At 70.8% G+C, this 57,671-nt stretch carries 43 protein-coding genes and 1 pseudogene (2 of these 44 cut by a window edge); 28 read left to right on the top strand and 16 right to left on the bottom strand.

The annotated features are described in order from the left end of the window. Together guaB and ACFYR3_RS09740 are read left to right on the top strand one after the other, a co-directional pair. Positions 1-514, top strand: partial view of an IMP dehydrogenase gene (guaB, locus tag ACFYR3_RS09745; protein WP_355844078.1) — the 3' end only. 995 nt of this gene lie to the left of the window's left edge; the window shows 514 of its 1,509 coding nt (coding positions 996-1,509); the start codon falls outside the window, past its left edge; it ends in the stop codon at positions 512-514. 136 nt (positions 515-650) lie between these two features. Beyond that, positions 651-1,775, top strand: a complete 1,125-nt coding sequence (locus ACFYR3_RS09740; protein WP_328553915.1) for a GuaB3 family IMP dehydrogenase-related protein — start codon at positions 651-653, stop codon at positions 1,773-1,775. 137 nt (positions 1,776-1,912) lie between these two features. On the opposite strand, the gene ACFYR3_RS09735 is transcribed toward ACFYR3_RS09740, so the two are convergent. After that, a complete protein-coding gene (locus ACFYR3_RS09735; protein ID WP_355844081.1) occupies positions 1,913-2,485 on the bottom strand; it encodes a hypothetical protein in 573 nt (190 codons plus the stop codon). A gap of 151 nt (positions 2,486-2,636) precedes the next feature. Then, complete coding sequence (locus tag ACFYR3_RS09730; RefSeq protein ID WP_355844084.1) at positions 2,637-3,845, bottom strand: nucleotide sugar dehydrogenase; 1,209 nt, start codon at positions 3,843-3,845, stop codon at positions 2,637-2,639. 271 nt (positions 3,846-4,116) lie between these two features. Here ACFYR3_RS09730 and ACFYR3_RS09725 point away from each other — a divergent pair, with 271 nt between their 5' ends. Further along, positions 4,117-5,823 (top strand): glycerol-3-phosphate dehydrogenase/oxidase, encoded by a 1,707-nt coding sequence (locus ACFYR3_RS09725; RefSeq protein WP_355844087.1) that lies wholly within the window; start codon positions 4,117-4,119, stop codon positions 5,821-5,823. 68 nt (positions 5,824-5,891) lie between these two features. On the opposite strand, the gene ACFYR3_RS09720 is transcribed toward ACFYR3_RS09725, so the two are convergent. Further along, positions 5,892-6,968: a serine hydrolase domain-containing protein gene (locus tag ACFYR3_RS09720; protein WP_355844090.1), complete on the bottom strand. Its 1,077-nt coding sequence runs from the start codon at positions 6,966-6,968 to the stop codon at positions 5,892-5,894. 308 nt (positions 6,969-7,276) lie between these two features. Between ACFYR3_RS09720 and ACFYR3_RS09715 the strand changes: the two genes are divergently transcribed. The 7 genes and pseudogenes from ACFYR3_RS09715 to ACFYR3_RS09685 all read left to right on the top strand — a co-directional run bounded on the left by ACFYR3_RS09715 (position 7,277) and on the right by ACFYR3_RS09685 (position 22,092). Next, entirely contained in the window at positions 7,277-9,460 is a 2,184-nt protein-coding gene (locus ACFYR3_RS09715) for a serine/threonine-protein kinase (RefSeq protein ID WP_355844093.1), read from the top strand. A 169-nt stretch (positions 9,461-9,629) separates the two neighbouring features. Next, positions 9,630-12,728 (top strand): protein kinase, encoded by a 3,099-nt coding sequence (locus ACFYR3_RS09710; protein ID WP_389282311.1) that lies wholly within the window; start codon positions 9,630-9,632, stop codon positions 12,726-12,728. Positions 12,729-12,916: 188 nt separating this feature from the next. Next, complete coding sequence (locus ACFYR3_RS09705) at positions 12,917-14,683, top strand: serine/threonine-protein kinase (RefSeq protein ID WP_355844316.1); 1,767 nt, start codon at positions 12,917-12,919, stop codon at positions 14,681-14,683. Between the two features lie 61 nt (positions 14,684-14,744). Continuing rightward, positions 14,745-16,412, top strand: coding sequence for a protein kinase (locus ACFYR3_RS09700; RefSeq protein ID WP_355844099.1), 1,668 nt, complete (start codon positions 14,745-14,747; stop codon positions 16,410-16,412). Positions 16,413-16,520: 108 nt separating this feature from the next. Then, positions 16,521-17,965 (top strand): annotated as a pseudogene (locus ACFYR3_RS09695) (hypothetical protein). A 209-nt stretch (positions 17,966-18,174) separates the two neighbouring features. Continuing rightward, complete coding sequence (locus tag ACFYR3_RS09690; RefSeq protein ID WP_389282309.1) at positions 18,175-20,175, top strand: succinic semialdehyde dehydrogenase; 2,001 nt, start codon at positions 18,175-18,177, stop codon at positions 20,173-20,175. 84 nt (positions 20,176-20,259) lie between these two features. Continuing rightward, positions 20,260-22,092 (top strand): GMC family oxidoreductase N-terminal domain-containing protein, encoded by a 1,833-nt coding sequence (locus ACFYR3_RS09685; RefSeq protein ID WP_389282307.1) that lies wholly within the window; start codon positions 20,260-20,262, stop codon positions 22,090-22,092. Between the two features lie 172 nt (positions 22,093-22,264). On the opposite strand, the gene ACFYR3_RS09680 is transcribed toward ACFYR3_RS09685, so the two are convergent. Continuing rightward, positions 22,265-22,906 carry an LAETG motif-containing sortase-dependent surface protein gene (locus ACFYR3_RS09680; protein ID WP_355844106.1) on the bottom strand — a complete coding sequence of 214 codons (642 nt, stop codon included), beginning with the start codon at positions 22,904-22,906 and terminating at the stop codon, positions 22,265-22,267. Between ACFYR3_RS09680 and ACFYR3_RS09675 the strand changes: the two genes are divergently transcribed. Beyond that, positions 22,899-23,318 carry a hypothetical protein gene (locus ACFYR3_RS09675; protein ID WP_389282305.1) on the top strand — a complete coding sequence of 140 codons (420 nt, stop codon included), beginning with the start codon at positions 22,899-22,901 and terminating at the stop codon, positions 23,316-23,318. The two genes, ACFYR3_RS09680 and ACFYR3_RS09675, sit on opposite strands and share 8 nt — an antisense overlap. A 152-nt stretch (positions 23,319-23,470) precedes the next feature. Then, positions 23,471-24,682 carry a hypothetical protein gene (locus ACFYR3_RS09670; RefSeq protein ID WP_389282303.1) on the top strand — a complete coding sequence of 404 codons (1,212 nt, stop codon included), beginning with the start codon at positions 23,471-23,473 and terminating at the stop codon, positions 24,680-24,682. Between the two features lie 572 nt (positions 24,683-25,254). Here ACFYR3_RS09670 and ACFYR3_RS09665 read toward each other — a convergent pair. Further along, positions 25,255-25,539 (bottom strand): chorismate mutase, encoded by a 285-nt coding sequence (locus ACFYR3_RS09665; protein ID WP_351537737.1) that lies wholly within the window; start codon positions 25,537-25,539, stop codon positions 25,255-25,257. A gap of 329 nt (positions 25,540-25,868) precedes the next feature. Between ACFYR3_RS09665 and guaA the strand changes: the two genes are divergently transcribed. Further along, a complete protein-coding gene (gene guaA, locus ACFYR3_RS09660; RefSeq protein WP_328449131.1) occupies positions 25,869-27,449 on the top strand; it encodes a glutamine-hydrolyzing GMP synthase in 1,581 nt (526 codons plus the stop codon). Between the two features lie 10 nt (positions 27,450-27,459). Here the strand turns inward: guaA and ACFYR3_RS09655 are convergent, their stop codons facing one another. Beyond that, positions 27,460-27,930, bottom strand: a complete 471-nt coding sequence (locus tag ACFYR3_RS09655) for a pyridoxamine 5'-phosphate oxidase family protein (RefSeq protein ID WP_355844117.1) — start codon at positions 27,928-27,930, stop codon at positions 27,460-27,462. A 154-nt stretch (positions 27,931-28,084) separates the two neighbouring features. On the opposite strand from ACFYR3_RS09655, the gene ACFYR3_RS09650 reads away from it, so the two are divergent. After that, complete coding sequence (locus tag ACFYR3_RS09650; RefSeq protein WP_355844120.1) at positions 28,085-28,879, top strand: class II aldolase/adducin family protein; 795 nt, start codon at positions 28,085-28,087, stop codon at positions 28,877-28,879. 54 nt (positions 28,880-28,933) lie between these two features. Here the strand turns inward: ACFYR3_RS09650 and ACFYR3_RS09645 are convergent, their stop codons facing one another. Next, a complete protein-coding gene (locus tag ACFYR3_RS09645) occupies positions 28,934-29,815 on the bottom strand; it encodes a DUF4429 domain-containing protein (protein ID WP_355844123.1) in 882 nt (293 codons plus the stop codon). Positions 29,816-30,350: 535 nt separating this feature from the next. Here ACFYR3_RS09645 and ACFYR3_RS09640 point away from each other — a divergent pair. Together ACFYR3_RS09640 and ACFYR3_RS09635 are read left to right on the top strand one after the other, a co-directional pair. Further along, positions 30,351-31,724 (top strand): hypothetical protein, encoded by a 1,374-nt coding sequence (locus ACFYR3_RS09640; RefSeq protein WP_389282299.1) that lies wholly within the window; start codon positions 30,351-30,353, stop codon positions 31,722-31,724. A 257-nt stretch (positions 31,725-31,981) separates the two neighbouring features. Next, a complete protein-coding gene (locus ACFYR3_RS09635) occupies positions 31,982-32,512 on the top strand; it encodes a DoxX family protein (protein WP_389282297.1) in 531 nt (176 codons plus the stop codon). Positions 32,513-32,531: 19 nt separating this feature from the next. Here the strand turns inward: ACFYR3_RS09635 and ACFYR3_RS09630 are convergent, their stop codons facing one another. Both ACFYR3_RS09630 and ACFYR3_RS09625 read right to left on the bottom strand, forming a co-directional pair. Further along, positions 32,532-32,756: a hypothetical protein gene (locus ACFYR3_RS09630; protein WP_355844132.1), complete on the bottom strand. Its 225-nt coding sequence runs from the start codon at positions 32,754-32,756 to the stop codon at positions 32,532-32,534. Beyond that, positions 32,743-34,119, bottom strand: a complete 1,377-nt coding sequence (locus ACFYR3_RS09625; RefSeq protein ID WP_355844135.1) for a PspC domain-containing protein — start codon at positions 34,117-34,119, stop codon at positions 32,743-32,745. The genes ACFYR3_RS09630 and ACFYR3_RS09625 overlap by 14 nt, the downstream gene beginning before the upstream one ends. Before the next feature lie 240 nt (positions 34,120-34,359). On the opposite strand from ACFYR3_RS09625, the gene ACFYR3_RS09620 reads away from it, so the two are divergent. The 5 genes from ACFYR3_RS09620 to ACFYR3_RS09600 all read left to right on the top strand — a co-directional run bounded on the left by ACFYR3_RS09620 (position 34,360) and on the right by ACFYR3_RS09600 (position 41,960). Continuing rightward, entirely contained in the window at positions 34,360-35,652 is a 1,293-nt protein-coding gene (locus tag ACFYR3_RS09620; RefSeq protein WP_355844137.1) for a PspC domain-containing protein, read from the top strand. After that, positions 35,649-36,422, top strand: a complete 774-nt coding sequence (locus tag ACFYR3_RS09615; protein WP_355844140.1) for a response regulator transcription factor — start codon at positions 35,649-35,651, stop codon at positions 36,420-36,422. Before ACFYR3_RS09620 ends, ACFYR3_RS09615 begins: the two co-directional genes overlap by 4 nt. 88 nt (positions 36,423-36,510) lie before the next feature. Next, entirely contained in the window at positions 36,511-37,764 is a 1,254-nt protein-coding gene (locus ACFYR3_RS09610) for an ATP-binding protein (protein ID WP_355844143.1), read from the top strand. Next, positions 37,764-38,483 (top strand): RloB family protein, encoded by a 720-nt coding sequence (locus ACFYR3_RS09605; protein WP_355844146.1) that lies wholly within the window; start codon positions 37,764-37,766, stop codon positions 38,481-38,483. Before ACFYR3_RS09610 ends, ACFYR3_RS09605 begins: the two co-directional genes overlap by 1 nt. Before the next feature lie 156 nt (positions 38,484-38,639). After that, the gene (locus ACFYR3_RS09600; RefSeq protein WP_355844149.1) at positions 38,640-41,960 is read left to right on the top strand and encodes an N-6 DNA methylase; all 3,321 of its coding nucleotides are present in this window, start codon (positions 38,640-38,642) and stop codon (positions 41,958-41,960) included. A gap of 12 nt (positions 41,961-41,972) precedes the next feature. On the opposite strand, the gene ACFYR3_RS09595 is transcribed toward ACFYR3_RS09600, so the two are convergent. Then, positions 41,973-42,437: an ATP-binding protein gene (locus ACFYR3_RS09595; RefSeq protein ID WP_355844152.1), complete on the bottom strand. Its 465-nt coding sequence runs from the start codon at positions 42,435-42,437 to the stop codon at positions 41,973-41,975. A gap of 133 nt (positions 42,438-42,570) precedes the next feature. Between ACFYR3_RS09595 and ACFYR3_RS09590 the strand changes: the two genes are divergently transcribed. The 4 genes from ACFYR3_RS09590 to ACFYR3_RS09575 all read left to right on the top strand — a co-directional run bounded on the left by ACFYR3_RS09590 (position 42,571) and on the right by ACFYR3_RS09575 (position 44,948). Beyond that, positions 42,571-43,209 carry a helix-turn-helix domain-containing protein gene (locus ACFYR3_RS09590; RefSeq protein ID WP_389282293.1) on the top strand — a complete coding sequence of 213 codons (639 nt, stop codon included), beginning with the start codon at positions 42,571-42,573 and terminating at the stop codon, positions 43,207-43,209. After that, positions 43,199-43,381 carry a hypothetical protein gene (locus ACFYR3_RS09585; protein WP_389282291.1) on the top strand — a complete coding sequence of 61 codons (183 nt, stop codon included), beginning with the start codon at positions 43,199-43,201 and terminating at the stop codon, positions 43,379-43,381. Before ACFYR3_RS09590 ends, ACFYR3_RS09585 begins: the two co-directional genes overlap by 11 nt. Continuing rightward, positions 43,378-43,590 (top strand): DUF397 domain-containing protein, encoded by a 213-nt coding sequence (locus tag ACFYR3_RS09580; protein WP_355844157.1) that lies wholly within the window; start codon positions 43,378-43,380, stop codon positions 43,588-43,590. The genes ACFYR3_RS09585 and ACFYR3_RS09580 overlap by 4 nt, the downstream gene beginning before the upstream one ends. 269 nt (positions 43,591-43,859) lie before the next feature. After that, positions 43,860-44,948 carry a hypothetical protein gene (locus ACFYR3_RS09575; RefSeq protein WP_355844160.1) on the top strand — a complete coding sequence of 363 codons (1,089 nt, stop codon included), beginning with the start codon at positions 43,860-43,862 and terminating at the stop codon, positions 44,946-44,948. On the opposite strand, the gene ACFYR3_RS09570 is transcribed toward ACFYR3_RS09575, so the two are convergent. Beyond that, positions 44,949-46,043 carry an NlpC/P60 family protein gene (locus ACFYR3_RS09570; RefSeq protein ID WP_389282289.1) on the bottom strand — a complete coding sequence of 365 codons (1,095 nt, stop codon included), beginning with the start codon at positions 46,041-46,043 and terminating at the stop codon, positions 44,949-44,951. A gap of 456 nt (positions 46,044-46,499) precedes the next feature. On the opposite strand from ACFYR3_RS09570, the gene ACFYR3_RS09565 reads away from it, so the two are divergent. Beyond that, positions 46,500-46,853 (top strand): hypothetical protein, encoded by a 354-nt coding sequence (locus ACFYR3_RS09565; protein ID WP_389282287.1) that lies wholly within the window; start codon positions 46,500-46,502, stop codon positions 46,851-46,853. Positions 46,854-46,931: 78 nt separating this feature from the next. On the opposite strand, the gene ACFYR3_RS09560 is transcribed toward ACFYR3_RS09565, so the two are convergent. Then, positions 46,932-47,912 (bottom strand): tellurite resistance/C4-dicarboxylate transporter family protein, encoded by a 981-nt coding sequence (locus ACFYR3_RS09560; RefSeq protein ID WP_389282285.1) that lies wholly within the window; start codon positions 47,910-47,912, stop codon positions 46,932-46,934. A gap of 249 nt (positions 47,913-48,161) precedes the next feature. On the opposite strand from ACFYR3_RS09560, the gene pcrA reads away from it, so the two are divergent. Then, positions 48,162-50,648 (top strand): DNA helicase PcrA, encoded by a 2,487-nt coding sequence (pcrA, locus tag ACFYR3_RS09555; RefSeq protein ID WP_389282283.1) that lies wholly within the window; start codon positions 48,162-48,164, stop codon positions 50,646-50,648. Between the two features lie 150 nt (positions 50,649-50,798). Here pcrA and ACFYR3_RS09550 read toward each other — a convergent pair whose 3' ends face one another. Both ACFYR3_RS09550 and ACFYR3_RS09545 read right to left on the bottom strand, forming a co-directional pair. After that, a complete protein-coding gene (locus ACFYR3_RS09550; protein ID WP_389282281.1) occupies positions 50,799-52,613 on the bottom strand; it encodes a M23 family metallopeptidase in 1,815 nt (604 codons plus the stop codon). Between the two features lie 172 nt (positions 52,614-52,785). Further along, positions 52,786-53,649, bottom strand: coding sequence for an alpha/beta fold hydrolase (locus ACFYR3_RS09545; RefSeq protein WP_355844175.1), 864 nt, complete (start codon positions 53,647-53,649; stop codon positions 52,786-52,788). A gap of 781 nt (positions 53,650-54,430) precedes the next feature. Here ACFYR3_RS09545 and ACFYR3_RS09540 point away from each other — a divergent pair. Then, positions 54,431-54,847, top strand: a complete 417-nt coding sequence (locus tag ACFYR3_RS09540; protein ID WP_389282279.1) for a cobalamin B12-binding domain-containing protein — start codon at positions 54,431-54,433, stop codon at positions 54,845-54,847. Between the two features lie 292 nt (positions 54,848-55,139). Here the strand turns inward: ACFYR3_RS09540 and ACFYR3_RS09535 are convergent, their stop codons facing one another. After that, a complete protein-coding gene (locus ACFYR3_RS09535) occupies positions 55,140-56,762 on the bottom strand; it encodes a DUF5691 domain-containing protein (protein WP_389282277.1) in 1,623 nt (540 codons plus the stop codon). Between the two features lie 81 nt (positions 56,763-56,843). Further along, a protein-coding gene (locus ACFYR3_RS09530) for an SWIM zinc finger family protein (protein ID WP_389282275.1) crosses the window boundary here: on the bottom strand, positions 56,844-57,671 show its 3' portion. It continues 528 nt past the right edge of the window; only the last 828 of its 1,356 coding nucleotides appear in the window; its start codon lies off the right edge, out of view — the gene reads right to left on this strand; the stop codon is at positions 56,844-56,846.

Here is a 57,671-nt window from a genome sequence, read left to right as displayed (position 1 = left end):
GCTCGCCGCCAAGGCGGCCGGCGTCCCGGTCATCGGCGACGGCGGCCTCCAGTACTCCGGCGACATCGCGAAGGCCCTGGTCGCGGGCGCCGACACGGTGATGCTCGGCTCGCTGCTCGCGGGCTGCGAGGAGTCCCCGGGCGAGTTGCTCTTCATCAACGGCAAGCAGTTCAAGTCGTACCGCGGCATGGGCTCCCTGGGCGCCATGCAGTCCCGTGGCGAGCAGCGCTCCTTCTCCAAGGACCGCTACTTCCAGGAGGGCGTCGCCTCCGACGAGAAGCTCGTCCCCGAGGGCATCGAGGGCCAGGTGCCCTACCGGGGTCCGCTCTCCGCGGTCGTCCACCAGCTGGTCGGCGGTCTGCGCCAGTCGATGTTCTACGTCGGCGGCCGCACCGTGCCCGAGCTCCAGGACCGCGGCCGGTTCGTCCGCATCACCTCGGCGGGTCTCAAGGAGAGCCACCCGCACGACATCCAGATGACCGTCGAGGCGCCGAACTACAGCCGCAACAAGTAGTCACCCGTACACGTGAACGGGCTTTCACGCGCGCGTGAAGCCCACGACAAGGGCGGCCCCCGAACCTCGGGGGCCGCCCTTGTCGTGGGCGTCGGGGATACTGGGAGCGCAGAAGCGAAGACGGAAAGGCCACAACGTGACTGAGATCGAGATCGGGCGCGGCAAGCGCGGCCGCCGGGCGTACGCCTTCGACGACATCGCCGTCGTCCCGAGCCGCCGTACGCGGGACCCGAAGGAGGTCTCGATCGCCTGGCAGATCGACGCGTACCGCTTCGAGCTGCCCTTCCTGGCCGCCCCGATGGACTCGGTCGTCTCCCCGGCCACCGCGATCCGTATCGGCGAGCTGGGCGGCCTGGGCGTCCTGAACCTGGAAGGCCTCTGGACGCGGTACGACGACCCGCAGCCGCTGCTGGACGAGATCGCCGGGCTGGACTCGGAGACCGCGACCCGCCGCCTCCAGGAGATCTACGCGGCTCCCATCAAGGAGGAGCTGATCGGGCAGCGCATCAAGGAGGTGCGCGACTCCGGAGTCGTCACCGCCGCAGCGCTGTCCCCGCAGCGCACGGCGCAGTTCTCCAAGGCCGTCGTCGACGCGGGCGTGGACATCTTCGTCATCCGCGGTACGACGGTGTCGGCCGAGCACGTCTCCGGTGCCGCCGAACCGCTGAACCTGAAGCAGTTCATCTACGAACTCGACGTCCCGGTGATCGTCGGCGGCTGCGCCACGTACACCGCGGCCCTGCACCTGATGCGTACGGGCGCGGCCGGTGTCCTGGTCGGTTTCGGCGGCGGCGCCGCGCACACCACGCGCAACGTGCTGGGCATCCAGGTCCCGATGGCCACCGCCGTCGCGGACGTCGCCGCGGCCCGCCGCGACTACATGGACGAGTCCGGCGGCCGGTACGTGCACGTCATCGCCGACGGCGGTGTGGGCTGGTCCGGCGACCTCCCCAAGGCCATCGCCTGCGGCGCCGACTCCGTGATGATGGGCTCCCCGCTCGCGCGCGCCACCGACGCGCCCGGCCGTGGACACCACTGGGGCATGGAGGCGGTGAACGAGGAGCTGCCGCGCGGCAAGAAGGTCGACCTCGGCACCGTCGGCACCATCGAGGAGATCCTCACCGGTCCGTCGCACATCCCGGACGGCTCGATGAACATCTTCGGCGCCCTCCGCCGCGCCATGGCGACCACCGGCTACAGCGAGCTGAAGGAGTTCCAGCGCGTCGAGGTGACGGTCGCGGACTCCCAGCACAAGCGCTAGCTCGTACGTCTGTACGTTCCCGTACCGGCCTGGCCTGTGCGTCTGTACGTCTGTACGCGGGAAGGGCCCGTCCACCGAGTGGTGGACGGGCCCTTCCCGTGCGAGGTCGTCCCGTCAGTTGCCCGTCAAGGGCATCCTCAGAGACCGGCCTTGCGGGTGCCCTGGAATGCCACGTACGCCGCGATCGCGAAGAAGGCGAAGGTCAGCGGGTCGGCGTTGTCCTTCCACGCCTGCTGGACCACGTCGAAGTGGTCGAAGAAGATCGTGCTGAAGCCGAGGCCGGTCTCCTTGGCACCGATCATCGCCTCGCCGATCAGCTGGCCGAGGTAGATCGCCGCCACGGACACGATCACGCTGACCACCGGCAGGGTCTGGTTGCGGCCGCCGAGGCGGCCCGCGGCGATGCCGACGAGGAAGCCGACTCCGACTGCGGCGTAGCCGATCTCGTGCTTCGTGAGGCCGATGACGAGGCCGTACAGGACCGCGGATACCACGCCGGCGCCGACAGCGGCGACGGCACCGAGCGCGAAGTTGTTGCGCGCGGGGGCGGCCGGGGCGACGGGCGCGACCGGGAAGCCCGGCTGGGGCGCGCCCTGCGGGACGGTCTGCTGCGGGACACCCGGCTGCGGGACGGGCGGCTGATCGGTGGGCTGATCCGCGTACGGGTTCTTGTCGACCGGTGGACCGGACGGCGGCGTCGACTGACTCATGTGGTTCCCCCCAGGGATGCGGGCGCACCGTGGTGTGCGCGTGGGATGTCACCGCACAGCTGCGGGCGCCCGGGACTCGGGCGCACGTGTGTGCGAGAGCTGCCGCAGATTAGCAGGGGGGAGTGACAATCCGTGAGGGGAATTCCATCGTTCAGAGCCGGTGTGCCGCCCCGGTCGGGGTCGCCCCCCTTGTGTCCAGCAGGAGTTGGGCCTTCACGGACAGTCCTTGCAGGTCGTACGTGCGGTGTTGCTGGAGCAGGATCGTCAGGTCGGCGTCGGCCGCGGCCTCGTAGAGGGAGTCCGCGCGCGGAACGGGCCGCCCGAGGACGCTCCAGGCCGGGACGTGCGGGTCGTGATAGCTGACGGACGCGCCGAGTTCCATCAGGCGTACGGCGATCTCGTGGGCGGGCGCGCCCTGTTGATCGGCGATGTCCGCCTTGTAGGTGACGCCGAGCAGGAGCACCCGGGCGGCACGGGCGGACTTCCCGTGCTCGTTGAGCAGCGCGGCGGCGCGCTGGATGACGTACTGGGGCATGTGGTTGTTGACCTGCTGGGCCAGTTCGACCATCCGGAGGGGGCGCCCGGAGGGGCCGCCGAGGTCCTGGGCGATCCCGTGCCCGCCGACCCCCGGGCCGGGCCGGAACGCCTGGAACCCGAACGGCTTGGTCTCCGCGCAGCGGATGACGTCCCACAGGTCGACGCCCAGGTCGTGGCAGAGCACGGCCATCTCGTTGACGAGCGCGATGTTGACGTGCCGGAAGTTGGTCTCCAGGACCTGCACGGTCTCCGCCTCGCGGGGGCCACGCGCGCGTACGACCTTGTCGGTGAGCCGCCCGTAGAAGGCGGCGGCCGACTCGGTGCACGCGGGGGTGAGGCCGCCGATGACCTTCGGTGTGCCGGCGGGGGTGATTTCGCGGTTGCCGGGATCGACCCGGCTGGGTGAATAGGCGAGGTGGAAATCGCGCCCCGCGCGCAGGCCGGAGCCGGTTTCGAGGAGCGGGCGGAGGAAGCCCTCGGTGGTGCCGGGGTGCACGGGCGATTCCAGGATCACCGTGGTGTGCGGGCGCAGCCGCGCGGCCAGGGTGCGGGCCGCCGCCTCCACCTGGCCGAGATCCAGGGTGCCGTCCGCGCCCCGTGGGGTCGGGGCGCAGATGACGGCGGTGCGCACGCGGCCCAGCTCGGCCGGGTTGGTGGCGGGCCGGAAGCCTCCCGAGAGCATCCGGCGCAGTTCTGCGGGGGTGAGGGAGCCGCCCTCCGGCCCTGTTTTGTAGCCGAGGGTGGAGATGCCGGCGGCGACGGCGGCCTGGGCCAGGGGCAGGCCGAGATGACCGAGTCCGATGACGGCGAGGTCTGCGGGCATGGAGTGGGCCGTCCTTCCCAGTAACCGATGCGGGACAGGTGCGCAAGCCCTGTGGACAGGATGGGCGAGAGCAATGTCAGACTAGGAGTAAATATGACCGATTTGCGGGATTGATCGATCAAGATTCCTTGCGCGTCGCCGAGTGTTGTCCACAGGCTGGGGGCGGACGGTGGCCGACGAGGGGCAAGACGGTCAGACTTTGGGCAGGGGGGATGTGAGCCGGGCGTCGCCGGACAGGTGCGGCCAGCGCGACCAACAGCGGGAGGCAGCGGTGAGGACAGCGACACTGGGGCCGGCGGAGCGCGCCGAGTCACTTGCGGGAATGGCCGAGCGTGAGCTGGACGTGCTGGTAGTGGGCGCGGGTGTGGTCGGCGCGGGTACCGCGCTGGACGCCGTGACACGCGGCCTGTCCACCGGCCTGGTCGAGGCGCGTGACTGGGCGTCGGGCACATCGAGCAGATCCAGCAAGCTGATCCACGGCGGTCTGCGCTATCTGGAGATGCTGGACTTCGCGCTCGTCCGCGAGGCACTGAAGGAGCGCGGTCTGCTGCTCGAACGGCTGGCACCGCACCTCGTGAAGCCCGTCCCGTTCCTCTACCCCCTCCAGCACAAGGGCTGGGAGCGGCTGTACGCGGGCTCCGGCGTCGCGCTGTACGACGCCATGTCGATGGCCCGCGGCCACGGCCGCGGCCTGCCCGGCCACCGCCATCTGAGCCGCCGCCACGCTCTGCGTGTCGCACCGGCCTTGAAGAAGGACGCCCTGATCGGCGCCCTGCAGTACTACGACGCGCAGATGGACGACGCCCGCTATGTGGCGACGCTGGTGCGCACGGCGGCTTCGTACGGCGCGAAGGTCGCCAACCGCGCGCGGGTCACCGGCTTCCTGCGCGAGGGCGAGCGGGTGGTCGGGGCCAGGGTGCGCGACGTCGAGGGCGGCGGCGAGTACGAGGTCCGCGCCAAGCAGATCGTGAACGCCACGGGGGTGTGGACCGACGACACCCAGGCGATGGTCGGGGAGCGGGGCCAGTTCCACGTCCGGGCGTCCAAGGGCATCCATCTGGTCGTACCGAAGGACCGGATCAATTCCTCGACGGGTCTGATCCTGCGTACGGAGAAGTCCGTACTGTTCGTGATCCCGTGGGGCCGCCACTGGATCATCGGCACCACCGACACCGACTGGGACCTGGACAAGTCCCACCCCGCGGCGTCCAGCGCGGACATCGACTATCTGCTGGAGCACGTGAACTCGGTGCTCTCCGTGCCGCTCTCCCGCGACGACGTCGAGGGGGTGTACGCGGGGCTCCGGCCGTTGCTGGCAGGGGAGTCGGACGCCACCAGCAAGCTGTCGCGCGAGCACACGGTGGCCCATCCGGTGCCCGGACTCGTGGTCGTGGCCGGCGGCAAGTACACGACCTACCGGGTGATGGCCAAGGACGCGGTGGACGAGGCGGTGCACGGCCTCGACCAGCGCGTCGCCGAGTGCGTCACCGAGGACATCCCGCTGCTCGGCGCCGAGGGCTACCGGGCGCTGTGGAACGCGCGAGCGCGGATCGCGGCGCGCACCGGCCTCCATGTGGTGCGTGTGGAACACCTGTTGAACCGGTACGGGGCCATGGCCGAGGAACTCCTCGACCTCATCGCGGAGGACCCGACCCTCGGCGAGCCCCTGCCGGCCGCCGAGGACTACCTCCGGGCCGAGATCGTCTACGCCGCCTCGCACGAGGGCGCCCGTCACCTGGACGACGCCCTGACCCGGCGGACCCGCATCTCCATCGAGACCTTCGACCGGGGCACCCGCAGCGCCCGCGAGGCCGCCGAGCTGATGGCACGGGTCCTCGGCTGGGACAAGGACCAGATCGAGCGCGAGGTCCAGCACTACGAGAAGCGGGTCGAGGCCGAGCGGGAGTCCCAGCGCCAGCCGGACGACCTGACGGCGGACGCGGCCCGGCTGGGGGCGCCGGACATCGTGCCGTTCTGACCGCCGCTTCGCCCGTATCACTCGAACGGGTGTCGTGAGCTGGGATCTTCGGTCGCGGCCCGGCCGTTCTACCGGGTGCGGGGACAGAACTCGGCGGCGAGCAGGGCCGGCTCGAGCGTCGGGTCCGTGACCCCGTCCGTGTTCACCCGGAAGGTGAGGACACGACGACCGTCGACGGTGGCCGCGCTGCGCACGTAGCTGCCGGAGATGCGGCCGTTGTGCCCCCACACCGTGGTCCCGCACGGCAGCCTCACCGGGAACAGCCCCATGCCGTACGAGCCATGTGCGGCGCGGGTGTCGAGCATCTCGCGCAGCCAGTGCGGGGGCAGCAGTCCGCCGCCGAGCAGGGCCGCGTAGAAGCGGTTCAGATCGGCCAGGGTGCTCACCAGCTCACCCGCCGCGCCGGCCACGCGCGGGTCGAGCTCGGTGACATCGGAGCCGTCGGCGGCGTAGGCGCGGCCGTGCGGCGCGGGAAGCGACGCACGGTCACCCGGGAACGAAGTACCGGTCAGGCGAAGGGGATTGATGATGCGGCGCTCGGCCTCGGCGGCGTACGAGTGGCCGGTGACCTGTTCGACGATCATGCCGAGCAGTACGTAGTTGGTGTTCGAGTAGGCGAAGCGGCCGCGGTGGGCCGGGGGATGGGTGAGTGCGATGCGCAGGGCCTGAAGAGGAGTCACGGGGACGGTGCCCCCGGTCGCCGAGGTGAAGTCGTAAAGGCCGCTGGTGTGGCGGAGCAGGGCACGCAGCGTGATTCGGCGGCCGTCGTTGCCCGCGCCGCGCACCAGGCCGGGCAGGTGGTCGTCGACGGAGTCGGACAGGGACAGCCGGTGCTCGGCGGCGAGTTGCAGGACGACCGTCGCGATGAACGTCTTGGTGATGCTTCCGGCGCGGAAATGATCGGAACGGGCAATTCCGTTTCCGGCATCCGTGAAACGTGAACCGGTCGCGTCGTCGGCGAGCAGGGCGGCGGCCGGAGCGCCGCCCCGGGTCACGAGGAGGGTGAGCGCGGTGTCCGAGGCCTGGATGGCAGGGCTTCGGGCGGCGACCGGGGTCGGCCCCGGCAGGCCGGTCTGGGCCATCCCGAGGAGCGCCAGGGACACGGGTACGACCAGGAGTGTCCGAGGTGTCCGGGGCCGTGGCATCGGCGGGTCCTTCCTTGTCGCGGCTCATGATGAGGCACGTTTCTGTGCGCGGGAGCAGGGCGCGGGCCGAGCCGGCGACAGGGTGCGGAGGGATGTGCGGAAGTCCGATTACGGGGTAGTCGGTGGGTGCGGGAGCAGGTTGCGGGGCGGTCGGGTGAGTGCGGGGTGCGGCCGTCGGTGAGCCGTCGGCGGGGTCCGGGCGTCTCACTGGCTGAGCTGTTGCGGTTCCAGGGGGCCCCAGGGCGTTGGGCACTTGTCGGGTGAGGGACAATGGAGGCTCTGTCAGGGCGGGTTGCATGAGGGGACGCATGTCGGAGGCGGAGCGGGCGGGAGCATCCCGTCAGGACAAGAGCGAACGTCTCCTCGCCGGGCGGTACCGGCTGGGGGATGTTCTCGGCCGCGGCGGCATGGGCACGGTGTGGCGCGCCGAGGACGAGACCCTGGGCCGCACGGTGGCCGTGAAGGAGCTGCGATTCCCGTCGGCCATCGACGAGGACGAGAAGCGCCGGCTGATCACGCGCACGCTGCGGGAGGCCAAGGCCATCGCGCGGATCCGCAACAACGGTGCGGTGACGGTCTTCGACGTCGTCGACGAGGACAACCGGCCGTGGATCGTGATGGAGCTCATCGAGGGCAAGTCCCTCGCCGAGGCCATCCGCGAGGACGGACTGCTCACGCCGAAGCGCGCCGCCGAGGTGGGCCTGGCCATCCTCGACGTGCTGCGCTCGGCGCACCGTGAGGGCATCCTGCACCGGGACGTGAAGCCGTCGAACGTGCTGATGTCCGACGACGGCCGGGTCGTGCTCACCGACTTCGGCATCGCACAGGTGGAGGGCGACCCGTCCATCACCTCGACCGGCATGCTCGTCGGCGCGCCCTCCTACATCTCGCCGGAGCGGGCGCGCGGCCACAAGCCCGGACCCGCGGCGGACCTGTGGTCGCTGGGCGGTCTGCTGTACGCGTCGGTCGAAGGCGTGCCGCCGTACGACAGGGGCTCCGCGATCGCGACGCTCACCGCCGTGATGACCGAGCCGGTCGAACAGCCGAAGAACGCGGGTCCGCTGGAGAACGTGATCTACGGCCTGCTCGCCAAGGATCCCGAGCAGCGGCTCGACGACGCGGGTGCACGGGCGATGCTCAACGAGGTGCTGCACGCGCCCGAGCCCGAGCAGAGCGTGCCGGAGCCGCCGGACGCGACGAAGGTCGTGGCCATGCCGCCCCTGCCGGAAGAGCCGGGGCGGCGGGGTGCGGGCGGCCTCGGTTCCGGTGCCAGGAAGGGCGAGGAACCCGCGGAGCGGCTGCGCGGGGCCCTGCGTTCGGTACGCAAGGCCGCGACCGCGGCCGGGGCCGCCACAGCGGCGGCCACCTCGGCGGCCACGGCCCGCGCCAAGACGGTCGGCGGCCCGGATTCCTCCCGGGCGGAGGAAGCCGCCAAAACGGCCTCCCCGCGCACGGGTGCGGGGTCCGGCGGGGCTGCCGACACGGTCGACGGCAGCTCTGTGCCGTCCGCCTCGGCGGGTTCGTCCGTGCCCGGTGCGCCGTCCGTGCCGGGGCAGTCGGGCAGTCGTGACGGTACGTCGGTGAACTCCAGTTCGGACGGGGGTGCCGGAGCGGCGGGTGCCGCCGGTACGCGGAGTGCCTCGGGGTCCGGGTGGCCGGTGGCCCCCGAGCGCCCGGCGCGCCCGGTGCCGAAGGCCTCGCTGACGGACGTCGTCCCTCTGCGGACGTTGGTGGTCCTCGCGGTGGTCGTGGCGCTGGTCGTGATCGGCATCGTGCTGGCCCTCACACTCGGCGGCGGGGACGACAAGGGCTCCAACGGCGCCAAGAGCAACGGCAGCAAGGCGACCGCTTCCAGCGGGGCGACGTCCGGAAGCGGGAAGGGCGGCGGCGACAGCAAGGGCGGCGACGACTCCGCGCACACGGACAGCGGCGACAAGTCGGGCTCCGACTCCGGGTCCGGTTCAGGGGACGGGAACGCCTCTTCGGGGACGGACGCGAGCGCGAGCACGTCGGCCGGTTCGAGCGGTGACGGCAAGGAGTCGGGCTCGGGTTCGGGTTCCACCTCCGTCACGACGTACAAGAGCGGCCAGGGCTTCTCGATCGGGCTGCCGAAGGGGTGGAAGTTCCAGTCCCAGGACGCCGCGGGAGCCCGGTTCGCGGGTCCCGACGGGCAGAAGCTCCTCGTCGGCTGGACGGACACGCCCAAGGACGACCCGGTCGCGGACTGGGAGAACCAGGAGCGCTATATGACGCGCTCCCAGTACTCGAAGGTGCGCATAGAGCAGGTGGACTACCGAAGGTGGAACACGGCCGACTGGGAGTTCACCTATGTGGACGGCGGCACCAAGTACCGGTCGATCGACCGCGGTTTCGTCGTGAACCCGCATCAGGGGTACGCGTTGATGTACACGGCGAAGGCCTCCGCGTGGGACAGCGCTCTGCGCAAGCACACGTGGAAGACGCTGACCGAGACGTTCCAGCCGAAGTCGTGACGTACCGCTCGCCGAGGTGACGTTCCGCCACGAAGGGGAGCCCGAGATCTCGCATCACCGCTCTGCGGGTTGCCTCGGGCACGTATCGTGAGTGGTTGCGGACCGAACGAAGCCACAACGGAACGCACGGCGAACGGAATTGACCAACCGGTCGGCTGGGGGAAGCATCGTGGACGACTATGCGGGACGGGTACTCGCCGACCGCTACCGCCTGCCTCTGCCACCGTCCGACGAGTACGAACTCGCCGAGAGCCGGGCCTTCGACACCTACAGCGGGCAGGAAGTCCTGGTACGGCAGGTGCCGTTGCCGGAAGTCGTCGAGGCCGAGGTGCTCGACGCGGACGGGCTGCCCGACGGGTTCGTGGCCCGGGACGGCGGGGTGCGGCGGGCATCCGCCCGGACCACGCGCCGGCCCACCGAACCGGCGGTGCGGCGCGCGATCGAGGCAGCGCAGGCCGCCGCGCAGATCCCCGACCATCCCCGGCTCGACCAGGTCTTCGACGTGTTCGCCGAGGGCGGGTCGCTGTGGATAGTAAGCGAGTTGGTGCCCGCGAGGCCGCTGGCCGCGCTACTCGCCGAGAAGCCGCTCAGCCCCTACCGGGCCGCCGAGGTCGCCGCGGACGTCCTGACCGCGCTTCGGGTCCTGCACGCGCACGGATGGGTGCACCGGAACATCACCGTGCGCACGGTGCTCGTCTGCGACGACGGCCGCGTCCTGCTCACCGGACTGGCGGCCGGGGCCGCCGAGGAGGCGCTGTGCGGGTACGACCCGGTGCCGGCGCCGGAGGACGACTTCAGGACTGAGCCCGGGTCCGGCCCCCGCGCCGGGCAGCCGGGGAACGGCGGTCCGGCCGGAGCGGGCGCGGGCGCTTCCCGGGGTGCCGCCGGAGGCGGGCCGAGTCCTGCGGGCGGGCGAGGTCCCGCCGGTGGCATCGGATTCGGCGGTGCCGCGCGTGGTGTCGCCGTGGCGGCCACGAGCGGCGCCGATGCCGAAGCGGCCCGGCGGGCGGCGATCGAGGCCCGCGCGGAGCAGGGAACGCCGGTTCCGGGGACGCCCACGGCGGGCCGGGGCCCGCGTGCACTCGAAGCGGGTGGTCCGGCGGGTCCGGGCGGTCCGGCGGGAGCGAGCCGTCCGGCGGGAGCGAGCCGTCCGGCGGGAGCGGCCGGGCGAGGTGGCGGACCGGAGACGGGCGAGGGAGCGGAGGACGCAGGGGACGACATCCGCGCCGCGCGCGCCGGAGCCATCGCCGCGTACCGTGCCGGAGCACGCGCCGCAGCCCGCGTTCAGGGGGAAGAGCGGGGCGACCCGCTCGCTCTTCCGGCACCCCGGCCCTCGGCACCCGGTGAGCAGGGCGAGCAGACCGGCCAGGACAGCCGGTACGGCACCTCCCCGCACTCCACGCAGGCCCAGGCCTACGCCCCGCCGCAACTGTCCGGCCAAGGCGGGCAGCAGCGCCCGCACGCCGCGCCTCCGGGGCAGATAGCGGACCCCTACGGAGTCGGCGGGACGAACAGGCACGGGGTTCGGCCGCGTCCTGCCGGAGCCGTCGACGGGGACGACGGCCAAGGACGCCCCACACTCCCCTCGGGATCGGGATCGGGATCGGGATCGGGACTGGGACCGGGATCGGTCGGCAGGCCGGCCCCGGGTGCCACGGGGTACGACAACCCCGCGCTCGTGCCCGGCCAGGGGTCCTACCCCGCAGGGCACGGCGGCCGTCCGGGCGTCCCGGCCCCCGGACAGCCCCTCGACAACGACCGGGTTCCGGACAACGGCCGGTTCTCCGGCGGCTTCCAGGCTTCCGGCCACACCCAAGTGCCCGGACATCCCGTCGGGTTCACCGACTCCGGCCTCGTCCGCGTACCCGGCGCCGCTACGGCCCCCGACCACACCCGGGTTCCCGGCGCCCCGGGGAGCCCCGCCACCGCCTCGCACAACCCCGAGCGCCGCGGCGGCGGTTGGGGTGAGCTGGTCGTCGGGACGCCGCCGCGCCGAGGGCCGGCCACCGCGCTCGCGGCGGAGCGGGCCCGGCAGGCACGGATGGCCGTGGTCGGACCGGTCACCGAGCGCTGGGCGCCGGAGCAGGCCGGACCGGTGCACGAGAACTGGCAGTTGGCCGCCCCGATCGGACCGGCGACCGACCTGTGGGCGCTGGGCGCGCTGCTCTTCCGCGCCGTGCAGGGACACGCTCCGTACCCGGAGGAGAACACCGCCGAGCTGGTGCAGCTGGTGTGCGCCGAGCCGCCCGCCTTCGCCGAGGAGTGCGGGCCGCTGCGGCCCGTGGTCGAGTCGCTGCTGCGCCAGGACCCCACCGAGCGGCTCGACTTCGAGGAACTGCGCGGCTGGCTGCGGTCCCTGGTGCGGTCCGCGCCGGAGCCCGAGGCCGGGACGCATGTCGTGCCCGCGCCGCCCGTCGACCCGAGCCGGCTGCCGATCGTACGGCGCCGGGGCGAGCTCGTCCGCAGACGCCGTGCCGGGCTCCCCGCGACCAGCCCGCACGCCCGCCACAAGCGCGCCAGGCAGGAGAGTTCGGCGCGGCCGCGCCGGCTGGGCCGGAACCTGCTCCTGCTGGTCCTGCTCCTGCTGGCCGCGGCGGTCGCGTACGCCGTGGTCTTCATGCCCAAGTCGGACCGGAGTGGCACGGGAGACGGCCGGACCGGCGCCGCCGGACAGGTCGGCCCCGCCCCCGACACCAGCTCCGAAGCCACGTCGAGCAGCGAGCCGCGCCCCGACCAGACCTCGCCGGACCCCGGCAACAGCCCTTCGGGGAAGTCCAGGTCGACCTCCTCGCACACCACCACCGATCCGGACGTCGCCCAGGGGTTCACGCTCCGCAAGGACCCCGATGGATTCCAGGTCGCCGTGGCGAGCGGCTGGAACCGTTCCCCGAGGAACGGCAGCGGCCAGATCATCTACTCCCAGGGGGACTTCGAGCTCATCGTCGTACCCGGGCGGGACGGCACGGCCACGTACGGCAGCGACCCGATGACCTACCAGCGGGAGAACGAGAAGGAGTTGCAGCCCTTCCGGGACTCGACCTGGGCCACCTCCAGCGGGATGCGGCGGATCGACGTGGGCGGCAAGGCGATGGCCGAGGGCCAGTTCACCTGGCAGGACTCCGCGGGGCGCTCGCTCTATGTGCGCAACCTCGCGATCCTCGTCGGCGGCCACTACCACGTGGTGCAGGTACGCGGCCCGGATGCCGAGCGCGACGAGGTGACACGCCTCTACGAGCAGGCGTCGTCGACCTACCAAGTCACGGGCTGAACAACCCTTTTGCGCACCGGACGCCGCGTTTGCGCAGGCGAGGACGTCTGAACACCGAACGGTTCCCTCCCGTACAAGGAAGGGACAACCGTCACAGTGCGGTCTCCGTACGACCCCGCTTGTTCCCTGAGTGGGTACCGCTCTTTAGTCTGACCCTGTCAATACCATTGCGGGGAAACGTGAATCAGATTCAGGGCCTGCTCCTCGCGGGCCGCTACCGGCTTGTCGACTCCATCGGCAGCGGTGGCATGGGCCGGGTTTGGCGCGCCCATGATGAGGTGCTGCACCGCGCGGTCGCGGTCAAGGAGCTGACCGCCGCGCTGTACGTGGCCGAGAGCGACCTGGCCCGGCTGCTCGCCAGGACCCATGCCGAGGCGCGGGCCGCGGCCCGGATCAACCACTCGGCCGTCGTCACCGTCCATGACGTGCTGGAGCACGACAACCGGCCGTGGATCGTCATGGAGCTGGTCGAGGGCAACTCGCTGGCCGACGAGGTCAAGGCGCAGGGACGCCTCGAACCGGCCGAGGCGGCGCGGATCGGGTTGTGGGTGCTGCGCGCGCTGCGCGCCGCGCACGCGGCCGGTGTGCTGCACCGGGACGTGAAGCCGGGCAATGTCCTGCTGTCGACCGACCGGCGCGTGCTGCTCACCGACTTCGGGATCGCGCAGGTCGAGGGTGACACGACCATCACGCGCACCGGCGAGATCGTCGGTTCCGTCGACTACCTCGCGCCCGAGCGGGTGCGCGGCCACGACCCCGGTCCGGCCGCCGACCTGTGGGCCCTCGGGGCCACGCTGTACACGGCGGTGGAGGGGCGGTCGCCGTTCCGGCGCACGTCGGCGCTGTCGACCATGCAGGCCGTCGTGGACGAGGAGCTCACGCCTCCGCAGTACGCCGGTGCGCTGGAGCCCGTCATCGTCTCGCTGCTCTGCAAGGACCCCGCGGGACGCCCCGGCCCGGACGAGGCCGAGGAGATGCTCGCCGAGGCCGCGGAGGGCCGCCGTCCGAGGACGGCACAGGCGTATGTGCCGACACAGCATGTGGACACGAGTGGGGGACGCGACCCTTCCGACGGAGGCGGGATACACGGGGCCGGGGCACATGGGGGCGGAACCCATGGTGGTCAGAACCACGGGGGTACCGCCCACGCCGGTCTGTCCTACGGTGCACCGACCACGGGCGGCCACGGCCATGGAACCGGCGTCACCACACAGGGGGGCACGCCCCAGGGCGGCGGTCCCGCCGGGACCAGGTACCAGCTCCTGCCCGGCCCCGAGCCCCGCAAGCGTCGGCGGGGCCGCACCATCGCCCTCGTCCTGGTCATGGCCGCGCTGGTCGGCGGCGGCGGTGCCGTAGCCATGCGGTACGCGGACAACTGGCGGCGGGCCGGCGGCGACTCGGCCGACTCCGTCGGATCAGGCGGGAACAAGGGGGGCGCCACCGGCAAGCCCAGCGGCGGGGCCACGGACGGCGGGTCAGGAACCGCCACCGGCGCCCTCCCCGCGCACTGGGTGAGCGTGGACGACCCCGACGGCTTCAACATCGCCCTTCCCGGCAAGAAATGGAAGCGGAAGGCCAACGGCTCCCAGGTCGACTACACCCCGGACGGCGGCGAGCACTTCGTCCGCATCGCCGTGGACGACTCACCGGACTTCCCGGATCCGTACAGCCACCAGCTGGACCTGGAGGAGCAGTTGACGAAGCTCCAGGACTACGCGCGGGTGAGCCTCGAGGCGAACACGTTCCGGGACTGCCACGGCTCCCTCTGGGACTTCACCTGGACCGCGCTGCCGAAGCAGACGCCGTTCCCGGGGCAGCGTCGCGCCATTGAGCAGACCTACCTCGGCCGGAACGGCGTCGAGTACGCGATCTACATGTCCTCGCCCGCCGCGGACTGGGACACCGCGCTTCAGCAGTTCAAGGTGATCCTGCGCAGCTGGAACCCCAAGGCCTGATAACACCTACGGCGACGTCATCGCTCCGGAGCGCCGCCGTCCGGTGGGGCATGATGGGCCCATGGGGACCGAGGGGGAGAACGTCCGTGTGATCGCGGGTCGTTACCGGCTGGAGGCCAGAATCGGCCGGGGCGGCATGGGCGTCGTCTGGCGTGCCACCGACCAACTGCTCGGCCGCCGGGTCGCGGTGAAGGAGCTGGCCTTCGACGACTCGCTGTCGGCGGAGGAGGCCCGGCTCCAGCGCGACCGCACCCTGCGCGAGGCGCGGGCCGTCGCGCAACTGCACCACCCGCACATCATCGTCGTCCATGACGTCGTCGAGGACGACGAACGCCCGTACATCGTCATGGAGTTGATCGACGGCGGCTCGCTCGCCGAACGGATCTCGGCGAACGGGCCGGTCGACGCGCGCGAGGCCGCCCGCATCGGCATCGACCTGCTCGGAGCGCTGCGCCGCGCGCACGACGCCGGCGTCCTGCACCGCGACCTCAAGCCCGCCAACGTCCTCGTCGAAGCGGGCACCGACCGCATCGTGCTCACCGACTTCGGGATCGCCCAGGTCGCGGGCGCGACGACGCTCACCGAGACCGGCGCGTTCGTCGGCTCGCCCGAGTACACCGCGCCCGAACGGATGGCCGGTGCCCGGACCGGCCCCGAGTCCGACCTGTGGTCGCTCGGCGCACTGCTGTGCACGGTGCTGAGCGGAGCGTCGCCGTTCCGCCGCGACTCGCTCGGCGGCATCCTCCACGCGGTCGTCGTCGACGAGATCCGTCCGCCGGCCCAGGCCGCACCGCTGCTGCCCGTCGTACGAGGGCTGCTGGAGCGCGATCCGGAGCGGCGGCTCGACGCGGCGGAGGCGGAGCGGATGCTGCGCGCCTTCCGGGACACCGGCCGTACGCCGCGGCTGTCGGTCCCGTACACGCCGACGCGGCGGGACGTACCCCTGCACAGACCCGCGCCCGAACCGTCGCCGGGCTCTCCCGCCACCCCGGCGGACCAGCCGCCCAGGCAGTCCACGCGCAGTCTCCTCGTCGCCGCCGCGCTGGTCGCCGCGATGGCCGGGGCGGGGGTGTCGGCGGCCGCGCTGCTGATGGGCGGAGGCGGCGGTGACGGCAAACCGGCCTCGTCGAGTTCGCCGGGCACGTCACGGACGTCGAGCACGTCGTCCACGTCACGGACACCGCATACGTCGTCCCCGGCGTCCGGCACGCTCCCGTCCCCGCCCGCGAGCGCCGACCCCACCGTCACGGTGACCCGGCGGCAGACGTCGGCCGCCACCCCCCGCACGGCACCCTCGGGCTACCGCACCGCGTCGGATCCGAACGGCTTCTCGCTCGCCGTGCCCGACGGCTTCACGCGGGATCCGCAGGGGGAGCGGATCTTCTACATGTCGCCGGGTGAGACCTTCCGCCTCGGCATCAAGGTGGCCGACCCCGAGACGGGCGGTCCGCTCGGTGTGATGCGCCGGGCGGACGCCGACGGGCCCTCCAGCAACCCCGGCTATCACGACGGCACGGTCGCCAGGACGACCCACGACGGACACCCCGCCGCGCTCTGGGAGTTCACCTGGAACGGCTTCAGCGCGGCGGAGGGCGCACGGCACACCTACGACGTGTGCTGGGAGGAGGGCGGCCGGATGTACGACGTCTGGGTCTCCGCGCCGGTGGGCCGGGTGACGGAGGCGAAGGAGTACTTCGACGTGGCGGTGGATACGTTCGTGGCCTCATGAAGCCCGTGGCCCCGTAAGGGGAGATAAGGGATGGCGTGCGTCACGGGTCTGTGACCGGTGGGCGAAGAGGCTGGATGGGGAGGCGCCCGCCGCGATACAGATGGACGTATGAGCGACGACGGGGGAGTCCCTCACGGGGGCGACGAGCCGACGAGTTTCGGTCTGCAACCACCGAGACCCGCGGCGCAGATCCGGCAGCCGGGGGTCACGGTGCCGGGCCGGCAGTCGGAGGCGGCGGTGCCGGACCGGCCTCGGGAGGCCGCGGTGCGGGGCGGGCAGCCGGGAGCCGTGCTGCCGGGCGGCCCGCCGGGAGCCCCGGTCGCCGTCCCGTACCCGGGCAATCCGTATGCCACGCCCGTCCCGGCAGTCCCGGACCAGCCGGAGGCTCGCGGACCGGAGCCCTCGCGGGAACCGGGAGCGGGCCGGCTCGTCGCCGGGCGCTATCGCCTGCTCGCCAAGCTCGGACACGGCGGCATGGGCACGGTGTGGCGGGCCGAGGACGAGACCGTCGACCGTGAGGTCGCGGTCAAGGAACCGCGGGTCCCGGACCATCTTCCCGATCGCGAACGGGCCACCGCGTACGAGCGGATGCGGCGCGAGGCGCGCGCGGCGGCGCGGCTCGACCGTCGCTCGGCGTAGTGCTCTATGCCGCCACCGAAGGCGTCTCCCCCTTCCGGCGCAGCAACACGCCCGCCACGCTTCAGTCGGTTCTCAACTCCGCGCCGGCCGCGCCCGCTTCGGCGGGAGTCCCGCTCGCGGAGGCGATCAACGGCCTGCTCAGCAAGGAGCCGTCCCACCGGCCAGGGGCGGCCGAGGTCCGACGCCTCCTGGAGGAGGCCGTACGACCACCCGCCCCGGCGCCGACACAGGTCACGCGGATCGAGGGCCCGGACGGACCCGGAGGGCCCGGCGGCAGGGTCTTCCGCGTCGGCCGCAGGGCCCTGATCGGCCTCGGAGCGACGGTCGCCGCCGTGGTAGCCCTGGCCGCGGTGGCGGCGTACCTGGTGATCGCGGACCCGTTCGCCGGTCCGCTGCCCGACGGCTGGCGGAAACGTCATGTGGCGGACGTCGCCGCGACGCTGGGGGTGCCCGCCGACTACCAGAAGGGAACGCCGGACCGGACGTCGGACAAGGGGCACTGGGTCACGTACACCGACTGGAGCGGAAGCATCACGATCGGGCTGAGCCTCTCCAGGAAGTCCGAGGACGCCACCAAGCAGATCAAGGACTCGGCGAGGGCCGAAATGTACGCGGACGACGGTGGGTTCAAGGCGAGCGGCTCGTACTCCCTGAGCATGCCCGCCGGTCCGAGGACGACCCCGGACGCCAAGGCGACGTACCGGGGCAGGGAGTCCGCCGAGAACACGGCGAAGTACATGACCACCGACACCCAGAATCCCCGCCCCCGCGAACTCAGGCTCTTCTACTACAAGTCGAGGGCCGGCGACATGTACAGGCTCACGATCAGCTATCCGGGCGAGGGCGACTTCACCGCGCGGGGCCGTGAGGTCGCCGACGCGGCGATCGCGAACCTGGACATCGACAGGCCGTGATCGAACCCGCCGGCGCCGTGCGGGCGGCGGCCCTCTCGTCCCCGGTGACCGGACTGTGACCGGAGAAACGATCCCCCGGTGATCGTCGGATCGACAACGCCCTGATCAGCGTATTCGCTGCCAGTGATCACTGGCGGTGTGTGAGTACTCCGTGAAAGGCCATTACCGACGGGTACCCAAAGGGAGCGAGCGGGCATACCCTGCGGCTCATGACGGACTCGCAGGCCGCGGAGCAGGCCACGGAAGACACCGGCACCGACGAGACGGCCGGTACCGACGCGGCGGCTTCCGCTCCCACGGAGGCCGCCGCGACGCCCGCCGCCGAAGCGATCGCCGGCGCCGACGCCGACGCGTCGGTCGAGGCGGACGCCAAGACCGGACCGAAGGCGGGCACGGACGAAACGTCGGCTGTCGCGGGAACGCCTGCCGACGGGGAAACGTCAGCCGCCGCGGAAGCGGCAAGTGCGGGCGGGACCGCCCGTCCGGATGAGACCGTCGGTCTCGGGGACACCGCGACCGGCGACGGCATCGCGACCGACGACGACACCGCGGAGGGCGAAGGCGGTGCGGGCGACACCGCGACCGGCGACGACACCGCGGACGCGTCCGCCACGCCCGTTGCCGTCGGCACCAACCCCCTCGCTCCCGCCCCGGCCGGCGCCCGTACCGCCGTCGACGTCGTGACCCCCGAGCTCGTCGCGCAGCTCACCAAGGGTGTGGCCGGGTCCGGGCGGACCGCCAACCACACCCCGTTCACCGGCGAGAAGCTGGCCGACGTGCCCGAGTCCACGCCGGAGGACGTCGAGAAGGCCTTCGAGCGGGCCCGTGCCGCCCAGGTCGCCTGGGCGGCCACCCCGGTACGGCAGCGCGCCGCCGTCCTGCTCCGGTTCCACGACCTCGTGCTCGCCCGGCAGGCCGAGGTGCTGGACCTCATCCAGCTGGAGACGGGCAAGGCCCGGCTGCACGCCCATGAAGAGGTCCAGGCCGTCGCGGTCGCCGCGCGGCACTACGGACGCAAGGCACCCTCGTATCTGCGTCCCAAGCGGCACGCCGGCGCGGTCCCGACCCTCACCAAGGTCACCGAACTGCGCCACCCGCGCGGTGTGGTCGGGCAGATCGCGCCCTGGAACTACCCGCTGGAGCTGTCGGTCGGCGACGCGCTGCCGGCCTTCGTCGCGGGCAACGCGGTCGTCATGAAGCCCGACACCGAGACCTGCCTCACCGCCCTGTGGGCGCGTGACCTGCTCATCGAGGCCGGGCTGCCCGCCGAGGTCTTCCAGGTCGTCATCGGGGACGGGCCGGTCGTCGGACCCGAGGTCGTCAAGCACGCCGACTACGTCTCCTTCACCGGGTCGACCCGGACCGGCCGCGAGGTCGCCCAGGGCGCCGCCGCCCGGCTCGTCGGCGTCTCCCTCGAACTCGGCGGCAAGAACGCCATGGTGGTCCTGGAGGACGCCGACCTCGACAAGGCCGCCGCGGGCGCCGTCCGCGCCTGCTTCTCCTCCGCCGGTCAACTCTGCATCTCCATCGAGCGGTTGTACGTCCACGAGTCGATCGCCGACGCCTTCGCGGAGCGGTTCGCCGCCCGGACCAGGGCCATGCGGCTCGGCACGTCCCTCGCGTACGGGGCCGACATGGGGTCACTGGTCGGGGAGCGGCAACTGGAGACCGTGACGCGGCATGTCGAGGAGGCCGTCGCCAAGGGGGCCAGGGTGGTCGCCGGCGGTGTCGCCCGGCCCGACATCGGCCCGTACTTCTACGAGCCCACCATCCTCGACGGAGTGGAGGCCCCGATGGCCGTCTGCGCCGAGGAGACTTTCGGGCCCGTTGTCTCCCTCTACCGGTTCAAGACCGAGGACGAGGTCGTCGAGCTCGCCAACTCCACGTCGTACGGCCTCAATTCGTCCGTCTGGACGAAGGACGGGCGGCGCGGTCGCGCGGTCGCGGCCCGGCTGCGGACCGGCACGGTGAACGTCAACGAGGGGTACGCACCCGCGTACGGCAGTGTCCAGTCGCCCATGGGCGGCATGAAGGACTCCGGCCTCGGCCGTCGGCACGGCTCCGAGGGCATCCTCAAGTACACCGAGGCGCAGACCGTCGCCCATCAGAGGCTGCTGCCGATGGCGCCGTCCCTCGGCATGGACGACGAGAAGTACGCGGCGTTCATGAGCCGGAGCCTGAAGCTCATGAAGGCGTTCCGGCTGCGCTAGTCCACGGCCCTTCGCGGGCCCTTGATCAACGATCCACGGTTCTCAAACAGTTCTCAAAACGGTTCTCGATGAGGAGAGCGGCACGTGTCACAGGAGAGCTCTGTCCAGGAACAGCCGGACGAGGGAACGGACGCAGGAACGTACGAGGGAACGTACGACTACGACGTCATCGTCGTCGGATCCGGCTTCGGCGGCTCCGTCACCGCCCTGCGGCTGACGGAGAAGGGATACCGCGTAGGTGTCCTCGAAGCCGGCCGGCGCTTCACCCGCGACACGCTCCCCAAGAACTCCTGGGACATCAAGAACTACCTCTGGGCCCCGAGGCTCGGCATGTACGGTATCCAGCGCATCCATCTGCTGGGCAATGTGATGGTGCTCGCCGGGGCGGGCGTCGGCGGCGGTTCCCTCAACTACGCCAACACCCTCTACGTACCGCCGAAGCCCTTCTTCGAGGACCCTCAGTGGAAGGACATCACCGACTGGGAAGGGGAGTTGAAGCCGTACTACGACCAGGCCCGGCGCATGCTGGGTGTGCGGCTCAACCCGACGATGACCCCGTCGGACGTGCACCTCAAGGCCGCCGCGGAGCGGATGGGGGTCGGCGACACCTTCCACATGGCGCCCGTGGGTGTCTTCTTCGGCGACGGACAGGACGCGGACGGGTCGGCCGGGGCGAAGCCCGGTGAGGAGATCGCCGACCCGTACTTCGGGGGCGTGGGGCCCTCCCGCAAGGCCTGCACCGAATGCGGCGAGTGCATGACCGGCTGCCGGCACGGCGCCAAGAACACCCTCAACGAGAACTATCTCCACCTCGCCGAGAAGGCGGGCGCCGTCGTCCATCCCATGACGACCGTCGTGTCCGTCACCGACGACTCGCGGGGCGGGTACGCCGTCCAGACCCTCCCGACGGACGAGCGGCGCAAGGGGGAGGGGCGGACCTTCACGGCGCACCGGGTCGTTCTCGCGGCCGGCACCTACGGCACCCAGACGCTGTTGCACCGCATGAAGGCCGGCGGACAGCTGCCGTACCTGTCGAAGAGGCTGGGCGAGCTGACCCGCACCAACTCCGAGGCGCTGGTGGGCGCGCAGACGGACAACCGCCGCTACCGCAAGGCGCACGGGACGCCCAGGGCCGACTTCACCCAGGGTGTGGCCATCACCTCCTCGATCCACCCGGACGAGAACACCCACATCGAACCCGTCCGCTACGGCAAGGGCTCCAACGCGATGGGCGGTCTGTCCATCCTCCAAGTCCCCTACGCGGAGGGCTCGTCGAGGGTGGCCGGATGGCTCGTCAACGCGGCGAGGCATCCGCTGCTGGTGCTGCGGTCGCTGTCCAACCGCCGCTGGTCCGAACGCACCATCATCGGTCTTGTCATGCAGTCGCTCGACAACTCCCTGACGACGTATCTGAAGCCGAAGGGCGCGGGCAAGGGGCTGTTGACGGCGCGTCAGGGTCACGGCGCTCCCAACCCCAAGCAGATCAGGGCCGCTTCGCAGGCCGCCTCCGTCATCGCGGAGGAGATCAACGGTTTCGCGGGCAGCAATGTCGGCGAGCTGATGGGCACCCCGCTCACCGCGCACTTCCTCGGCGGTTGCCCGATCGGCGCCGGTGCGGAGGAGGGCGTCATCGACCCCTACCACCGGCTCTACGGCCACCCGGGCATCTCCGTCGTCGACGGTGCCGCCGTCTCCGCGAACCTCGGTGTCAACCCGTCGCTCACCATCACCGCGCAGGCCGAGCGGGCCATGTCGTTCTGGCCCAACAAGGGCGAGGCCGATCCGCGTCCGGCGCCGGGAGCCGCGTACGAGCGTCTCAAGGCGGTGGAGCCGCGCCGGCCCGCCGTGCCCGCGGACGCCTTCGGCGCACTGCGGCTGCCGTTCCTGGGCATGCCGACGGTGCCGCCGAAGCCGTAGTCCCGTCCGGCGAGGGCCTTGGCCCCGGCCGGTGCGGGCTCTCCGGTCCCGGACAGCGAAAAGAAGGACCTGCGCCCCCCTCCGAGCGCAGGTCCTTCTCTTCTTGCGACTTCTCGCGGCTTCTTGCGACTTCTCGCCAGGCTGATGCCCGCGTCAGTCGTGCCGGGCCGTGTTACGCGGTCGCGCCACCGGACTTGCGGCGACGGACGACGACCAGCGCACCGGCACCGGCGACGACGGCGATACCGCCGGCGAGGCCGATCATCGGCAGGGCGGAGCTGGAGCCCGTCTCGGCGAGGCTGCCGTCGACCTGAGGTGTGTTGCCCTTGTCGGCCGGCTTGTCCGAGACCGGAACCTCGCCGCCTTCCTGCGGCTTGGTGCCGTCGGTGTCCGTGCCGGCCGCGACGATCTGGAACTTGTACGCGACCTCGCCGTAGCCGGTGCACTCCGCGTCGGCGTCGCCGTAGATGCTGGCGCCGAGGGAGAAGCCGGCGCCGACCGGGGCGCTGGACTTCACGTTGATACGGAGCGGGATGTCGACCTCGTAGTCGGGCTTGAGCTCGTCGGTGTAGCCGACGAAGCCGACCGCGTAACCCTCGGAGTCGACGTCCTCCCAGACCTTGTCGTCCGGGTTGTACGCCTGGAGCTGGACCTTCTTGCTCTGGAAGAGGTCCTCGCCCGCCTTGTCGGAGGACGCGCCGGCGAAGAAGCCGAGGTCGCTCAGGGTGGAGTCGGAGTTGTTCAGGACGCCCAGGGAGAACTTGTGCCAGCCGCTGCCCGCCGCGATCTTGCCGGGCAGGCCGCTGATGGACACCTGGACCTTGGAGTCCGAGCACTCGGACGGCTCGGGCTCCGGGGACTCCGACGCGGAGGCGGACGCGGACGCGGAGGCCGACGCCGAAGCGGAGCCGCTCGGGGCCGGAGCGGACTCGCTCGCGGACGCCGACGCCGACGCCGAGGCGGACGCGGAGGCCGACGCCGACTCGGACGGCGCGGGGGAGCTCTCGCTCGCGCTCGGCGAGGCCGACTCGGACGGGGACGCGGACACGCTCGCGCTCGGGGAGGGGGTTTCTTCCGCGAACGCGGCCGGCGCGACCGACAGCAACGCGAGCGGTGCTATGACAGCCGTCGCGGCCGCAGTGGCCATGGCACGGCGAAGCTTCATGAAGACCTCGTATGTCCAGTGCGCCGTGAACTCGCGGCGCGAATATGACGTATATGGGTGAGGCCTCCGCGTGTGGGGCGCGGGTGTGGCCGTTGGTTCTGCAGGTGTGACCGGCGAAACCTGAGAATGGTTGTCCTGCGACTCACAGAATTCTTATGTGGCCTGAGTCACACCCCTGCCCGGCTTGCGTACGTCCGTTCGAGCCGCCTACAAATGTGCTTCGTGTCTGAAAAGCAGCCCGGGGAAACCGGAGAGCCGACGGTTCCTGACGATGTGTGGGAACAGTTCGCGCGCGACAGCGAACGCGACATCCGCGACTCGGCCCCCAAGGAACCGTCCGCCCGGGCGCGCATGGTGACGGAGCGACTGCGTCTGCAGGACGCGCGGGAGGCCGAGCGGGCCGTCCGCCGGGCCGCCCGGAAGGAAGTACGGCCGGCCGCACAGCCCGAGGGCTGGCGTACGGGCCCCGCCTGGCGCGAGATGGACGGGCGCGCCGCCCGGCGCCGCAGACTGTGGGCGATCCTCGGGATCCCGCTCGCCGTCGCCGTGGCGGTCGTCGCGATGAAGCCGTCCCTGCTGCCCGGCGATCCCATCGGCACCTCGGCCAAGTCCCCCTCGGCCGGCCCCACGCTGCCGGACGAGACAGCGGCCCCGACCGCACCGCCCTCCGCCCCGGACTCCCGAACACCCACCAGGGAACACCCGTTCGCCGGATCGCCCGCGGAGCGCTGGGCCGACGGCGTGGCCGCCATCGTCGTCCCGAAGGCCACACCGGTCGGTTCGCTCACGAAACAGCAGGTGGCCACCGCGCTGCGGCAGACCAAGAACCTGCTCGTCGGGGCGAACCTCGATCCGGCGACCCTGCGCGGCGAGCGCCCCGAGGCGGCGATCGCCGTCCTCGACCCCAAGCAGCCCCGGATGGTCGACGACGTCAACCGCCGGCTGCGCGCGCCGGACAAGAAGCACGATCCCCTGGGCCTGTTCAGCCGCTTCGACCCCCACGAGGCAAACCTGGTCGGGCACGTGGTCAAGACGCGCGGCCGGATCACCTTCAAGGCGGGCAAGGACGCGTCCGTCGCCATCCACGCCGACTACACCTTCGTCTACCCGGTGTCCCCGGTCGGTGGGAACTCGACCGAGGTGACCCGCACCATCGTGCGCCGCGTCCTCGACGTCACGTTCTCCGACCCGAGGAAGTTCCGGGTCACCCCGGGCAAGTTGCTGATCCGTTATTACACGGAGGACATCGGCAACTCCGCCTGCGACGTCTACGACGGCTTCCTGCACCCGCGGTTCGTGTCGCAGTCGGTGTCGGCCACGCCCACCGACGCGTCGCCGAGCGGCCCGACCATCGACCCGTACGACCGCAGCCGTGACATCGAGCGCTCCGCCACGACCGACTGCGGCACGGTGTCCCGCGTCTGACCGCGTCCGCCGCGTCTGACCGCGTCCGTGCCCCGGCGTCCGTGCCTCGCGCACGGTGAAGGGCCCCGCGGGACGGATGTCCGCGGGGCCCTTCTTCCGACAGCACCGACGTCAGGGCGGCGCCGGTGACTCGAAGCGGCGTCGGGGGATGCGCCGCTGGTCGCGGGAGTGGCCGCCGGTCGTACGCGGTGGCACACGAGGGCGCGCACATGATGCCGGCCCTGAACGGTTTCCGTCGGACGGCCCCGGGCGTCCCCGGGGCCGACCGTTCTCTTGAATGACCGGCCTGCTGTCCCCTGCCGTCCGGTCACACCACCTGGAGCGACGTCCCACGACGCACGGCACGATCCGTACGTCTCATCGCTCCAGCGAAGCCACGCGTGGTTCCTTCGGGCCCGCCCCTGGCTGACACGGACACCAGAAGAAACGAAGTCCGCGGCACCCCGGTCACGCGCCGTACGGGTGAGAGGGAATGCGTACGTGCGTACGCCGGGTGCGGGCCCTGCGTACGCCGGACACGGGGCCCGGCGTCCCGGACGCCGCCGCCCGTCGGCGCACTCCGGATCCGGGATTCAGACCCGGCCGCGGCACAGTTCGAGCAGGGTCATGGCCAGAGAGGTGCCCGGCTTGCCGAGCGCGTCCCGGTAGTGGCCGAGGATCTCCATCTCGCGGGAGAGGTTCACCCGGCGGCCTCCGGAGGTGATCCGGGCCTCCTGGATGACGGCCGAGACGGCCATCCGTTCCTGCACGAGGCCGATGATCCGGTCGTCCAGGGCGTCGATGCGCTCGCGGGCACCGGTGATCACGTCGGCGGCCTCGTCGGTGCGGGCGCCGGTCTTGTCGAGTACGTCGGCCATGGTGGGGCTCCTCGGCGGAAGGGGTGCCCCGGAGCGGCAGGGCCCGGAAACGGCAGACGCCCCGGGCCTTGTCGGCCCGGGGCGCCTGGGAAGTCGCTTGTCAGTTGCTCAAGCAGCACGACCATGGCAGCCGGTGGGCCGGTTGCCATAGGTAAACAGGAAGGTCGTCTGCGTGAGCATGACGGCAGTATGCACGCCCGCGGGGGCGTCGGCCAAGCAGGGTTCGGATGATGAGACCCGGGCCGGGAACCCCGGCGGCGCCAGGCCCACCGCGGCCCCCGGTAGAATCGGCCGTACACACCCTTTTGCTCACCGCCGGAAGGCAGACCGTGCCAGAAGCGTCCCCCGCCGCCCCCGACACCGTCCTGGTCGTCGACTTCGGTGCGCAGTACGCCCAGCTCATCGCCCGTCGCGTCCGTGAGGCCCGGGTCTACAGCGAGATCGTGCCGAGCACCATGCCGGTCCAGGAGATGCTCGCCAAGAACCCGGCCGCGATCATCCTCTCCGGCGGTCCCTCGTCGGTCTACGCGGAGGGCGCCCCGCGCCTGGACCGCGAGCTCTTCGAGGCGGGTGTCCCCGTCTTCGGCATGTGCTACGGCTTCCAGCTGATGGCCACGACCCTCGGCGGCACGGTCGACAACACCGGCGCCCGCGAGTACGGCCGTACGCCGCTGCACGTCTCGAAGTCCGGCTCCACCCTGTTCGAGGGCACCCCGGACGAGCAGCCGGTGTGGATGTCGCACGGCGACGCCTGCTCCGCGGCTCCCGAGGGCTTCACCGTCACGGCCTCCACGGACGTCGTCCCGGTCGCCGCCTTCGAGAACGACGAGAAGAAGCTCTACGGCGTCCAGTACCACCCCGAGGTCATGCACTCCACGCACGGCCAGCAGGTGCTGGAGCACTTCCTGTACCGCGGCGCGGGCATCACCCCGACCTGGACCACCGGCAACGTCATCGACGAGCAGGTCGCCCTCATCCGCGAGCAGGTCGGCACCAAGCGCGCCATCTGCGGTCTGTCCGGCGGAGTGGACTCCGCGGTCGCCGCGGCCCTCGTCCAGAAGGCCATCGGCTCCCAGCTCACCTGTGTGTACGTCGACCACGGTCTGATGCGCCAGGGCGAGACCGAGCAGGTCGAGAAGGACTTCGTCGCCGCGACCGGCGTCCAGCTCAAGGTCGTGGACGCGGAGGAGCGCTTCCTCACCGCGCTCAAGGGCGTCTCGGACCCCGAGGAGAAGCGGAAGATCATCGGGCGCGAGTTCATCCGCGTCTTCGAGCAGGCCCAGGCGGAGATCATCGCCGAGGCCGCCGAGGGCGAGGACGTCGCGTTCCTGGTCCAGGGCACGCTCTACCCGGACGTCGTCGAGTCCGGCGGCGGCACCGGCACCGCCAACATCAAGTCCCATCACAACGTGGGCGGTCTCCCCGAGGACCTGGAGTTCCAGCTCGTCGAGCCGCTGCGCCAGCTGTTCAAGGACGAGGTCCGGATGGTCGGACAGGAACTCGGCCTGCCGGACGAGATTGTCCAGCGCCAGCCGTTCCCCGGCCCCGGCCTCGGCATCCGGATCGTCGGCGAGGTGACCAAGGAGCGTCTCGACCTGCTCCGTGCCGCCGACGCCATCGCCCGCGAGGAGCTGACCGCCGCCGGTCTCGACCGTGAGATCTGGCAGTGCCCGGTCGTCCTGCTCGCCGACGTGCGCAGCGTGGGCGTCCAGGGCGACGGCCGGACGTACGGCCACCCGATCGTGCTCCGTCCGGTGTCCAGCGAGGACGCCATGACGGCCGACTGGTCGCGGCTGCCCTACGAGGTCCTCGCCAAGATCTCGACGCGCATCACGAACGAGGTCGCGGACGTCAACCGCGTCGTGCTCGACGTGACGAGCAAGCCCCCGGGCACCATCGAGTGGGAGTAGTCCTCCCCCTTCAGGTCCGCTTGAGCGTGCGCACCGGCGCGCCGGGCTTCCAGACCTGGACGACCAGATACGTGTCGTCCTCGACGTAGGTCCGCGTGACCTCCGTCAGTTCGGTGCGGAAGAGGTGGAACGGCTCCGGCGGTTCCACCTCTTTCACGTACGCCGCCTTCGCGGGGACGTCGTCGCCCACCTCGACCGCCCGCCCGCTGATCCGCACGTCGCCGCCGCCCATGTCCGTGCCGGCCCCCGGATTCGCCTGGAGCGCGAAGCGCGGGTCGCGGCGCAGGTCGAGTGCCTTGAGGGAGTCCGGCATCATGCCGAGCCACAGTTCGCCGTCCAGGAAGCGCACCTCGATGCCGGAGGTGCGGGGCGAGCCGTCCTTGCGGAGGGTCGCGAGGACGTGGTGGGTGAAGGCGCCGAAGCGCTGTTCGACGGTGCCGGCGAGGTCCGGTTCTGCCGTGGAGAGAGCTGCCCAGTTCATGACCCGAGTCTGGCGCGTATACCCGACATCTTCTGTCGGGTATTGCCGGAGACCCTCTTTGGTCCTCTTTTTTCTCTCACGGAACACCCCTGTTCTCCTGCGCTGACCCCGGGTAACTTCCGCTCGTACCGATCGCGCCAGTGCTGGAGGACCTATGCAAGGGCCCACTCCGCCCCTGCCCCGCCCCACCGACCAGCTGCGCTTCGCCATGCCGCCGATGCACGAATCGACGGACGACGAACGGCGGCACCGCAAGGAGCGGCTGGCCGGCGCGCTGCGGCTGTTCGGACGGCTCGGCTTCGAGGACGGCGTCTCCGGACACATCACCGCGCGCGACCCGGAGTACAGCGACTGCTTCTGGGTCAACCCGTTCGGCATGCCGTTCAAGCACGTCACCGTGAGCGACCTGGTCATGGCCAACCAGGACGGTCAGGTGATCCAGGGTCGCTACCACGTGAACCAGGCGGCGTTCACCGTGCACTCCCAGGTCCACGCCGCCCGCCCCGACGTCGTCGCCGTCGCCCACTGCCACTCTGTGCACGGCCGCGCGTTGGCCGCCCTCGGTGATCTGCTCGACCCGATCACCCAGGAGAGCTGCGCTTTTTACGAGGATCACGCCCTTTACGACGCCTACTCCGGGGTCGCCGTCGACGCCGAGGAGGGCCGCAGGATCGCGTCCGCGCTGGGCAGCCGCAAGGCGCTGGTGCTGCGCAACCACGGGCTGCTGACCGTCGGGGACTCGGTGGACGCGGCGGCCTGGTGGTTCCTGTCCATGGAACGGTCGAGCCAGGTCCAGCTCACCGCGAAGGCCGCGGGCCGGCCCCTCCTCATCGACCACAAGCAGGCGGTCGCCACCCGCGAACAGCTCGGCGGCGACCTGGTGGCGTGGATCAACTACCAGCCCCTGTGGCAGGACATCAGCCGCGGCGAACCCGATCTCCTCAGCTAGGACTTGTCCGGTTATGGGTGGAGACGGGGGGCGGGAACGGCCATGGCGACGGCGCTAGAAGCCCCGTAGGACGGCCGCCTTCGTCAGGGCGAACTCCTCGTCCGTCAGAACGCCGTCGTGATGCAGCTCGCCCAACTCCCGCAGACGGCGCAGCAGTACGTCGTGATGGTCGGACGGCGTCGGCACCGTCGGTGCCGGCCGGTGCCGGTCCACGTGCGCTCCGGTGCGCGTGGAGGGATGCGGCAGCCGGGCCGTGACCGCGGTCGCGACCAGCGCGGTGAGCAGGTCGCGGCGGGTGCTGCCCCACAGGTCGAGGGCGTACGGGTCCTTCTCGGGCGGCAGCTTGGAGAACACCGCCTCACGTGTCACAAAACGGAGGAAACCGTCCTCGTAACCGGAGTTGGGCAGCCACTCGACCTGCACGAGGTCGCCCAGGGCGATGATCCGCGGCCCCGTGGCCCGCTTGACCCGGTCCGAGGTGTCCGCCCAGTCGATGCGTACCTGCGTCCCGTCGAAGGAGACCGTGCCGTCGCTGGAACGGACGGACACCGGGACGGGCGGCCCCGCGAGCAGATACGCCGTCGCCGGTTCCTTGGGGATCTGGTCCAGGAGCAGCGCGCGGCGGATCTCCTCGGCGACGTACTCGGCCACTCCGGAACGGTCGACGTCGACCGACAGCCTGTAGGGGTCCGCCGCGTCGGGCAGCCGGCCCCCGGTCGCCTGGAGCAGCGGGTCGGCGCCCTCGCGCAACCGCAACCGCAGTCGGCCACGCTTGCGTTCGGGTTCGTGGACGATGCCAGACACCGCCTCCAGAGGAACGGAGATCTCCCCGTATGTCTGCCGGAAAAGGGGCACGGTGCGGTGCAGACCCGGCGTGATCCTGACCGTGCTGCCGTCGAAGGCCCAGGTCCCGTCGCGCTGGATGATCTCGGCCATGGACGAATTGTCCCAGCCGGGTCAACAGGGAGTCCCTCGCTTCACCCGCCCCGAACCGACCTGACGCGTGCGCGCCGTGCTCGGTACGGCACAATTCGCTGTCATCACAGAACAGTTGTCAGGCAGGTGTGCGGCAGTCAGGCGTACGGACGCTCCGGTGTGCGATGGTCGGGCACATCAGGTCCGGCCGCACGACGGCCGGGCAGGTCCGGGTGCAGCGGATCAGGCCCTGCGGCCGGCCGGTGGGGCGTACCGGATTCCGGCCGCGCGGCGGCCCGACGGGTGCTTCGCGTCGTGGACGGTCGGGTGGTCGGGCGGGTACGGGCTTCGGGCTGTACGGCGGTCGGGCGTACGTGACGCTCCGGTGGTGTGGCGGTCGGGCGTACGTGACGGTCCGGTGGTGTGGCGGTCGGGCGTACGTGACGGTCCGGTGGTGTGGCGGTCGGGCGTACGTGACGGTCCGGCGGTGTGGCGGTCGGGCGTATGGGCGTTCCGGTTGTACGGAGTTTTCTGGCGCGGGAAGGCGGCAGTGGGCGTGGCGGTGCAGGAGGCGAGACACGGTGCGGGGCACGGTGCCGGGTCGGGTGCCGGGTCGGGCACCGGACAGGGTGGCGGGCGCGGCGGTGGCCCGGGTGGCGGGCCGGGCGGAGGCCTGGGCGGAGGGTCGGCCGTGCACGAGGGCGGTTGCACGTGCGGGGACTGCCCGCACGGGGCGCGTACGGGGCACCGGCGGGCTGTCGCCGCGTTCCTCGCCAAGCGGGACGCGCTGGCGTCCGGACAGGGGCTGCCCGCCGGCGTCGCGCACTCCGCCTCCGCGTCCCGGCAGTGGGTGTCCGACGAACTCACCCAGTCCGCGGACCTCGTCGCCGAACGCGGCCGACTCGAGGGCGAGGCATGGCTGGGCCGGCTGTGGCGGTACACCGCCCACACCGTCTGCGCCGGCGTCGTCGTCCTCCTGCTGGTTCAGGCGCTCACCGCGATCGGGGCCGGCTGGACGGCGGCACGGACGGCCGGGCTGCTCGCCGCGGTCGTCCTGGCCGGACTCCTGACGGGGGCGGCCTGGCTGCACCGGACGCGGGGCGGGGCCCTCGCGCCGGTCATCGGCGAGGACAACCGGCTCTCCACCTCCCGCGCGGTCGCCGGGAGCTGGGTGCTGCTCGTGGTGTACGCGGTGCTCGTGCTGGTGGGGCAGCTGGCGGTGGCCTCGGCGCCCGGCCGCCGGGACGAACTCATCGCCGGGCTCGAACTCGCGCGGGGCGCCGGTGTCGTGACCGTCGTCGCCGTGGTGTGTGGGGTCGCGGTGCTGGTGCGGCGGGTGGTCGGGCTGCGGGTGCTGGGGCAGCGACTGCAGAAGGTCCGCGCGGACCGGCCGCGCGCGGCGGACCTGCTGACCGACGACTCCGGGCGGGGCAGCTTCGCGGACATCCAGTACGTCGTGATCAGCGGGGTCGCTCTGGTCTTCGCGGCGGTGCGGCTGGCCCGGCGGCCGTCGCAGTTGCCCGATCTCCCGTGGGGGCTGGCCCTGTTGGTGCTCGTGTCGGCCGCGACCTACCTTGCCGGGAAGTACGCGGAGGGCGGCCGGCCGGTGATCCTCTCCGTCGTCCGGTCCCGTGAGGCGGGTGACCTGGACGCGCCCATTCGCACCGGGGACGACATCGAGATCCGGGGGGCCGGGTTCGTGCCGCCCGGGGCGCAGACCGCGGACCGGCTGTCGCGGATGGTCGTGCGGATCGGGCCGGTGCATGTGCATGTGCCGTTGGTGCCGATGTCCGGGGGGTTCAGCAATCCCACGGACGCGGTGCTGACAGTGCCTGTGCCGGTGGACGTGGAGCCGGGCCGGGTGGAGGTGCAGGTGGTCACGGCGGCGGGCGTCGAGACGAACCGCTACGAGATCGACGTGACGGACTGAGGAGAGGTCGGGGGCCGTTGGGGCCGGCCCTTCCGGCGTTCGACGAGCGGGGTCTGGGGCGGAACCCCGGCTACGGGAAGGGAAGGGGCGGAGGGGGCGAACGAAGGCTGTGGGGTGCCCGGGGTGGACGGGGTGAGTCGGCGCGTTCCGTGAGGTGGAGCCCGAAAAAAGGTTCCAGCCTCTGAGTAGGGGAACGGATTCGTACGTATGGTCTGTTGAGTGGTCAACGGCACGCGGGCGAAAGGCGGCGGAGAGCGATGACTCACGGTATGCGGACGGATACTCACACCCAGTATCTGGAGGAGAGGCGGGACTGGCGGGACACCGCTACCCGTTGTGCCCTGTTGCCACTCCGTCTCTTCCTGGGTGTCACCTTCATCTACGCCGGCCTCGACAAACTGACCAACAGCGCCTTCATGAAAGCCTCCGGATCGGGCTCGATCGGCGACATGATGCGCACGGTGCGTGATTCCTCCGCCATACCGGCCCTCGTCGACCTGTCCCTGAAGAGTCCCGTCGGCTTCGGCTACGCCATCGCGTTCGGCGAGCTGGCCGTCGGAATAGGCACCCTGATCGGCCTGTTCACCCGCCTCGCCGCACTGGGCGGCGCCTTCATCTCGCTCAGCCTGTGGCTGACGGTGAGTTGGGCCTCCGACCCGTATTACTACGGCAACGACCTGCCCTATCTGATGGCCTGGACCCCCCTCGTACTGGCGGGCGCCTCGATCTTCTCCGTGGATTCGGCTCTACGGGCCCGGCGCAGGCAACGCGCCGGGGCCTACCGCTAGGACCTGCCCCGGAACCGTCCTAGGAGTTCACGCCGCGCGGACCTCGGTCCGTGCGGCGTTTGCGTATGGCGTGGTTGACGGATGCCGCGGCGCCCGCCAGACAGAGGCCCACGACAACGACGGGGATGATCGCGAACCACTCTGTGTCCCACAAGCCGCCCGCGTCTCCGGCGTAGGCGACGCCCCCGGCGGTGAGGAAGAGGCCCGCCACCAGCTTTCCGGGCTGGAACTCATGACGTGGCACGGGCCACCTCCGCCTGGCCGACGCCGACCTGGAGGTCGAGGTCGAAGGTGCCGCCGTTCTTGCCGCCCGTCGTCGGAGGCAGGGTCACCTGCTTGTGCTTGCCCGGTTCCACGTCCACGTCCTTCTTGTTGTCACCCGGCAGCTGGATGTCTCCGACGCCCACCTCGACGGTGAGCCGCACGGTCGCGTCCTTGGGGACGATCACCTTCAGCCGGCCCGCGCCCACCTGCGCGTCGGTCTTCACCGTCTGCCCCTTGGCGAGGTCGACGCGGCTGAGGTCGAGGGTGCCCACGCCCGTGCCGAGGTCGTAACTCTTCCGTACGTCGGCTGCGGTCGCCGGAGTCCAGTTCGTCCGCACCCAGTGTGTGTCGATTTCCTTGGGCAGGGCCGCGGAGGCCGCGAGGAGGCCCGCCGTGATCACCGCGAGGAAGACCGTTCCCGCGCCCGTGCGGCCGCGGAAGGAGCTGAGGGCGATGCCCAGGCCGAACACGATGAGGGCGGCGGCCAGTCCGGCCTGAAGGCTGGTGCCGAGCGCCCGGTCGTGCCAGTTCAGGCCGGTGGTGAGGCCGCCCGCGAGGAGGGCGAGCAGGAAGACCCGGCCGCCTATGGGGCGGGGGCCGCGCTGCTTGTGCTCCCGTTCCGTGCGCGGGTCGGGGCGGGAGGTGCCGCGGGCGATGTTGAGCGCGGCCGCGACATCCCGGTCCAGGGTCTCCGGCGGGCCCCACATGTAGCCGGTACCACCGACGTGCGAACCGTCCTTGACGATCGGGTCGCGCCACCAGGAGGGATAGGAAGCGGGGACTGGCGGGGCCTGCGCCTCCGGCGGGGCGTCGGCGACGGCCTGCGCGGCGAGGGGGTCCGGGTCGGTGGCGCCGCGGTTCTGCGACCAGTAGCCCGCGCCGGCCAGCAGCAGGGACAGGATGACGGCGAACGTCAGCACGCTGCCGTTCTTGAGCATGGACAGGAACACTCCGCAGCCGACCAGCGCGAAGAGCACGGCGGTCAGCGCCTGGCCGTCGACACGGCCGGTGAGCAGCTTGCGGACCTCGTTCTCTTCTTCATCGTCGTACGGGACGAAGAGCCAGGCGAAGCCGTAGAAGATGAGGCCGATGCCGCCGGTCGCGGCGAGCACCGCGAGCACGATCCGGAAGATCACCGGGTCCATGTCGCACTGCCGGCCGAGCCCGGCGCACACCCCGCCCAGCATCTTCTGCCGACGGTCGCGCCGGAACCTGCGCGGCACCTCGGGCGCGGCGCCGATGTCCGCGGCCCGCGCCGCGGCCGCTTCCCCGCGAGCGCGCGGCTCATCACCCGGAGCGGTGCCGGGGTCCGGCTCCGCCGCCGCGTGCTGCTGATCTGTCATGCGTCCATGGTGACGGGCGGGACGGCCTGGCGGCAGTCGGGATGACCCTGGCCGAACCCTGATATCCGCCCGGAGGGGAGGGCGGGAATGTTCGAGCGCCGGTTCCCGAAGATCAGGGGTGAAGGTCGGGGGCAAAGGGCAGGAGTGAAGATCAGAAGTGAAGATCAGAAGTGAAGATCAGGGGAGTATCGGGGGCCGACCCTGATGCTCCGGTCCGCCAGGCGTGTGAATATCGATGGCATGCCGGAAGCCGCAGCCATGCCCGTCGACGACCCGCGGCCCCCGCGCAAGCTCTACCGCAGCAGCGACGGACGCTGGCTCGGGGGCGTGGCGCGCGGGCTCGCCGGGCATCTCGGGCTGCCCGTGGTCTGGGTGCGGCTGATGTTCGTCGGACTGTTCATGGCGGACGGGCTGGGCGCGCTGTTGTACGCCGCGTTCTGGTTCTTCGTGCCGCTCGGCGTCGGCGGCGTCGGCTCCGGCGGCCGCACACCGGCGTTCACCACCGAGACCTCGCCCGACGGCCGGCGCAGACTCGTGGCCCGCAAGCCGGACAAGGGCCAGATCGTCGCCCTGCTCCTCATGGTCGTCGTGGCCATGGTCTTCGTCGGCAACGTGAATCTCGGCGGCGGCACGAAGGCCTATCTGTGGCCGACGGTCCTCGTCGGCGCGGGTGTCGCCCTGGTCTGGCGCCAGGCGGACAACGCGCGGCGCGCCCGCTGGGCGGAGGTCGGCCGCCGTCGCCGTACGCTCACGCTGCTGCGGTCCGCCGCGGGCGTTCTGCTCGTCACCGCGGGCGTCTCCGGGATATTCGTCCTGCAGGGTTCCGCGGCCCACCTCGGCTCGGTGCTGCAGGCGGCTCTCGCGGTCCTCGTCGGTATCGCGCTGCTCGCCGGCCCCTATCTGATCCGGATGACCCAGGACCTCTCCGAGGAACGCCTGATGCGCATCCGCGCGCAGGAGCGGGCCGAAGTCGCCGCCCACGTCCATGACTCGGTGCTGCACACCCTGACCCTGATCCAGCGCAACGCGGAGAACGCGAACGAGGTGCGCCGGCTGGCCCGTGCCCAGGAGCGCGATCTGCGGGCCTGGCTCTACAAGCCGGAGGGCAGCGGCAAGGACGAGGACGAGGAGCCCGACACCCTCGCCGAGGCGGTCCGCCGCCATGCCGCCGAGGTCGAGGACAAGCACGGCGTTCCGATCGAGGTCGTCGTCGTGGGCGACTGCCCGCTCGACGACCGCCTGACCGCGCAGATGCAGGCAGCGCGCGAAGCGATGGTGAACGCGGCCAAGTACGGTGGCGAGGGCGGCGCCGTACAGGTCTACGCCGAAGTCGAGGGCAGGACGGTCTTCGTGTCCGTCCGCGACCGCGGCCCCGGCTTCGACCTCGACGCGATACCCGCCGACCGCATGGGCGTCAGAGAATCGATCATCGGCCGCATGGAGCGCAACGGCGGCACGGCGCGACTGCGCGCGGTGCCGGACGGCGGCACGGAGGTCGAGCTGGAGATGGAAAGGGCGGAGAAGACGTCATGAGCGACACGAACGAGCCTGTGGAGTCGGGCGGTTCGGCCGGGGAGACCCCCGTGGCCGCCGCATCCGGAGCCGCCGCCCCCGCGGCCGGTCCGGGCGGCACCGAGGGCGGGCGCCGGGTGCGCGTGGTGCTTGTCGACGACCACCGCATGTTCCGTACGGGGGTGCAGGCCGAGATCGGGGAGACCGAGCGGACCGGCGTCGAAGTGGTCGGCGAGGCCGCGGACGTCGACCAGGCGGTCACGGTCATCACGGCCACCCGCCCCGAGGTCGTCCTCCTCGACGTCCACCTTCCGGGCGGCGGCGGTGTCGAAGTACTGCGCCGGTGCGCCCCGTTGATGGCCGACGCCGAACAGCCGGTCCGTTTCCTCGCGCTGTCCGTGTCGGACGCCGCGGAGGACGTGATCGGCGTGATCCGCGGCGGCGCCCGGGGGTACGTCACCAAGACGATCACCGGCACGGATCTCGTGGACTCCGTCTTCCGCGTCCAGGACGGTGACGCGGTCTTCTCCCCGCGCCTCGCCGGTTTCGTCCTCGACGCCTTCGCCTCCACCGACGCCCCGCCCGTCGACGAGGACATGGACCGCCTCACCCAGCGCGAACGCGAGGTCCTGCGCCTCATCGCCCGGGGCTACGCGTACAAGGAGATCGCCAAGCAGCTGTTCATCTCCGTCAAGACGGTCGAGTCGCACGTCTCGGCGGTCCTGCGCAAACTCCAACTGTCGAACCGCCACGAACTGACCCGCTGGGCGACGGCGCGACGACTGGTCTGACGCGGCCGAAACCCGGACCCGATGTGACCGTCCGGTAGGCGCGTGCGTGATCACGCGGATACCCTGTGCGCGACGAGAGGAGGACAGCATGCTGCTGCGGTTCCGCGCGGCGAATGTGCGATCGCTGCGCGATGAGCAGGAGCTGTCCTTCGTGGTGCCGCAGGGCGAGGAGTCGGATGCGGCACGCACCCTGGGCTTGTCGGACGGAAAGTCGCTTCAGGTCTATCCACTCCTGGGCATCTTCGGCGCGAACGCTTCGGGCAAGTCCAATGTCATCGTCGCGCTGAAGAAGATGAAGGAAGCGGTTCTCGGGTCGTACTCCGACTGGACGTCGTACCAGGGGATTCCCCGGGAGGAGTTCGCACTCGACCCCAAGTCGGCTGCGGAGAGCACTTTTTACGAGGCCGACTTCGTGCTCGACGACGGCGTCCGCTGGACCTACGGGTTCGAGCTCGGGCCGAGGGTGGTGGAGTCGGAATGGCTTCACGCCTACCCCAAGGGGCGCCGGCAGGTATGGCTGGACCGCGACGCCGCACGGGACAACGTCTTCGAGTTCCCCGGCGACCGCATCCACGACCGAGCGCACCTGGCCCGCAGCACCCGCCCGAACGCCCTCATGCTCAGCCGGGCGGCGAACGACAACCACCCTCAACTCACGCGCATCTACGACTGGTTCAATCAGAACCTGTGGGATGTCACGCCGGAAACGGAACGTACGCAGCGCGAGGCCTACACCGCTCGCCAGTTGCTGGACGAGAACGCCCGCGACCGCATCGAGGAACTGCTGCGGGTCGCCGACCTCGGTATCCGGGGCGCCGAGGTGGAGCAGCGCCCAGGACAGTCCCCGCTCGTACGCCTGCTGCACGGTGGCGACTCCGACGAGCCTGTGGCGATGGACTGGCAGCGCGAGTCGTTCGGCACGCGTTCGTGGTTCGCGTTGATCGGACCGCTCCTGCTGGCGTTGGACAAGGGGGCCGTCCTGCTGATCGACGAGCTGGACTCCAGCCTCCACCCACGCTTCGCCGCAGAGGTCGTACGCCTTTTCCAGGCGCCCTGGGTCAACACCAAGGGTGCACAGTTGGTCTTCACCTCCCATGCTCCGTCGCTGCTGAAGTCGCCGAGAGGCGGGCGCCCCCTGGAACCGGGACAGATCTGGCTCACGGAGAAGGACGCGGGCGGCGCGACACAGCTGTACCCGCTGAGCGACGCGGAGCCCGGTCCCGACGAGGACCTCTCGGACTCCTACCTCGCAGGAGCGTTCGGCGCCGTTCCGAGAGTGACTCAAGGACAGATCGGCCGCAGGGTGCTGACGGCACTGGCAGGGGAGGCAGAGCGTTCCTGATGGCGCGGGACAAGGGGCGGGACAACATCGCGGGCAGGCACAAGAGAGTGCTGCCCCAGGATCGTCCGCGTGAGGTGTACGTCTTCACCGAGGGCGAGGTCACCGAGCCGGAATTCATCGAGTTCGTCACCGCACAGGGCACGCGCGCACAGCAGGGCCGCCAGGTCATCTGCAGCGTCGAGAACCTGAACGCGCCGACGAAGCGCCGCAAGCCGCTGCCGCTCGTGGACGAGGCCATCAGGAAGTGGGACGAGGTCCAGAAGGCTGCCAAGAAGGCGAAGCTGGATCCCAAGGGCTGGAACTGGCCTCAGGTGTGGTGTCTCTTCGACCGGGACCAGCACGAGGACATCCCGACCGCTTTCGCACGGGCGCGGAAGGCCGAGCTGCACGTCGCCTACTCCCACCCCTGCTTCGAGCTGTGGCGTCTGCTCCACTACCAGAACTACACGAGCACCTTCGGCGGCGTCTGCGACAGCGCGGCGGGCAGACTGAAGAACCAGCACGGCTTCGCCCAGACCTACGGCCCCACCATCCGCTCCGTCTCCCCGGAGCAGGCCAAGCGGGTCATGCCCGGCCAGCTGCAGGGGAAGTACAAGAAGGCCAGACAGCACGCCAGGCAGATCAGCGCGGGGTACACGGGACCCGATCAGACCCGCTGGGACCCGTACACCGATGTGTGGAGCTTCGTCGAGGACGGCCTGGACGTGGTCGACTACTGAGGCTGTCCGGCCTTCGCAGAGTCCGGCGACTGGAATCGGCTACGCGTCCCGCCACCTACGATCACTTCGCGTATACGGTGATTCCTCCCGGCTTCGGGGCCGTAGGCTGCGCGATACACCAGACACAGCCAGTCATCTCAGGGGAGCGTGCCGTACGTGGCCAAGCTCACGCTCGCGCAGTTGGAACGCCATCTCTTCGCGGCGGCGGACATTCTGCGCGGCACGATGGACGCTGCCGAGTACCGCGACTTCATCTTCGTCATGCTCTTCCTCAAGCGCGTCAACGACGAGTTCGAGGCCGCGCACGAGGTGATCATCGCGGAGCGGCTGAAGGCAGGCGAGAGCCGCGAGGACGCCGAGGACGACGCCGAGCAGTTCGAGTCCTACCGTCCTCGCGGGGTCATCTTCGTCCCGGAGAAAGCCCGCTGGGAGCGGCTGGCCGGTGCCCAGGACAACGTGGCCATGGAGTACCTCCAGCCCGCGTTGGACGCCCTGGAGGACCAGGAGGGCAACAGTGAACTCCGTGGCCTGTTCGGGCACGTCAACTTCAACCGCATCGGCGGCAGCAGCAGCAAGGGCTCCGCGGCAGAACTCGCCGACCGGCGCCTTGAGACACTGATCAAGCACTTCGGCAGCATCCGGCTGCGCGAGGACGACTTGGAGTTCCCCGACATGATCGGCGCCGCGTACGAGTACCTGATCAAGGACTTCGCGGACTCTGCCGGCCGCATGGGTGGCGAGTTCTACACCCCGCGTTCCGTCGTCCGCATGATGGTCGAGCTGGCCCGGCCGCACGGCGGGATGCGCATCTACGACCCGTGCGTCGGCTCCGGCGGCATGCTCATCCATGCCATGGAGTACGTCGACGAGCACGGCGAGGACTCCGACGACCTGCTGCTCGCCGGGCAGGACGCCAACAGCGGCTCCTGGGTCATGGCCACCATGAACATGCTCTTCCACGGCGCCAAGCACTTCTCCCTCAAGACCGGGGACACCCTCACGAACCCGATGCACCCTGAGGGAGATTTCGACCTGGTACTCAGCAATCCGCCGTTCTCCATGGACTACAAGCAGGCCCAGGTGCCGAACCTGCTGACGCGGATGCCTCACGGCCAGACGCCCGAGCGCGGCAAGACCGACCTGATGTTTCTCCAGCACATGCTGGACATGGTGAAGAAGCGGGCCGGAGCCGTGTTCACCGTCATGCCGCACGGTGTGCTGTTCCGCGGGGGCGAGGAACGCAAGATCCGGGCGGAGCTGCTCAAGCACGACCTGATCGAGGCGGTCGTCGGCCTCGCCCCGAACCTCTTCTACGGCACCGGCATCCCGGCCTGTGTGATCGTGCTGCGCGCACCGGGCCGTGAGGGGCGGCGGGACCGCCGGGGCAAGGTCCTGTTCATCAACGCCGACCGTGAGTTCCACGCGGAGCGCGCGCAGAACGTCCTCCTGCCCGAACACGTGGAGAAGATCGTCTCCACGTTCCATGCCTTCAAGGACGTGGAGCGCTTCGCACGGGTGGTCGACCGTGTTGAGCTGGAGGAGAACGACTTCAACTTCAACATCCGCCGCTACGTCGACAACACCCTGCAACCCGAGCCGCAGGACGTACGGGCGCACCTCGTGGGCGGCGTCCCGGTCGCGGAGATCGAGGCGAAGAAACCACTCCTGGATGCGTACGGCATAGAGGTGCGGGACCTCTTCGTGGTCCGCGAGCACGACCCCGGGTACGTCGACTTCCTTTCCGATGGCGAGCGGCCGGACGCGACCCGCCTGGCCGAGCTGGCGAGTGCACGTGAGCAGAACCTGCGGGCCGCCATCGAGGAATGGTGGGGCTCAAAGACGGAGCGGATCGCCGCGCTGGAGCCCGTCGAGGGCGGCAATCGCACGGAACACGAACGCAAGGCACAACTGGCTCACCTGCGCGCCGACTTGATCGACTCATGCCAGGAACATCTGCTACGGGTCGGACTGCTGGACCGGCACGTGCTCGCCGGCGCGGTCGCCGGATGGTGGCAGGACGCCAAGAACGAGCTGAAGGCACTGTCGGTGCACGGTTTCGCCGGTGTCGTCGACGGCTGGGTCACGGCGGTCGAGTCGATGCTCGCGCCCAAGACGGACTCACGCACGGGCGGTGAGCGGGCTCGCACGGCAGCGGAACGGCGGCAGGCTCATGGACACAAGGCGGTTGCCGCAATCGCCTCCGGATTCCTTGAGGAACTGGCCGAAGCCGAGCGCGAGCACGAAAAATTGGCCGAGGAGACGAGGGCTGCGCGGGAGGCGTCGGCAGCGCTCGAACAGGCGCGCGCCGCGGCGGAGACATCGGAGGAAGGCGCCGAAGCGGAGGAGATCGATCCCGAGCTCGTGAAGGCGGCCCTGGATGCGACGGCGATGCGTGCGCTCCAGCGGAGACGGGTTGCGGCGAAGAATGCGATCGACGCCCTGGAGAAGGACCTAGCCCACCGTCTGGCCGCATCTCGTACCGCGTTGGCCTCGGCAGACGGCGAGCGGGACATTGTTCTTGAGGCGCTCAAGAACAGCCTGGCCGCCAGGCTGGAGGTGCTGACAGCACGGAGAGGTCGCGAGCTCGTCCGGACGTACGAGAGGTGGCAGGAGAAGTACCGCTTGTCCTTCCGCGAGATCGAGAGCCAATTGTTCGGTACCGCGGACGGAACGGTCCGAAGCAACCCTTGGTCCCAGCACCGGGCGTGGGATCTTACGGCGGACAGCGCGCGTACTGCAGCAGGGAGGCAGCAGCTCGCGTCGGTCATCCGTGATCTGATCGACGCGGAGAAGTTCGCCGAGGGTGCGCTGGCCAAGTTGGAGCTCGACGAACTGATGGGCCCCCTCGCGCTCTTGGCCACCGATACGGCGGGGAAGGACGCCGGAGTGGAACGCCGCCCGCTGGGAGACGTACTCGTGTCGGCACGGACCGGGAGCGGGCTGCGTGCTCCTGAGACGACGGACGGGACACCGGTGATCACCGCGAGCAGTCTGGCAACCGGTGGGCTGGACTTGTCCCGGCTCCGCCGCGTCGATCCTGGTTCGATCGGCAAGGGCTACGCACTGCTGGAGGAGGGCGATGTCCTGATGACCGCTGTGACAGCCGCCGTGACAGCCGGTCGGACTTTCAATGTCGTGATGTGGCAGGGACAGCTGCCAAGGGCCACCTTCGGGGCCGGGGTCATCTGTCTGAAGCCTCACATGCTCCGGCTGAGCCCGTACTACTTGGCTGCGTGGCTTCGGCTGCCTCACGTTCAGAGGCGGATCCATGACGTGGCCCGGCCCTCGGAGCGAGAGGCGACCTTCCTCAGCCCGCTCCGTCTGCTGGATGTGGAGATGGAGTTGCCGACCGTGGCCGATCAGCGGACCCTGGACCGGCGGGCCGGTGCCCTGCACGAACAGCAGGTGATCAGGCAAAGCCAGTTGGGCAAGTTGCGGTTGATCAAGAGGACGTTGATGAGCATTCTCACCGACTGACCATATGCCGCGTCAGTAAGCGTCGTCGGGTGTGTCGCAGGCTCCGCGAGCGAGCTGGAACCAGACCGTCTTGCCGATGCCGTTCTCACGGGGAGCAGCACCCCAGTCGTCCGCCAGCGCGGCCACCAGCGCCAGGCCTCGGCCCGACTCGTCGTCCGGTGACGTATCGCGGGGCGCGGGAAGCGCGTCGCTCGCGTCCGTCACCCAGACGCGGAGGCGGTCGTCGTCCAGGGCGCAGCGGGCCCGGATCTCTCGGCCCGGGGACACCCTCGCGTGGCGGTACGCGTTCGTCATCAGCTCGCTGAGGAGCAGGACCGCCGTCTCTGTCACCTCCTCCGGGACCTTCCACGAAGTGGCCTGCTCCCGGAGGAGAGTTCGGGCTCTGCCCACGCTGCGGGCGTGCCGCGGCAGGCGCCACTCGATGTCCTTGGGGGCAGCGGCCGGAGCGGGCCGGGGGCGGTCTCCGGGCATCGGCATGTGCTTCGGTCCTTGCGTGTGATTCTCCGTCATTTGCCGTGATCAGGCTGGCCGGTGCCGCTTAACCTCGGGAGTGGCGGCGCGGGTACACAGCGTGCTTGTACAGGGTGTGTCGGCGGGAGGCGGATCGGGCGTGGTGACCTCCGGGGATGCTCAGCAGCCACAGCAGGCGTGGCGGTACTGCGGCAGCCAGATCAAGCTGTGGCGCGAGGAGGCCGGGGTCAGCCGGCAGGAGCTGGCCAACGAGGCCGGCTACGACTACGAGTACGTCAAGTCGATGGAGTGCGGGCGGCGTCGGCCCACGCTTGGCTTGTTGCGGGCGGCCGACCAGTTGTGCGCGGCGAAGGGAAAGCTGCTCGCGGCACAGGAATTCCTGAAGCCCGAGCCGTTTCCGGCTCGATCGCAAGAATTCGTGGCGATCGAGAAGGACGCCATCGCCGTGCATTCGTATCAGCCGCTGCTGATTCCGGGCCTGTTGCAGACGGAGGAGTATGCGCGCGAACTGATCAGCGGGAGCTGTCCACCACTCGACGATGAGACCGTTGAGGAGCGCGTGGCCGCAAGGCTGCGACGACAGGAAGCCCTGACGCTCAGGAGTGGCGTCGTCTTCAGTTTCGCCATCTACGAGGCAGCGCTGCGCGCGATGGTGGGGGACCGTGAGGTCATGTATCGGCAGTTTCAGCACATGCTGAAGGTGGGACAACTGCGCAACGTCCCGATTCAGGTGCTACCTGTCGGACGGGCAAGCGGGGTGGCCCATCGTGCTTCTTGAAACCGCAGACCATGACTACTACGCCTTCGCAGAGGGGCAGGAGACCAGTGCGCTCTATGCCGGTGCGCACATGGTCAGTTCGCTGACGCAGGCACATGGCATGATCCGCATGCACGCCCTCAGCGTTGAGGAGTCAGCGGTGTTCATCGGGAAGGTGGCGGACGAGCTATGAGCGACCGGCTGGTGTGGTTCAAGTCGAGCTACAGCGACAGTCAGGGCAGCGACTGCCTCGAAGTCGCCTGCCCGTGGCGCGAGTCCAGCCATGACGGAGCCCCCCACGCCACCCACGTCCGGGACTCGAAGCTCGGGGCTCGGGGCCCGGAGTTCGCGGTTGCGGCGCAGACTTGGGCCGCGTTCGTCGGCCACGCGCGCAACCTCTGACCCACCGTCGCTCGAAACCCGTGCTTCGAGCGACGAGATCCGAGCTCTGTTTGTGAGGATTGGGTGGTTGGTCTCAACCCACCCTCCCTCCCAACCCCCGCGCACACCTGCGCACATGACTTTTCGTGATCGGCTTGCCACGCGCCGTCGCGAACCTCTAGCGTTCGCAGAAACAAACGACCCCGGCAGGTGCTACCAACACCAAACCGGGGTCTCACCTCAAGATCGAAGCGAGCGATCTCATGGCTTCTCAAGACCCTAACGCGGTCATGCCCGCGTCCGCACACCCCATGGCCAACCCCGGCTACGGCAAACGGTCCACGCCGGACCGGTCGCCCTCCCGCTCCGACAGGTTCGATCACCTCTCGCCCCGTGAGCGCTACGTCGCCGCCTTCATCGACCGGCTCCCCGACGGCGCCGCCATGGACGCCAAGACCCTCGCCAAGGCACTGCCCCTCTACGGCCAGCAGGCTGTCCGCACCGCCCTCAACGCGCTCTCCAGGGTCGGTCACCTGCGTCGCGTGCGCCGCCGCGCGGAGAGCCGCGGGGTGACCGGTGACGGCGGCGAGGGCGTGACCCGGTGGGTGTTCCGCACGCACTGGTCCGCCACCGCACGTGACAGCGACTGGTGGGCCCGGTTCCTCGTGGATGACGTACCGGCCGAGGAGCAGCCCGAGACTTCCGCGGAGGCGCGCCCGGCTTCTGTGTCTCCGGGCGCCCCCAGTGACGTACGGCCCCAGACAGCACAGCACGCCGAACAAGCCGAGCCGCCGCACCCCGCGGAACGGCCCGGCCCCTCCGCCGCCTACAGAGCCCTCGCCCAACTCGGCCACGCCGAGCCCCGCTTGCCGCTCTCCGCCGCCGACTGCGCAGTCCTGGAAGAACTCGCGTCCGCATGGCTCGCCCGGGGCGCCACCGTGGACCACCTGACGCAGTCCCTCGTCGCCGGGCTCCCCGAGCACGTGCACTCGCCCCGTGCCCTCGTGCAACGGCGGCTGCGCGACAAGATGCCGCCCGACCTGCCTGCTCCGGAGGAGCGCAGGCCCCGTGCCGGCCTGGAGTGCACCGACTGTGGTGTACCCGGCCGTCCCGAAGCCCTTCCGGACGGACTCTGCCGGGCCTGCAGGGGAGTTGGAGCCCAAGCCGGAGCCCGACCGGGCGATCGTGCGACCGGCTTCGCAGCGCTCCCGTCGGGCAGCGGGGCCGGGAGGCCCGACCCCGGCTTCCACCCGCTCTCCGCCCGCGATGTACACCGATACGCAGCCCAGGTCCGCAACGCGATGCGTTCCCAACAGGGAACCATCGGGAACGGGTTGCGCGACCTGCTGGACGGGCGCCCGGTCACGGCGGCCAGGTGATCACGCCACCCGCGTGGCCCCCGCGAAGGGCATCTCGCTGATCGGGGCCAGCCGTACGGGTGCCGACGGATTGGGGGCGTGGATCATCTGGCCGTTGCCGACATAGATGCCCACGTGCGTGATTCCCGAGTAGAAGAACACCAGGTCGCCGGGGCGCAGTTCGGAGAGCGTGACCCGCTGGCCGGCGTTGATCTGGGAATAGGTCGTCCGGGGCAGGGAGACGCCCGCCGAACGGTAGGCGGCCTGGGCGAGCCCGGAGCAGTCGAAGGCATCGGGGCCGGTGGCGCCCCAGACGTAGGCGCTGCCCAGCTTCGAGTAGGCGTAGGCGACAGCCGCCGCCGCCCGGGAGTTGGGCGCCGCCACGCTGGTGGCGTCGGCGGCACCGGATGTGCCGGACGGCGTCACCGGGGCCGGCTCGCGGGCCGAGGAGCGCGAAACGTGCTGCTGCTCGCCCGCGCCACCCCGCTGCACGTACTGCGTGCGCTGCTCCGGGGTGAGCCGCTCCAGTAGTCGGCGTGCCGCGTCGAGCTTTTCGTTGATCGTCTTCTTCTGCTGCTTCAGTTCGGTCTGCCGCGACTTGAGCGCGGCCAGTTCGATGTGTGCCGCGCCGCGCAACTGCTCGATCTCGCGCAGCTGTTTGCGTACCCCGGCGACTTCCGCCGACTGCCGGGTGCCGACCCGCTCGGCGAACGCGGCCCCCTCCAGATACTGGTCGGGGTGGTCGGAGAGCGCGAGTTGCACCACGGGGTCGAGTCCACCGCTGCGGTACTGCGCAGCCGCCATCGAACCCAGCGCATCCCGCGCCGAGTTGAGCCGGTCCTCCCGGCGGGCCGCCTCGTCGCGGAGGGTGCCCAGGTGCGCCTCCGTCCGGTCGGCCTTCTCCTTGGCGCCGTCGTACTTCTGGGTGGCGACCTCCGCCTCCTCGTACAACTTGTCGACCTTGGCCTTCACCTGCGCCGGGGACAGCTGGGGGTCGGCATGCCCGATCCCGTCGAAGCCGGTCGCCGTCGCCGCGCCCGCGAGGGCGATGGTGACTGCTGTGCGGGCCGTGTTTCCGCCGATCGAGCGCTGTTTGGCCTTGCGGTGCGCTGCCACGAGGGCCCACATCCTTCCGTGCGACCGCCCTTGCGGGTGCGGTCAAGCGGTGACACGTCCGGCGGCGGCTCACACAGGGGGAGCGGGCCGCCGCCGGACCTTCTCGGCGGTGGTGTCCGACTGCCGCCCCTGGCCCGGGCGGCGGTGGGGAGCCGGTCACCTGGGGGAGGACGCTAAACCTGGGAGTGTGGCGTTGGTAACGCTATGTACGGAACTGTCGCCACTGGATCGCCGAGTGACCGTATGTGGCCAAGATTCGGGCCTTGCGTCGCCGGCTTCACGCAGGGTGATGACCGATGCGGCGAATCCCGGACGACCGGAGTGGCGCCGGTGCTATGGATGACACGCGATGGCCTGGTGACGAAAGGGTGACAAGAGGGGGCGGAGCGAGAGGGCGGAGCAGAGGGGTGGCCCGGTGAGGAGGGGCATCAGGGTGTGCGAATAGGCTCCGGCCCCATGGGCGTACTCATCAATCTCTTCGTCGGCCTGCACATCATCGGCATCGCCGCGCTCCTCGGCGGCTTCTTCACCCAGATGAAGGCGATGGGCCAGGGCGCCGCCCGCTTCGTCCCCGCGATGCTGCACGGTGCGCTGACGATGCTGGTCACCGGTGTCGCCCTGGTCGGGCTCAACCAGGCCGACGGCAACTCGGTCAACACCGTCAAGATCGGTGTGAAGCTGGCCCTGCTGATCGTGATCCTCGGGCTCGTCTATGTGAAGCGGGACGACGAGAAGGTGGACAAGCGCCTCTTCGGCCTCGTCGGGCTGCTGACCGTCGCGAACATCTTCATCGCCGTCCTCTGGACCTGACCGGCGCGCCCTCGGTTCCCCGCGCGCCCGGGGCTCGACCGGCACCTGGCCTCCATGAGGCCGGCTTGACCGGCGCCGTCACGTCCGCGTCGCGGATCTGACGGCGAGGGCGGCGCCCGTGGCGACCACGAGCCACGCCGCCACCGCGATCCACAGCAGAACCTGCCCCGGCCCCTTGAGCCAGAAGACGTCGAGGGCGGCCGCGACCGAGAGGGTGGCCACCGCCGTCATCCCCATCGGGAAGACGGTCGCCCAGCGCCGTGCGTCGTATCGCGGGCGCGTCCACACCGCCTCCGTGACGAGCAGTACGCAGTAACAGGCGAGGTCGAGCACGAGCAGTGTGCCGGTCGCGGCGCGCAGGACGCCCTGGTCGTCGTTGTTCCACAGGTACATGTTCACGTGGTGCGCGGCGACGAGTCTCGCCCCGGCCAGCGCCGAGATCGCGAGCGCGCCGCCCGCCACCCAGTGGTCCCCGGCACCCCGCTTCACCTCCCACAGGTCGAAGTGCCAGAACGACAACCCGTAGAGCACGATCCCCAGCCAGAACAGCACCATCGCGGTATGAGCGAGCCAGTCCGAGCCCACGGCGGTGGCGATCGTCGAGCCGAGGACCGAGAGCCCCTGCGTGGCCACGCAGACGAGGAACACCTCTCCCGCCATACGGCGCCGCCAGTGCCGGACGACGGTGAGGAGCAGGACCGGCCAGAGCACGGCCGACAGCGCGAGCAGGGCCTCGGCGAGCCCCTGCCACCCCAGTTCGGAGATCCGGGTGCCGAGCACGGTGGTCGCCGCGACCGCGGTGAGCCCGGCCGGGGTGCCGGCCTGCCGCACCCATTGCTCCCGGTCTCCCACGAGCCGGACGAGGAAGTCCGCGGCGAGCCCGAGCCAGGCGAGCGACGCGAGGACCAGCGCGATCCGGGAGAGCGTCTCGTAGCCGGTCAGATACAGCCCGATCGAGATGATGCCGGTGGCCATGACGGCGGTCCCGGCGGCGGGCGACCGCCCCGCCCACCAGGCGCGGAACGAAGCAGTGTCCGGCATGTCCGGTGTATCTGGCATGCGCCCGATGCTAGGGATCTCCGCACCGGTTGCCGGCGGGGCACGCGCGGGAGGCGGATGAAAACGCGGCGCGGGTGCGTGCGCAGCCGCGGCCGGACGCCCGTCCGCCCATCCGCGCGCCTGCCCGTCCGCCCGTCCGCCCGTCCGCCCGTCCGTCCGTCCGCCCGTCCGGGAATCGCGTCACGACTTCTGGTCGAGTTTCCGGGGTGGCGGCGGGCTGTCAGTGGGGCGGCCTAGACTCGGAGAGCGATGAGCAGCCTCTTTGACGACAGCTTCCTGGCGGACCTCAAGCCCTCCGGGGCCCACGAGGACGAACACCCGCCGCCGCCCGATGACGATCACGTACCGGAGCCGGTTCCGGACGATCTGTTCGGCGGGAAGTTCGACATGCCGCCGAGCCGGGACGCGTACTACCGCGACGGCGCGCCCAGGCCCGCCGTGGACCCGGCGGCACTGCTGGACGGACTGAACGAGAACCAGCGCGCGGCCGTGGTGCACTCCGGCTCCCCGCTGCTCATCGTGGCCGGCGCCGGCTCCGGCAAGACCCGGGTGCTCACCCACCGGATCGCGCATCTGCTCGGCGAGCGCAACGCCCACCCCGGCCAGATCCTCGCGATCACCTTCACGAACAAGGCCGCGGGCGAGATGAAGGAGCGCGTCGAGGCGCTCGTGGGCCCGCGCGCCAACGCGATGTGGGTGATGACCTTCCACAGCGCCTGCGTCCGCATCCTGCGCCGCGAGAGCAAGACGCTCGGCTTCACCTCGTCGTTCTCGATCTACGACGCGGCCGACTCCAAGCGTCTGATGGCGCTCGTCTGCCGTGATCTCGACCTCGACCCCAAGCGTTTCCCCCCGAAGTCGTTCAGCGCCAAGATCTCGAACCTGAAGAACGAGCTGATCGACGAGGAGGACTTCGCCGCTCAGGCAACCGACGGCTTCGAGAAGACCCTCGCCCAGGCGTACGCGATGTACCAGTCGCGGCTGCGCGAGGCCAACGCGCTCGACTTCGACGACCTGATCATGACCACGGTCAACCTGCTGCGCGCCTTCCCGGACGTCGCCGAGCACTACCGCCGCCGCTTCCGGCACGTCCTGGTCGACGAGTACCAGGACACCAACCACGCGCAGTACGCGCTGGTGCGGGAGCTCGTCGGCACCTCCGAGCATCCCGTGGACGTACCGCCCAGCGAGTTCGACCTGCCCCCGGCCGAGCTGTGCGTCGTGGGTGACGCGGACCAGTCGATCTACGCCTTCCGCGGCGCGACCATCCGCAACATCCTCCAGTTCGAGGAGGACTACCCGAACGCGACGACGATCCTCCTGGAGCAGAACTACCGCTCCACCCAGACGATCCTGTCCGCCGCCAACGCGGTCATCGAGCGCAACGAGTCCCGCCGCCCCAAGAACCTGTGGACCAACGCGGGCGCGGGCTCGAACATCACGGGCTACGTCGCGGACACCGAGCACGACGAGGCCCAGTTCGTCGCCGACGAGATAGACCGTCTCACCGACGCGGGCGAGGCCAAGGCCGGCGACGTCGCGGTCTTCTACCGTACGAACGCGCAGTCCCGTGTCTTCGAAGAGGTCTTCATCCGCGTCGGCCTGCCCTACAAGGTCGTCGGCGGCGTCCGCTTCTACGAGCGCAAGGAGGTCCGGGACGTCCTGGCGTATCTCAGGGTGCTGTCCAACCCCGAGGACTCGGTCCCGATGCGCCGCATCCTGAACGTGCCCAAGCGCGGGATCGGCGACCGCGCCGAGGCGATGATCGACGCGCTCTCGCAGCGCGAGAAGATCAGCTTCCCGGCGGCGCTGCGTCGCGTCGACGAGGCCTACGGCATGGCCGCGCGCTCCACCAACGCGGTCAAGCGGTTCAACACGCTCATGGAGGACCTGCGCACCATCGTCGAGTCCGGCGCGGGCCCGGCCACCATCCTGCAGGCCGTCCTCGAACGCACCGGCTATCTCGCCGAGTTGCAGAACTCGACCGACCCGCAGGACGAGACCCGGGTCGAGAACCTCCAGGAACTCGCCGCCGTGGCCCTGGAGTTCGAGCAGGAGACCGGTGAGGGCGAGAATGCGGGCGGACTCGCCGCGTTCCTGGAGCGCGTCGCGCTCGTCGCCGACTCCGACCAGATCCCGGACGAGGAGGACGGCAACGGCGTCATCACCCTGATGACCCTGCACACCGCCAAGGGCCTCGAATTCCCCGTGGTCTTCCTGACCGGCATGGAGGACGGCGTCTTCCCGCACATGCGCGCCCTCGGACAGGTCAAGGAGCTGGAGGAGGAGCGCCGCCTGGCGTACGTCGGCATCACGCGCGCGCGGGAGCGGCTCTACCTCACCCGGTCGTCGATGCGCAGCGCCTGGGGGCAGCCCTCGTACAACCCGCCCTCCCGCTTCCTTGAGGAGATCCCGACGACCCATCTGGACTGGAAGCGCACGGGTGCGACCGCGCCCATGTCGGCCGGTCCGGTCTCCGGTGTCGCCGCCTCCCTCTCGTCCTCGCGTTCGCGGTCCGCGGCCTCGGGTGCCTCCGGGTTCGCCACCCGCCGTGGTGTCTCCGAGAAGCCGGTGGTCTCGCTGGCCGTCGGGGACCGGGTCACGCACGACCAGTTCGGCCTCGGCACCGTCGTCGGGGTGAAGGGGACGGGCGCGAACGCGGAGGCGACGGTCGACTTCGGAGAGCCCAAGCCGAAGCGGCTGCTGCTGCGGTATGCGCCGGTGGAGAAGCTGTAGCCCGCGAGATCATTCGCGGGACCGGATCGCGGTGACCCTTGGCCGTCCGAGGACGGCCGGGGCCCGGCGGTCGGCCACCCCTCGCACCCCGAGTTGTCACGTGCACCCCGGGGTGCCATGTGCGCCCCTGGTTGTACGTGCGCCCAGTTGTTACGTGGGGTCCAGGCCGTGGCTGCGGAGCCAGGGCAGCGGGTCGATCGCCGCACCGCCGGCCGGACGGACCTCGAAGTGCAGGTGCGGGCCGGTCGAGTTGCCGGAGTTCCCGGAGAAGGCGATCTGGTCGCCGGCCCTCACGGTGGTGCCGGAGGGAACCTTGTACGAGGAGAGGTGGCAGTACCACGTCTCCGTGCCGTCCATCGCGGTCACGATCATCATGTTGCCGTACGCGTTGTTCCACTGCGTCCGGACGGTGCCGTCGATCGCGGACATCACCGGAGTCCCGTAGGAGACCGGGAAGTCGATGCCCGTGTGCACGGACATCCAGTTGACGCCGGCCTGGCCGAAGTAGGCGCTGAGGCCCCGCTGCGTCACCGGAAGGACGAACTTCGGACGCAGCCGCTCCTTGCGGGCCGCCTCCTCCGCCGCCTTCTTCTTCTCCGTCGCCTGCTGTGCCTTGAGGTCGATACGTTCCTGCGTGCGGCTCGCCCGGTCGGCGAAGTCGTCCGCGCCCGCGGAGAGACTCTGGAGCTGGGTGTCCAGCTTGATGTTGGCGGCCGACGGTTTCACCGAGGTCGCGTCGGAGGCGCTGGCCGTCGTGTCCTTCGAGTTGTCCCCACCGAGACCGCCGACGCCGCCCACGGAGGCGGCGGCGATTCCCGCGACCCCCATCACACAGACCGAGGGCACCGCGACGGTCAGCAGAGCGGAACGTTTCGCGGGGCTGCGGCGCCGGGCACGGGAAGTGGTCCGCGTCGCGGGACGCCGGGCCGGAGTGATCTCTTCCATGTCGTCGAGGAGCGGCCTCTCGCGCCCCTCGTCGTACGGGTCGTACGCGTCGTCCGGGTCGGCCGTGTCCGCGAAGTCGTCGGCGTCGTCGAACTCGTCCTCGTCGGAGGTGAGTTGACCGTGGGTCGCCTGGTCGAAGGTGGCGGTCGCCTGCTGGTCGAAGGGGACCTGAGCCCCCGGATCGGGCTGCCGCTCGTACGTCATGTCGAGCTGGGTGGGATCAGGGTTGTACGACTCGGACTCGGCGTGCCGCTGTTCGTACGACTCGCTCTGCGAGTGCTGCTGGTCGTAGGACTCGGCCTGCGTGTGCCGCTGTTCGTACGACTCGTGCTGCTGGTGCTCGTACGCCTGGTACGCGTCCTGGCCGCCGGCGCTGTTCCACCGCGTGGCGTCGTACGCTCCCGTTTGCTGCGTCGGCACGGTCCACTGCTGGGTCCCGTCGAGCGGCTGCTCGGGCTGGATCCAGGCGTTCGCGTCCCACTGGCCCGAGGCGTCGGGGCCCGGATGCTGCGCGGGGATGTCGGCGAGCTGCTGGTAGCCGTTCGCCCATGCCGTCGCGTCGTGGGCGCCGGTGTCGTAGGCGGCCTGGTGCTGCGCCGCGTACGGGTCGTAGTTCAGCGGCTGTTGGGCGGCGGCGTTCCATTGCGTGGCGTCGTACGAACCGGTGCCGCCGCCTCCGCCCGGCATATTGCCGAAGAGCGGGTCACCGGCGAAATCCGTACCGGAGTAGGAGCCTGCGGTGGCCGCGTTCGCGCCCGAGTCGAAATTCGTGGCGGAGTAGTCGCCGTACGCGGTGAAGTCACCGTACTGGGCTTCTTGCGCACCGTACGGCGCGTAGAGCGCCGAGGCGGCGTCGGAAGCCGGAGCCGGGGGAGTCACGATCCCCGACGAGTGACGGTCGTTCACCAACTTCTCTTTCGCCTCGACAACAGGGGCTGGCAGAGCAGTGCGGTGACTGTACCCGGCGGTATGCGGGCGCGACAATCTTCGGCAGGTTTCCCCTTCGTCGGAAACGGGCATTCGGCCGTGTTTCGGGGGAGGGCGGGCAAGGCCTTGGCCTGGCGTTCGATAAACGTTCGAAACGGTGGGGGTGTGGGAGGGGCGTGGGAGGGCTGTCGGACGGCCTTCAGTCCGCCTTCAGTCCGCCCTCAGCCCACGCCCGGTCCACCCTCAGGTCTCTCGCGTGCCGCCCTCAGGCCACCGTGAGGCCGCCGATCCGGGCGGCGGTACGGGTCCCGGACACCTCGATGTCGAGTGCCTGCCGGATCCCCGTGGCGACGGCCGGATGCACGGGCAGCGCGAGATGGCCGACACCGCTCACGCGGACGTTCTGGGCGAGCAGGTCGGGATGCTCGACGCAGGCCGTCTCCAGCGGGTCCATCAGGTGGTCGAGATCGCTCCAGAAGCTGACGAACTGCGTACGGCAGCCCGGGGCGGGCCCGGTCAGTTCCTCGATCACGGCGGAACCGGGGCGCATCTGCCGGACGATGGGGTGCGCGTTCATCAGAGGGGCGACGCGGGTGCCCGAGTGCGGGGTGCCGAGGGTGACGAGTGTGCGGACGTGGGTGTCGCCGCCGAGGCACTGCACGTAATAGCGCGCGATCAGCCCGCCGAGGCTGTGCCCGACGATGTCCACCTGCTCATGACCCGTGCGCTCGCAGATCTCCTCGATGTGCCGGCCCAGCAGCTCCGCCGCGGTGCGGATGTCGCACGTCAGCGGCGAGTAGTTGAGGGACTCGATGTGCTGCCTGCCGTGCTGGGCCAGGTTGCGGCGCAGCAGGACGAAGACGGAGCGGTTGTCGATGAAGCCGTGCAGCAGGACGACCGGTGGTTTGGCCTCGGTGGGCAGCTGGGCGGCGACGTCGGGTGAGGGGAGCGGGTGTCCGGTGCGGCGTTCCTGGGTGATGCCGGAGGGGTAGAGGAGGAGGTGCCCGGCGAGAATCGCGAGCTCCAGAGCCGTTGCCTTCAGGAGGGCCACGGACAGCCCCGCCAGTTTCGTCGGAAACAGGCGCTGGCAGAGGGGGAGAAAGGGCGACGCAGCCTCAACGACCTTCATGGCCGACCTCCAGTCGGCACGCGGGAGGACCACTCCGTCCCCCGTGTGCCCTAGTGGAAAGCCGTGAGGTCGGCGACGGCGGTGGCCGACGGCGCGTCTGCGGCGTGTGAGACCGGTGACGCTACGGAGTGCTCGGCCGGAGGGGGAGGGATACGACATCGACTCCGGCTCCGCGACGGGCCGCCGCGCTGGATGCGCGTGCGTCGCGTCGTGGCGTGGAGTCGTCTTCGTGTTCCCGTGGTCCTCTTTCCGGCGTCGCTCCCCGCTGTCGTGCCGTCGCCGATGTGCCCCAGCACCACGCCGTCCCGCTGACGACACGATGGTGCGGCCACCTGATCGCGGCTCTTCTTGCGCCTGCTCCGGCCGTGGCCCGTACGCCGCAGTTCCCTGCGGCGCCAGTTCCGCGATACGGAACCGTGCGCGGCGAACTTGTCCCAGTGTGTGATTTCCCCCTCGGTCTCCACCGCGAAACTGCCGGGTGCGGGATGCTGGCGATAACGTTCGTTCACTTCCCCGGCCGAAAGGGCCCGGGGCGCCTGTGCCGCTTGACGCGATCGGTGATCCGGAGCGATCCGGTGTGGCGAGCGGAAAAATAAGCGATATGTGTCGATGGTCAGTAGTCGGCACGGTCGACAGACGCCTGTTGGTGACAGCGGGTAGTCAGCGCTGGTCAATCGGTAAATTATCGATCAGTGGTCGGCCGTCGTCGGTCGGTGGTCGTACGCATGTGTCGGCAGTCCTCGTCGGTGCAGGTTGATGTAGTCGGTTCATGGAGGCAGTGATGGGTGTGGCAGCCGGTCCGATCCGCGTGGTGGTGGCCAAGCCGGGGCTCGACGGCCACGATCGCGGGGCCAAGGTGATCGCGCGGGCGCTGCGCGACGCCGGTATGGAGGTCATCTACACCGGGCTTCATCAGACCCCCGAGCAGATCGTCGACACCGCGATCCAGGAGGACGCCGACGCGATCGGTCTGTCCATCCTCTCCGGGGCCCACAACACGCTCTTCGCGGCCGTCATCGCACTCCTGAAGGAGCGCGAAGCGTCGGACATCAAGGTCTTCGGTGGCGGCATCATCCCCGAGGCGGACATCGCTCCCCTCAAGGAGAAGGGCGTCGCGGAGATCTTCACACCGGGCGCGACGACGGTGTCGATCGTGGACTGGGTACGGGCAAACGTCAGGCAGCCGGCCGGCGCATAGCCGCCGGGCACCTTTGCCGCCGTCCGGACACCGATGGCCCTCGGCATTCTCCAGCGCGGGAGAGTTTCAGCGCTGGAGAACTTCGGGTTCTCCGTACTCTCGGGGCTCTCGGGGCTCTTCGGTGTCCGAGGTGCGGGGGTGTTGTGCCGGTCGACATACGGCCCGGGCCAGGGCGCTCTGCGGGGTGCCGTGCGGCCCGGGCCAGGGCGGTGTGCGGGTCGACCTGCCGTGCCGGCCGTGGCCTCGGGCGGGGCGGGGTGTCGCCGCTTGCGCGCGGGGCGGTGGGCGGAGCTCATGGCGCCGTGAGTTCGGCGGACATGGTTGCCCTCAGTCGCAGGGTAGTCACGAGTCGCTGGAACGCCTCGGCCCAGTAGCCGCCGGCCCCCGGTGCCGCGTGCTCCGACTCGTCGGGGACCGAGGTGAGGCCTTCGAGACGCCCGGCCTCCGCGGGATCGAGGCAGCGCTCGGCCAGCCCCATGACCCCGCTGAAGCTCCACGGATAGCTCCCCGCGTCCCGCGCGATGTCGAGCGCGTCGACCACCGCCCGCCCGAGGTCTCCCGCCCAGGGCACCGCGCACACTCCGAGCAGCTGGAACGCCTCGGACAGCCCGTGCGTTCCGATGAACCCGGCCACCCACTCGGCGCGCTCCCCGGCGCCCAGAGTGGCGAGCAGCTTGGCCCGCTCGGCCAGGGACACCGCCCCCGGCCCCCCGGCCTCCGGAGCGGAGGGTGCCCCGAGCAGCGCCCTCGACCACCCGGGATCGCGCTGCCGCACCGCCGCCCGGCACCACGCGGCATGCAGCTCCCCCTGCCAGTCGTCCGCCACGGGCAGTGCCACCATCTCTTGCGGCGAACGCCCGCCGAGCCGCTCCCGCCAGGTCCCGAGCGGTGCCGCTTCGACCAACTGGCCCAGCCACCACGACCGTTCACCTCGACCGGCCGGGGGTTTCGGTACCACCCCGTCCCGCTCCATCGCCGCGTCGCACTCGTGCGGTGCCTCGACCACGATCACGGGCGTGCCGCGCGTACGGTCGACGGCCACGCACGAGACGGCCCTGGCCGCCATCCGGGCGGCGAGTGCCGAGCCCGGCAGCGCGGACAGCAACTCGGCCGCCGTCGCCCGTACATTGCGGCTGCGGTCGGCCAGGGCCCGCTCAAGGAACGGTTCGTCCTCGGCGCACAGTCCGGACCGCAATGAGTCGAGGAACATCAGCCGGTCCTCGGCCCGCTCCGTCGTCCAGGTCGTGACCAGCAACTCGCGCGCGGCGGACGGGTCCTTGGCCCGCACCGCGGCCAGCAGCGCGACCCGCTCGGCGAACAGCCCTTCCTGCCACAGTCGTTGTACGTGATCGGCCTCCTCCGGTTCCGGCAGCGCGGCCCCGCCGCCGGGCGAGGAGCGCAGCGCGAACCGCCACTCGGGGTTCAGCCGGGCCAGCCACAGCGCCTGCGGTCCGGCGAAGGCCAGCGCCGCGGGGCGCAGGTCCGTGCGCCCCCGGGCCGCGTCGAGAAGCGCCGGAAGGGTCTGCGGGGGTGCGGCGAATCCGCGCGCGTTCGCGAGGCTCAGCCACTGGGGCAGCAGCTCCATGAGATCGGGCGCCGCCCCTCTGCGGCCACCGCCGCCCGTGCCGGGGCGGTCCGCCAGCAGCGTCGCCAGTCTGCGGGCCGCGGCGGGCGGCAGCGCGGTCCGCGCGTCCGGCGCCGCCGGCTCCGGACGGGCCGCCGCCCGCGCCGGCCGTATTCCGGCCCGCCTGCGCACGGTCTCCACGGCGGCCGCGTCCAGCAGCGCCACCGGAGCCTGCTGCCCAGGGCGGTGCCCCGGAGGCGTACGTCGCTCGGTCCCGAGCAGCGCCACGGTGACGAGCTCCTCCCAGGAACCGCCGAGGGGCGCGCCCGCCGAAGCCGAGGTCGTGTTCATGAACGTCCTTTCCGGACGGAGGGCATCAGTGGCGGCCGGCCGCCACGGCGGCGGTCGGGGTGACGACGGTGACGACGGCGGTCAGCACAGGGGCACCGCCTCGCACTCGCCCTGCGGCCATGCCGTCAGGGGAGTGAAGCCGCGGTGGCCGCACTCGCCGAAGACCGTGACCGGTGCGCCGCCGGACAGGGCGACCAGACGCCACAGATCAGGGCGGGACCGCGAAGAAGGACTGAGAGGAAGAGCCAACCCGCCATCGGAGTCGGCGAGTTGCCATGAATCGCCGTCCGGGGTCGGGACGACCCGCTCCAGGGTGACCGGGTAGGAGTCCAGCCACGGGTCGGCGCGCAGGGCCTCTCCGTAACGGGCGGCGGCCTCGGGCGTGGTCAGCCCCGTCGGACGTATCGCCGCGGGGGCCGGAGGAGTGAACCGCTCGCCCAGCGCCGCCCGCAGCTGACCGGCGCCCGGGTACGCGGACAGCTCCGCCTCGAAGGCCAGCCCCACCGGAAGCGCCATCTCGGGTGCCCGGCCCGCCGCGCCGTAGGAGAGGAGCAGGGCGGTGCGGCCGGACTCCGCGCCGTACAGCCAGATCCTGCGTGTCGTGAGCCGGGCGTCAGCCGTGTCGTACTGCGCGAGGACCAGCCAGCGGTCGCGCACCGTCGGGCCGTCCGCCGAGCCGGACAGCCCGACGCGTGAACGCACCGTCGCGGCCAGTCCGTCCGGCAGTCGCTCGCGCCGCAGCCAGCCCTGGTCGAGGAGGTGCAGCAGCGCGCACTCCTCCAGCAGTCGCACCGGCCAGCCCGGTCCCGACGAGGGGATCGCCCCCAACTCCCGCACGCGCGCCGCCAGACCGGGTGCCTGCGCGTCGACCATCCGGGCCGCCGTCTCCTCCCACATCCCGTACCCCGC

This window comes from Streptomyces sp. NPDC005784, assembly GCF_042871525.1.
Taxonomy (GTDB): domain Bacteria; phylum Actinomycetota; class Actinomycetes; order Streptomycetales; family Streptomycetaceae; genus Streptomyces.
This window is presented reverse-complemented; position numbering and strand designations above follow the sequence as displayed.

Coding starts and splice junctions, on each gene's coding strand:
- pcrA (WP_389282283.1), top strand. CDS start 48,162: ATGAGCAGCCTCTTTGACGACAGCTTCCTGGCGGACCTCAAGCCCTCC.
- ACFYR3_RS09620 (WP_355844137.1), top strand. CDS start 34,360: ATGCCGGAAGCCGCAGCCATGCCCGTCGACGACCCGCGGCCCCCGCGC.
- ACFYR3_RS09715 (WP_355844093.1), top strand. CDS start 7,277: ATGTCGGAGGCGGAGCGGGCGGGAGCATCCCGTCAGGACAAGAGCGAA.
- ACFYR3_RS09550 (WP_389282281.1), bottom strand. CDS start 52,613: ATGCCCGTTTCCGACGAAGGGGAAACCTGCCGAAGATTGTCGCGCCCG.
- ACFYR3_RS09720 (WP_355844090.1), bottom strand. CDS start 6,968: ATGCCACGGCCCCGGACACCTCGGACACTCCTGGTCGTACCCGTGTCC.
- ACFYR3_RS09595 (WP_355844152.1), bottom strand. CDS start 42,437: ATGCCGATGCCCGGAGACCGCCCCCGGCCCGCTCCGGCCGCTGCCCCC.
- ACFYR3_RS09625 (WP_355844135.1), bottom strand. CDS start 34,119: ATGACAGATCAGCAGCACGCGGCGGCGGAGCCGGACCCCGGCACCGCT.
- ACFYR3_RS09535 (WP_389282277.1), bottom strand. CDS start 56,762: ATGAACACGACCTCGGCTTCGGCGGGCGCGCCCCTCGGCGGTTCCTGG.
- ACFYR3_RS09665 (WP_351537737.1), bottom strand. CDS start 25,539: ATGGCCGACGTACTCGACAAGACCGGCGCCCGCACCGACGAGGCCGCC.
- ACFYR3_RS09735 (WP_355844081.1), bottom strand. CDS start 2,485: ATGAGTCAGTCGACGCCGCCGTCCGGTCCACCGGTCGACAAGAACCCG.
- ACFYR3_RS09545 (WP_355844175.1), bottom strand. CDS start 53,649: ATGAAGGTCGTTGAGGCTGCGTCGCCCTTTCTCCCCCTCTGCCAGCGC.
- ACFYR3_RS09650 (WP_355844120.1), top strand. CDS start 28,085: ATGCAAGGGCCCACTCCGCCCCTGCCCCGCCCCACCGACCAGCTGCGC.
- ACFYR3_RS09635 (WP_389282297.1), top strand. CDS start 31,982: ATGACTCACGGTATGCGGACGGATACTCACACCCAGTATCTGGAGGAG.
- ACFYR3_RS09675 (WP_389282305.1), top strand. CDS start 22,899: ATGGACACCTGGACCTTGGAGTCCGAGCACTCGGACGGCTCGGGCTCC.
- ACFYR3_RS09540 (WP_389282279.1), top strand. CDS start 54,431: ATGGGTGTGGCAGCCGGTCCGATCCGCGTGGTGGTGGCCAAGCCGGGG.
- ACFYR3_RS09655 (WP_355844117.1), bottom strand. CDS start 27,930: ATGAACTGGGCAGCTCTCTCCACGGCAGAACCGGACCTCGCCGGCACC.
- ACFYR3_RS09615 (WP_355844140.1), top strand. CDS start 35,649: ATGAGCGACACGAACGAGCCTGTGGAGTCGGGCGGTTCGGCCGGGGAG.
- ACFYR3_RS09565 (WP_389282287.1), top strand. CDS start 46,500: ATGGGCGTACTCATCAATCTCTTCGTCGGCCTGCACATCATCGGCATC.
- ACFYR3_RS09575 (WP_355844160.1), top strand. CDS start 43,860: ATGCCCGCGTCCGCACACCCCATGGCCAACCCCGGCTACGGCAAACGG.
- ACFYR3_RS09670 (WP_389282303.1), top strand. CDS start 23,471: ATGTGCTTCGTGTCTGAAAAGCAGCCCGGGGAAACCGGAGAGCCGACG.
- ACFYR3_RS09730 (WP_355844084.1), bottom strand. CDS start 3,845: ATGCCCGCAGACCTCGCCGTCATCGGACTCGGTCATCTCGGCCTGCCC.
- ACFYR3_RS09610 (WP_355844143.1), top strand. CDS start 36,511: ATGCTGCTGCGGTTCCGCGCGGCGAATGTGCGATCGCTGCGCGATGAG.
- ACFYR3_RS09700 (WP_355844099.1), top strand. CDS start 14,745: ATGGGGACCGAGGGGGAGAACGTCCGTGTGATCGCGGGTCGTTACCGG.
- ACFYR3_RS09645 (WP_355844123.1), bottom strand. CDS start 29,815: ATGGCCGAGATCATCCAGCGCGACGGGACCTGGGCCTTCGACGGCAGC.
- ACFYR3_RS09690 (WP_389282309.1), top strand. CDS start 18,175: ATGACGGACTCGCAGGCCGCGGAGCAGGCCACGGAAGACACCGGCACC.
- ACFYR3_RS09605 (WP_355844146.1), top strand. CDS start 37,764: ATGGCGCGGGACAAGGGGCGGGACAACATCGCGGGCAGGCACAAGAGA.
- ACFYR3_RS09560 (WP_389282285.1), bottom strand. CDS start 47,912: ATGCCAGATACACCGGACATGCCGGACACTGCTTCGTTCCGCGCCTGG.
- ACFYR3_RS09580 (WP_355844157.1), top strand. CDS start 43,378: ATGAGCGACCGGCTGGTGTGGTTCAAGTCGAGCTACAGCGACAGTCAG.